Annotated in this window: 47 protein-coding genes and 5 tRNA genes; 32 read left to right on the plus strand and 20 right to left on the minus strand. The window is 60.9% G+C overall.

Annotation, left to right across the window (positions count from 1 at the left end; all coding sequences use genetic code 11):
* The 5 genes from GBB18_RS09690 to GBB18_RS09710 all read right to left on the minus strand — a co-directional run.
* Positions 1-127: class II fructose-bisphosphate aldolase (locus GBB18_RS09690; protein WP_192795986.1), on the minus strand; the 127-nt coding region annotated here is incomplete at its 3' end.
* A 702-nt stretch (positions 128-829) separates the two neighbouring features.
* Positions 830-1,579: a sugar isomerase domain-containing protein gene (locus GBB18_RS09695; RefSeq protein ID WP_151641535.1), complete on the minus strand. Its 750-nt coding sequence runs from the start codon at positions 1,577-1,579 to the stop codon at positions 830-832.
* 38 nt (positions 1,580-1,617) lie between these two features.
* Positions 1,618-2,955 (minus strand): PTS ascorbate transporter subunit IIC, encoded by a 1,338-nt coding sequence (locus tag GBB18_RS09700; protein ID WP_151550338.1) that lies wholly within the window; start codon positions 2,953-2,955, stop codon positions 1,618-1,620.
* 33 nt (positions 2,956-2,988) lie between these two features.
* A complete protein-coding gene (locus GBB18_RS09705; RefSeq protein ID WP_151530375.1) occupies positions 2,989-3,273 on the minus strand; it encodes a PTS sugar transporter subunit IIB in 285 nt (94 codons plus the stop codon).
* Positions 3,274-3,328: 55 nt separating this feature from the next.
* Positions 3,329-3,757, minus strand: a complete 429-nt coding sequence (locus tag GBB18_RS09710) for a PTS sugar transporter subunit IIA (protein ID WP_151641536.1) — start codon at positions 3,755-3,757, stop codon at positions 3,329-3,331.
* A 441-nt stretch (positions 3,758-4,198) separates the two neighbouring features.
* On the opposite strand from GBB18_RS09710, the gene GBB18_RS09715 reads away from it, so the two are divergent.
* The 5 genes from GBB18_RS09715 (at position 4,199) to GBB18_RS09735 (ending at position 9,203) form a co-directional block, all read left to right on the plus strand.
* Positions 4,199-5,098, plus strand: coding sequence for an SIS domain-containing protein (locus GBB18_RS09715; RefSeq protein ID WP_225990281.1), 900 nt, complete (start codon positions 4,199-4,201; stop codon positions 5,096-5,098).
* A gap of 11 nt (positions 5,099-5,109) precedes the next feature.
* Positions 5,110-6,057 carry a 1-phosphofructokinase family hexose kinase gene (locus tag GBB18_RS09720; RefSeq protein ID WP_151550336.1) on the plus strand — a complete coding sequence of 316 codons (948 nt, stop codon included), beginning with the start codon at positions 5,110-5,112 and terminating at the stop codon, positions 6,055-6,057.
* 56 nt (positions 6,058-6,113) lie between these two features.
* Positions 6,114-6,971, plus strand: coding sequence for a class II fructose-bisphosphate aldolase (locus tag GBB18_RS09725; RefSeq protein ID WP_151641537.1), 858 nt, complete (start codon positions 6,114-6,116; stop codon positions 6,969-6,971).
* A 628-nt stretch (positions 6,972-7,599) separates the two neighbouring features.
* Positions 7,600-8,757: an N-acetylglucosamine-6-phosphate deacetylase gene (nagA, locus tag GBB18_RS09730; protein WP_192796015.1), complete on the plus strand. Its 1,158-nt coding sequence runs from the start codon at positions 7,600-7,602 to the stop codon at positions 8,755-8,757.
* A 239-nt stretch (positions 8,758-8,996) separates the two neighbouring features.
* Positions 8,997-9,203, plus strand: a complete 207-nt coding sequence (locus tag GBB18_RS09735; RefSeq protein ID WP_151550333.1) for a YgaP-like transmembrane domain — start codon at positions 8,997-8,999, stop codon at positions 9,201-9,203.
* A 57-nt stretch (positions 9,204-9,260) separates the two neighbouring features.
* On the opposite strand, the gene GBB18_RS09740 is transcribed toward GBB18_RS09735, so the two are convergent.
* The gene (locus GBB18_RS09740) at positions 9,261-9,506 is read right to left on the minus strand and encodes a hypothetical protein (protein ID WP_151530381.1); all 246 of its coding nucleotides are present in this window, start codon (positions 9,504-9,506) and stop codon (positions 9,261-9,263) included.
* A 43-nt stretch (positions 9,507-9,549) separates the two neighbouring features.
* Positions 9,550-9,690, minus strand: a complete 141-nt coding sequence (locus tag GBB18_RS10695) for a hypothetical protein (protein ID WP_192796016.1) — start codon at positions 9,688-9,690, stop codon at positions 9,550-9,552.
* A gap of 124 nt (positions 9,691-9,814) precedes the next feature.
* Here GBB18_RS10695 and GBB18_RS09745 point away from each other — a divergent pair, with 124 nt between their 5' ends.
* The 4 genes from GBB18_RS09745 (at position 9,815) to GBB18_RS09760 (ending at position 12,402) form a co-directional block, all read left to right on the plus strand.
* Complete coding sequence (locus tag GBB18_RS09745; protein WP_151641539.1) at positions 9,815-10,318, plus strand: hypothetical protein; 504 nt, start codon at positions 9,815-9,817, stop codon at positions 10,316-10,318.
* A gap of 5 nt (positions 10,319-10,323) precedes the next feature.
* Positions 10,324-10,773 carry a hypothetical protein gene (locus GBB18_RS09750; protein ID WP_151641540.1) on the plus strand — a complete coding sequence of 150 codons (450 nt, stop codon included), beginning with the start codon at positions 10,324-10,326 and terminating at the stop codon, positions 10,771-10,773.
* A gap of 45 nt (positions 10,774-10,818) precedes the next feature.
* On the plus strand, positions 10,819-11,868 hold the full coding sequence (locus GBB18_RS09755; RefSeq protein ID WP_151641541.1) for a hypothetical protein: 1,050 nt from the start codon (positions 10,819-10,821) through the stop codon (positions 11,866-11,868).
* A gap of 120 nt (positions 11,869-11,988) precedes the next feature.
* Positions 11,989-12,402, plus strand: coding sequence for a GtrA family protein (locus tag GBB18_RS09760; protein WP_151550341.1), 414 nt, complete (start codon positions 11,989-11,991; stop codon positions 12,400-12,402).
* 7 nt (positions 12,403-12,409) lie between these two features.
* On the opposite strand, the gene GBB18_RS09765 is transcribed toward GBB18_RS09760, so the two are convergent.
* From GBB18_RS09765 to GBB18_RS09775, 3 genes are all read right to left on the minus strand, one after another.
* A complete protein-coding gene (locus GBB18_RS09765; protein ID WP_151641542.1) occupies positions 12,410-13,312 on the minus strand; it encodes a glycosyltransferase in 903 nt (300 codons plus the stop codon).
* 60 nt (positions 13,313-13,372) lie between these two features.
* Positions 13,373-14,173 (minus strand): ABC transporter ATP-binding protein, encoded by an 801-nt coding sequence (locus GBB18_RS09770; RefSeq protein ID WP_151641543.1) that lies wholly within the window; start codon positions 14,171-14,173, stop codon positions 13,373-13,375.
* Positions 14,174-14,237: 64 nt separating this feature from the next.
* Complete coding sequence (locus GBB18_RS09775) at positions 14,238-15,131, minus strand: ABC transporter permease (RefSeq protein ID WP_151641544.1); 894 nt, start codon at positions 15,129-15,131, stop codon at positions 14,238-14,240.
* A 333-nt stretch (positions 15,132-15,464) separates the two neighbouring features.
* Between GBB18_RS09775 and GBB18_RS09780 the strand changes: the two genes are divergently transcribed.
* Complete coding sequence (locus tag GBB18_RS09780; RefSeq protein WP_151641545.1) at positions 15,465-16,661, plus strand: aminotransferase class V-fold PLP-dependent enzyme; 1,197 nt, start codon at positions 15,465-15,467, stop codon at positions 16,659-16,661.
* Positions 16,662-16,830: 169 nt separating this feature from the next.
* Here the strand turns inward: GBB18_RS09780 and GBB18_RS09785 are convergent, their stop codons facing one another.
* Positions 16,831-17,796, minus strand: a complete 966-nt coding sequence (locus tag GBB18_RS09785; protein ID WP_151641567.1) for an NAD(P)H-quinone oxidoreductase — start codon at positions 17,794-17,796, stop codon at positions 16,831-16,833.
* A gap of 119 nt (positions 17,797-17,915) precedes the next feature.
* Here GBB18_RS09785 and GBB18_RS09790 point away from each other — a divergent pair.
* Positions 17,916-18,002, plus strand: a tRNA-Ser gene (locus GBB18_RS09790).
* A 99-nt stretch (positions 18,003-18,101) separates the two neighbouring features.
* Here GBB18_RS09790 and hisC read toward each other — a convergent pair.
* Positions 18,102-19,124 carry a histidinol-phosphate transaminase gene (hisC, locus tag GBB18_RS09795; protein WP_151641546.1) on the minus strand — a complete coding sequence of 341 codons (1,023 nt, stop codon included), beginning with the start codon at positions 19,122-19,124 and terminating at the stop codon, positions 18,102-18,104.
* 95 nt (positions 19,125-19,219) lie between these two features.
* On the opposite strand from hisC, the gene GBB18_RS09800 reads away from it, so the two are divergent.
* The 9 genes from GBB18_RS09800 (at position 19,220) to GBB18_RS09840 (ending at position 27,723) form a co-directional block, all read left to right on the plus strand.
* Positions 19,220-19,308, plus strand: a tRNA-Ser gene (locus tag GBB18_RS09800).
* Positions 19,309-19,338: 30 nt separating this feature from the next.
* A tRNA-Arg gene (locus GBB18_RS09805) sits at positions 19,339-19,414 on the plus strand.
* A 213-nt stretch (positions 19,415-19,627) separates the two neighbouring features.
* Positions 19,628-20,824, plus strand: a complete 1,197-nt coding sequence (locus GBB18_RS09810) for an MFS transporter (RefSeq protein ID WP_225990282.1) — start codon at positions 19,628-19,630, stop codon at positions 20,822-20,824.
* 152 nt (positions 20,825-20,976) lie between these two features.
* The gene (locus GBB18_RS09815) at positions 20,977-22,041 is read left to right on the plus strand and encodes a glycerophosphodiester phosphodiesterase family protein (protein WP_151641548.1); all 1,065 of its coding nucleotides are present in this window, start codon (positions 20,977-20,979) and stop codon (positions 22,039-22,041) included.
* Between the two features lie 300 nt (positions 22,042-22,341).
* On the plus strand, positions 22,342-23,220 hold the full coding sequence (locus GBB18_RS09820; protein WP_151641549.1) for a PRD domain-containing protein: 879 nt from the start codon (positions 22,342-22,344) through the stop codon (positions 23,218-23,220).
* 40 nt (positions 23,221-23,260) lie between these two features.
* Positions 23,261-24,853 (plus strand): N-acetylglucosamine-specific PTS transporter subunit IIBC, encoded by a 1,593-nt coding sequence (nagE, locus tag GBB18_RS09825; RefSeq protein WP_151641550.1) that lies wholly within the window; start codon positions 23,261-23,263, stop codon positions 24,851-24,853.
* Positions 24,854-25,000: 147 nt separating this feature from the next.
* Positions 25,001-25,480 (plus strand): PTS glucose transporter subunit IIA, encoded by a 480-nt coding sequence (locus GBB18_RS09830; RefSeq protein ID WP_151530393.1) that lies wholly within the window; start codon positions 25,001-25,003, stop codon positions 25,478-25,480.
* Between the two features lie 399 nt (positions 25,481-25,879).
* Entirely contained in the window at positions 25,880-27,466 is a 1,587-nt protein-coding gene (locus tag GBB18_RS09835; RefSeq protein ID WP_151641551.1) for a DASS family sodium-coupled anion symporter, read from the plus strand.
* A 181-nt stretch (positions 27,467-27,647) separates the two neighbouring features.
* A tRNA-Arg gene (locus GBB18_RS09840) sits at positions 27,648-27,723 on the plus strand.
* A gap of 119 nt (positions 27,724-27,842) precedes the next feature.
* Here GBB18_RS09840 and GBB18_RS09845 read toward each other — a convergent pair.
* Entirely contained in the window at positions 27,843-28,886 is a 1,044-nt protein-coding gene (locus GBB18_RS09845) for a prephenate dehydrogenase (RefSeq protein ID WP_151641552.1), read from the minus strand.
* A 38-nt stretch (positions 28,887-28,924) separates the two neighbouring features.
* Here GBB18_RS09845 and GBB18_RS09850 point away from each other — a divergent pair, with 38 nt between their 5' ends.
* From GBB18_RS09850 to GBB18_RS09880, 7 genes are all read left to right on the plus strand, one after another.
* Positions 28,925-29,419: a tRNA adenosine deaminase-associated protein gene (locus GBB18_RS09850; RefSeq protein WP_151641553.1), complete on the plus strand. Its 495-nt coding sequence runs from the start codon at positions 28,925-28,927 to the stop codon at positions 29,417-29,419.
* Positions 29,394-29,906, plus strand: a complete 513-nt coding sequence (locus tag GBB18_RS09855; RefSeq protein WP_151641554.1) for a nucleoside deaminase — start codon at positions 29,394-29,396, stop codon at positions 29,904-29,906. Before GBB18_RS09850 ends, GBB18_RS09855 begins: the two co-directional genes overlap by 26 nt.
* 94 nt (positions 29,907-30,000) lie before the next feature.
* Positions 30,001-30,198, plus strand: a complete 198-nt coding sequence (locus tag GBB18_RS09860) for a CsbD family protein (protein ID WP_151530398.1) — start codon at positions 30,001-30,003, stop codon at positions 30,196-30,198.
* Between the two features lie 132 nt (positions 30,199-30,330).
* Positions 30,331-30,418, plus strand: a tRNA-Ser gene (locus tag GBB18_RS09865).
* A 311-nt stretch (positions 30,419-30,729) separates the two neighbouring features.
* On the plus strand, positions 30,730-31,632 hold the full coding sequence (locus GBB18_RS09870; protein ID WP_151530400.1) for a universal stress protein: 903 nt from the start codon (positions 30,730-30,732) through the stop codon (positions 31,630-31,632).
* A gap of 165 nt (positions 31,633-31,797) precedes the next feature.
* The gene (locus tag GBB18_RS09875; protein WP_151641555.1) at positions 31,798-32,055 is read left to right on the plus strand and encodes a GlsB/YeaQ/YmgE family stress response membrane protein; all 258 of its coding nucleotides are present in this window, start codon (positions 31,798-31,800) and stop codon (positions 32,053-32,055) included.
* A gap of 301 nt (positions 32,056-32,356) precedes the next feature.
* On the plus strand, positions 32,357-32,995 hold the full coding sequence (locus GBB18_RS09880) for a TetR/AcrR family transcriptional regulator (protein WP_151641556.1): 639 nt from the start codon (positions 32,357-32,359) through the stop codon (positions 32,993-32,995).
* Between the two features lie 13 nt (positions 32,996-33,008).
* Here GBB18_RS09880 and yidC read toward each other — a convergent pair whose 3' ends face one another.
* The gene (gene yidC, locus GBB18_RS09885; RefSeq protein ID WP_151641557.1) at positions 33,009-34,544 is read right to left on the minus strand and encodes a membrane protein insertase YidC; all 1,536 of its coding nucleotides are present in this window, start codon (positions 34,542-34,544) and stop codon (positions 33,009-33,011) included.
* Between the two features lie 203 nt (positions 34,545-34,747).
* Between yidC and GBB18_RS09890 the strand changes: the two genes are divergently transcribed.
* Positions 34,748-35,581 carry a class E sortase gene (locus tag GBB18_RS09890; protein WP_151641558.1) on the plus strand — a complete coding sequence of 278 codons (834 nt, stop codon included), beginning with the start codon at positions 34,748-34,750 and terminating at the stop codon, positions 35,579-35,581.
* Entirely contained in the window at positions 35,582-35,734 is a 153-nt protein-coding gene (locus tag GBB18_RS10700; RefSeq protein ID WP_192796017.1) for a hypothetical protein, read from the plus strand.
* Between the two features lie 3 nt (positions 35,735-35,737).
* Here the strand turns inward: GBB18_RS10700 and GBB18_RS09895 are convergent, their stop codons facing one another.
* The 5 genes from GBB18_RS09895 to GBB18_RS09915 all read right to left on the minus strand — a co-directional run bounded on the left by GBB18_RS09895 (position 35,738) and on the right by GBB18_RS09915 (position 41,816).
* On the minus strand, positions 35,738-36,334 hold the full coding sequence (locus GBB18_RS09895; RefSeq protein WP_225990283.1) for a DUF2020 domain-containing protein: 597 nt from the start codon (positions 36,332-36,334) through the stop codon (positions 35,738-35,740).
* Positions 36,335-36,449: 115 nt separating this feature from the next.
* Positions 36,450-36,797: an Lsr2 family protein gene (locus GBB18_RS09900; RefSeq protein ID WP_151641559.1), complete on the minus strand. Its 348-nt coding sequence runs from the start codon at positions 36,795-36,797 to the stop codon at positions 36,450-36,452.
* A gap of 315 nt (positions 36,798-37,112) precedes the next feature.
* Entirely contained in the window at positions 37,113-37,745 is a 633-nt protein-coding gene (locus tag GBB18_RS09905; protein ID WP_151641560.1) for a DUF6474 family protein, read from the minus strand.
* A gap of 156 nt (positions 37,746-37,901) precedes the next feature.
* Complete coding sequence (locus GBB18_RS09910) at positions 37,902-40,508, minus strand: multicopper oxidase domain-containing protein (RefSeq protein ID WP_151641561.1); 2,607 nt, start codon at positions 40,506-40,508, stop codon at positions 37,902-37,904.
* Between the two features lie 48 nt (positions 40,509-40,556).
* Positions 40,557-41,816 carry an MFS transporter gene (locus GBB18_RS09915; protein ID WP_151641562.1) on the minus strand — a complete coding sequence of 420 codons (1,260 nt, stop codon included), beginning with the start codon at positions 41,814-41,816 and terminating at the stop codon, positions 40,557-40,559.
* Positions 41,817-41,908: 92 nt separating this feature from the next.
* Here GBB18_RS09915 and GBB18_RS09920 point away from each other — a divergent pair, with 92 nt between their 5' ends.
* Positions 41,909-42,838: a LysR family transcriptional regulator gene (locus GBB18_RS09920; protein ID WP_151641563.1), complete on the plus strand. Its 930-nt coding sequence runs from the start codon at positions 41,909-41,911 to the stop codon at positions 42,836-42,838.
* A gap of 131 nt (positions 42,839-42,969) precedes the next feature.
* Complete coding sequence (locus GBB18_RS09925; RefSeq protein WP_151641564.1) at positions 42,970-44,001, plus strand: aspartate-semialdehyde dehydrogenase; 1,032 nt, start codon at positions 42,970-42,972, stop codon at positions 43,999-44,001.
* A gap of 88 nt (positions 44,002-44,089) precedes the next feature.
* Here GBB18_RS09925 and GBB18_RS09930 read toward each other — a convergent pair whose 3' ends face one another.
* Positions 44,090-44,803, minus strand: coding sequence for an aldose epimerase (locus GBB18_RS09930; RefSeq protein WP_151550306.1), 714 nt, complete (start codon positions 44,801-44,803; stop codon positions 44,090-44,092).
* Positions 44,804-44,949: 146 nt separating this feature from the next.
* Here GBB18_RS09930 and GBB18_RS09935 point away from each other — a divergent pair.
* The coding region (locus GBB18_RS09935) for a DNA polymerase III subunit gamma and tau (protein WP_151641565.1) at positions 44,950-47,016 on the plus strand (2,067 nt) is incomplete at its 3' end.

Raw genomic sequence — 47,016 nt, forward strand, 5'->3', positions numbered from 1 at the left:
CAGCGAAGCCCTTGAGCGCGGCGTTGATGGTCTCGGAAGAGGTGCAGTTGATGGCCGGATAGGCGAAACCGCCCTCCTTAGCCTTAGTCAGCATCTCGTTATAGACCTCGGGGGTTGCAATTGGCATAAAACTCTCCTTATAAGACTGGAACGGGGTTAGAACTTATCCTCTTTTATTATGCCAAATTCTGGCATAATTTCCGTGGTGGCAATACTAAAATTCACCACCGGATTGAAGATGATTTTCAAAAACCACTGGCTAGGGGCATATCCTCACGGGAATAAAAAATTCGTGAAATTTGTCACGCCATTGGCTTTATTTATATAGCCGGCTAGCAGATGGTAGTTGTTACGGGTCCAAAGCGTCTGCTACCTGCATGGTTTCACGCAGATCCAACAGTAAAACGGAGCGTCTCATTCGATTTTGGTCGAGGAAGCAAACCGTCGGTGGTTGTCGCGTGGTTGAATCGCAAAATAATCTGCAACGCTCTGGTGTGTCTTACGCGCTTGAGGTCGGAGATTCTTTTTAGTTCGTATAGCATTTTCGATAGTGTGCTTGGTCTGAAAATGTATCGACGGGCGGGACCGCGGTCCTCGCCATCATCTTCTAATTGATCAAGGTGCCACTCAAGTTTGCAGGACACCAAAGGGGTCAACAGCCTGAAGCCGTTGACCCCTAGTATCTTCTGGGCAAAGCATGCCCAGTTTAGTCACTGACAGATGGCCGTTTCGGAGTTCCCCCAGCTATTGAGCTCCTGGGTTGAGCCCAAGGATCACTTTGTCTTCTGGGGAGTGTCAGTTTGGCTGTGGAACCCCGCAGGCCTAGCTGTTAATTGAGGTAGAAGATGCGGTCGCGATTTTCTTCCATGTGCTTCGCGTTCCATTCGGCGCCGCCGTCGAGGTTAGCAGCTAGAAACACTGGTGCTTCGATACCGCGCTCGATGAGATGTTCAATAATGGCAGCGGAGAGCGAGTGAAGGATAGCCGTCGACGTCACGCCGGATGCGGGCGTAAACTTTTGTGGCACACCTTCGAGCGAGAGGACAGCGTCACCCGCATCCACCTGGTTGTCCAGCAAGATATCGGCGTGATCCTTCAACTTCGTACCGTCAGGCACACGAGAGGTAACTGCATCGGTGTATTTGGAAGAAGTTAAACCTACAACGTAAATGCCACGAGCTCGAGCCTCGCGGGCAATTTCGACAGGAACTGCGTTACGGCCAGATACAGAGACCACAATGAGGACGTCACCTTCGCGCAGCGGCGAATTGTTTAGGAGGACCTCACCGTAGCCGGGCATCTGCTCCATTTGCGATCCCAGCGTGGTCGGTCGCGTGGTGAGAGCTTCGATTCCGGGGCCGTACAGCGGGTTGATAAGCATCAGGCCGCCGGCGCGATAAACAATATCCTGTACTGGGAGGCTGGAGTGAGAAGCACCAAAGGCAAAGATGCGTCCACCGGAGGCTACCTTGTCAGCAATGACATCTGCTGCTTCATCAATGCTCTCGAGTTGGGTCGACCGAACTTTCTCAAGCAGGCTGGTTATCTGGTCGAAATAGTTGTTCGTCAGCTTAGACATAACGATGTAGTTTCCTTTCTAGAAACAATGTTCCGTGCTTAAGCGGCGCCGAAGAGCATGCCGATAAAGTGGATGATGATTGCGGGCACGATTGCGTCTGGCACGGTGAAGCCAAGGCCTTCCGCGCCGAGACCAGCGAGGTCTCCAAAGACCTGTGCTTGGTAGGCGAACGAGATGAGGATCCAGCCAAGGAAGCCCCACAGGAAGCCACCTAGCCATGCGGCAACTCGGCCACCGGTCGAGTTGGCGAAGATAGCTGCGGTACCGGAAGCGAAGAACGCCACGATCATTGACGGGATAGGCACGGGCCACCCCATTGCTCCACAGAGAGCCATACCGGCAATCTGGCCGATGAGGCCCGAAATCAGGCCGACGAGTAGGGCGTTAGGAGCGAAAGCGAAGAGAACGGGGGCGTCGAGAGCCGGAATAGCGTCAGGGATGACCTTCTTGGAAATACCTTCGAAAGCGGGCACAATCTCGCCGATCAGCATGCGAACGCCGTAGAGCAGCACCAACATGCCAGCCGTGAAGGTCAGGGCCATCACGAGAGAGAAGACGATCCAGTTTTGGCCATCGGAGATACCGCCATTGTCAGCCGGCGCCTCGAAAGCAGATACACCTGCGGTTGCGACGGCCAGGCTTGCGGAGACGAAAGATACGATCGTCATCACAATGGTCGTAGACACTGCGACGTCACGGAAGAACGATAGTTTTTCAGGTAGTTTCGTTTCCTCTGTGGACTTTTCCTTGTTGCCGATGACCATACCGAGGTAACCAGCGAGGACGTTGAGCAGAGTCTGTCCATGCGCGAAGCCAACGTCATTACCGCCAGTAACACGGCGGACGAAAGGTTGGGCCAGGGCCGGAGCCAAGGTGTAGTAGAAGCCGACCAAGATGGAGGAGATTAGTACTGTTAGCCACGGGCTCCAGCCGAACTGGTAAATGGCTATGGTGAAGGCGCCCGCGTGAACCCAAATCATGTGTCCGGTGAGATAGACATAGTGCCACGGGGTGATTCGGGCGAGTAGCAGGTGGAACATATAGCCAAACAGCATGGTCAGGCCGATTTCGGAGCCCAACGCCGTTACTGGCCCAGTTTGAACAGCTGACACCACCGCTTCGTCGAAGGTGACGAAGGTCTGGACATTCCCAGCTGGGAACGCCATCTCGAACATTGATTGGATGGGCGACAGACCGTTGACCAGGATGGTCGCTCCGCCACCAATGATCAGCAAAGACAACGCTGTCTTCACAGTTCCGGTGACGACCTCGCCAGCAGGCTTCCTTTGGACCAAGAGGCCGATCAAGGCGATTGATCCTACGATAATCGCCGGAATCTGGAACAGCTGCACCATGAAATCAACAAAGGTGCTCATGAGTACTCCTCATTTCCGAGAGCGGGAAGCCGCTTACTTGTTCTGGAATTCCTCGACTGCAGCCATGACCTTGGTCTTGACTTCGTTCTTGTCGATGAGATTGTCGATGAGGACGACGATTGCTTTCGTGCCTTCAACATTGCTGCGCATACCCGTCGTCGTGACGACGATGTCAGAAGGTTGGGACTTGAAAGACCCTAGATCGATGGCTTGCACCTTGGCATCGACGTTGGCCTCTTGGAGCATTGTCCGAACTTGTCCGGCGAGCATCATAGAAGTGCCGAGGCCCATGCCGCAGACGGTTGCGATGTTGATCATTGTGGATCTCCTTATGGATGTAGTGAGTGTGTGTGAGGGTTACGTTGGTGTTTCCCTACTCGAATACTCGAGCTAGTTCTTCGTCGGTTTTCGCTGCACGTGCTGCAGCGAGTAAGTCTTGATCCCCTAGGACAGCTGCCAAGGACTGGATCATTGCCATGTGCCCTTTCTTGTCGCCGGCAGCGAAGGAGATGAGCACGTCCACTGGATCGTTAGCTGGGCTGCCGAAATTGACCGGCTCAGCCAAGGTGACAACCGCAGTGCCTTTTTTGAGAACGCCACGGGCGCTCTTCGCGTGGGGCATGGCTACCCCAGGCGTCAAAACCATGTATGGCCCGAACTCCTTGACGCCATCGATCATGGCTTGGGCATATTCTGCTGTAGCTATGCCGCTATCCTCGTAGAGTTTGCCGACCTCTCGGATGGCTTCCTCCCAGTCGGCGACAGTCTTTCGTGCTGCCACTACGTCAGGAACGAATCCCATTGAGGCCCCTTTCCCAGCGCTGTACGCACTGTTGCTTGGATAACACTGAAATTATTGGAGTGAGCATAGCAACTCTCTCTCCGCTCAGCTTAGCCCCCAAAACGATCATGGTCAAGCATTTTCAATCATCTTGAATATGCTTTTCGATCATTTCTCTTGAGTGGGGGCACTGCTGGTGTGAATTCGCTGGTGATCGGGAAATTATGGCGCCTACAAGGGGGTATTGGCTTCTCGGGCGGCTGGGGTCCGGCGCATGATGTGACTGCAGGGCGGGGGTGCGCCCTAGCGCTAAGCGGGGAATGAGCACGTCTGAGTGATTCGAGATGATTCTCTAGACAGGAAAACAATCATGTGCAATCATGAAGGTGTGTTTATTCGACACGCGGCCCGCCTCGCGTAGAGGCTGCGGTGCGGCGTGAACCCCGAAGGAAGGATCATGCAGTGAGTACTGTTCCCGGTTTCCACATGGAAGAGGAGCTGGTTAGCCAACCACAGTGTTGGCGTCGAGCCCTGGAGTTGGAGAACTCATTCCTGCCGAGCAATGGAGAACGCGCGGTCGTTATTGGCTGTGGCACCAGTTGGTTCATGGCCCAGGCCTATGCTGCTCTTCGCGAAAGCGCTGGTAAAGGGATTACCGACGCGTACACGGCTACGGAGGTGCGGACGAATCGTCCCTACGATGTGGCGATCGTTATTACCCGTTCGGGCACTACCAGCGAGGTCATTGAGTTCCTGAAGCACAATAAAGCTGCAGAGAACCCTATGCGAACGATCGCCCTGCTCGGCGCCCAAGATACTCCCGTTGCGGAGCTAGCTGACCACATTGTCAACTTGTCCTTTGCTGATGAGCAGTCGGTTGTTCAAACCCGCTTCGCCACCACTGTGCTCGCTTTCCTGCGGGCCAGCATTCAGGGAAGCAGCGTTGTGAACAAGGCCGCCGATCAGGCGGAGAACTATCTCGCGACCGACCTGGAAGATGAGCTCGTAGATGCCGAGCAATACACATTCCTTGGAGCGGACTGGGCTTTGGGTGTGGCCACCGAGGCTGGTTTGAAAATGCGGGAATCCTGCCAAGCGTGGACTGAATCCTACAACTCGATGGAATACCGTCACGGACCTATTGCCATCGCTGGTCCAGGTCGCATCACGTGGCAGTTCGGTGAACGTCCCGAAGGCCTAGCGGACCAGGTTGCTGCGACCGGGGCAACGTACATCCACACCGGCAATGACCCTATGGCGGATTTGGTCCGTATTCACCAAATCGCGCTAGCAACGTCCCGCGTTCGTGGGCTCGATGCGGACCATCCGCGCAACCTCACTCGCTCCGTCATTCTCAAGTAGGACAGCTCGTTATGCATACCTCTCCCGCGGTGGTTGCCTTAACCCCGAATCCGGCCCTCGATGTAACTCTCACACTTCCCCGTTTGAAGAGCGGGTGTACTCATCGCGTAAGTCAGGGCAAGTATCAACTAGCGGGTAAAGGAGTCAATGTCGCAACGGTTGCGTCGGAGCAGGGGTATGACGCTGTAGCGCTGGGCCCATTATCCGACCGAGACCGTGATTATGCCGCCGCCCGGGGCTGGTTACAGCACTTAGACGCCGCAGGCGTTCAGCAACATTGGACAGATACGTCTGTTGCTATGCGGAGCACTTTTGCGGTGGTCGAAACAGAGGTAGGCGACGTTTCCATGGTGAATGAAGTAGGTGATTCGCATTCAGAGGAAACGTGGCACGGGCTGTGCGCCGCAGTCAAAGAGGAGCTTTCCGTGCGCCGCGGTAGCGTGCTTACGATCTCTGGATCGTGGCCGCCGTCAACGCCCGAGAGCCTTTTGCCTGCTCTGATCCGCATTGCCCATGAAGCCGATAGCACTGTGGTGGTGGATTGTGGTGGGCCCCAGCTTCTCAGTGCCGCTAAGGCGGGGGCGGACATTCTCAAACCCAACCTGGCCGAGTTGATCGAGGCCCTAGGTGGTGCTGCAGCCGACAACCCATTTGCGAGTGCCCAGCAATTACAAGAGCTGGGTGCAGGAGCGGTGGTGATATCGATGGGCGCAGAAGGTTTGGCCTACCGCGGGCGCGGCAGCTTCCGTGCTCGCACGGATCGTCCGCTTCGGGGAAACCCTACGGGGGCTGGCGATGCATTAGTGGCAGCACTCGCCACTGGCGTGCTCGATTCTTTGGATGTGAGAGAGCTGCTTGAGCGAGCAGTGCGCTATTCGGCTGCGGCGGTCCTCAATCCCGCTGCCGGGACAATCGGCGACCGCTGGAAGGAGATTGTCCCAATTATTACAGAACTGTAACAGCACTGCCGCATATCTATTCATTCTCACCCCCAACGCTCAGAGGAGTTATTCTCATGTCCCTAGTTTCTACTCTTGATTTGGTATCGCAAGCTGCGCAGCGCGGTACAGGAATTGGCGCTTTCAATGTGATTCATCTGGAAACAGCTGAAGGTCTTGTCAGTGCTGCTGAACGCGCTGACCTGCCAGTCATCCTCCAGCTTTCTCACAATTGCATCAAGTATCACAATGGAGATATCACGCCCCTTGGATCGGCGATGCTTGCTCTTGCTAAGGGATCCACGGCACAAGTTGCTGTCCATCTTGACCACTGTGAATCGGTCGATCTTGCTAAGCGAGCTGTAGATTTGGGCTTCACCTCAGTGATGTACGACGGCTCCACTCTTCCGATCGAGGAAAATATCGCATCGACCCAAGATGTCGTGTCATATGCGCATGCCCGAGGGGCAACTGTAGAGGCTGAGCTCGGCGAAATCGGAGGTAAGAAAGGCGCGCATACGCCAGGTGTGCGTACTGATCCTGCCGAGGCCAAGCAGTTTGTGTCAGACACAGGCGTTGATCTGCTCGCCGTTGCGGTGGGCAGTGAGCACGCTATGCAGGAGCGCACCGCGCGTCTTGATCACGACCTTATCGCTAAATTGAAAGATGCTGCGGGAGTCCCTCTTGTCCTGCACGGTTCGTCCGGGGTGGCGGATGAAGAGATCCAGAAGGGTATCCGCCATGGTATGACCAAGATCAACGTCTCAACTCACCTTAACGGGCACTTTACGCGTGCTATTCGCAGCTACCTGGATGCCTCGCCCGAAGTCACAGACTCGCGCAAGTACGTATCCGCTGGACGAGATGCTCTTTCCGCCGAGGCCGCACGTCTGCTCGAGGTATTTCATTACGTTCATGACTCGCAACGTAGCTAACGCCTGCTGGTCTGCAAGAAGGTTCAGGCTTGTCCCTCCTGCTCATGACGAGATTGACGGAAGAAGCTCTATGTTTGATATCGGTACAGTCTTGTTCTTGAAGGCCTAATAGATCAGTACGCAATGGGTAGCGTAGCGCGTCAACTAGTTTTGTCTAAAACTAATTCCTGCTGATGGCAGGCACGGTTGGCGTGCTTCGCTGCTCCTTCCCCTTCTTGGTTGTTGTGGAGCGAGATAGCCACTTCGCTGGCTGAAGAGGGCTGGGGGCTACGTCAAATCTGAGTTGTGGCTTCTATGATGTGCCTCACTGCGTGACTGAGACGGGATGCCTTCAGGCCTACAGGCTGAGCCCCCTGTCGCTTCTTCGTTTTCTCGCATTGGGGGATCCCTCGGCATGATGGTTCTGGCGCCGCTAATGAAGCGATCTCGCTCGTATTTCGACGTCGGTAGCCGAGGTTCTGTACAGCAACGTTGTAAGCGACGTGCAAGAATACCGCGGTTTCCGCATGAAACGCACAGCTAAGGGGGGTGCCTCATCTTATGGGGCGCAATGTGGCCCACTTGGTAACCACACAACTAGAACATCTACGAAGCGATAGTTTTTACTTCTGAAAGAGAGATGAGATACGTGGCTTCAACTATTATTATTAACGCTCAACTCTATACCGGCGTTATTGGAGGGCACCTTCGCGGCGGCGCAGTGCGGTTCGAGAATGACCGCATCACAAACGTCGCATTGGATCCTTCAGGTTGGGAGGCGGACAGAGTTATCGATGCGGACGGGGCGCCGGTGGTCCCTGGATATATTGATATCCACCACCATGGTGCCGGTGGCGCAGCATACGACGAGGGTTTAGATGCGGGACGTATTGCGGTAGCTGAGCACCGCAAGCATGGCACGACCCGTTGTGTGGCTTCTTTCGTCACGGCATCTTTGGACGATCTTACCGCCCGTATGGATGCTCTCATGCCCTTAGTGGAGGATCACAGCGGTCACGTTCTCGGTTTCCACGCCGAGGGCCCGTTCCTATCGCCCGCCCACAAGGGGGCCCATCCTGAAAATCGGCTTGTTGATCCTCTACCTGACAGGGTGCAGAAAGTAATCGACTCCGCTCATGGGCGTCTGTTACAGGTCACACTAGCCCCAGAGCGGGAGAATGGGATTAATGCTGTAAAGCAAATTGTCGCCTCTGGCGCGAGGGCGGCAGTTGGTCACACTGCGTGTGACTTCAATACAGCCCGTGCTGCTTTTGATGCCGGTGCTACGATCTTGACCCACACGTTCAACGGTATGGAAGGGATACATCACCGTAGTCCTGGTCCAGTTGTTGCTGCTCTCCGAGATGAACGTGTGTGGCTGGAGGTCATCAATGATGGCATTCACGTGGACCCAAATGTGGTGAAATCCTTGTTCTTGGAAGCGCCGAATCGCACCGTTTTAGTGACCGATGCTATGAGCGCTACATGCAATCCTGACGGCCACTATATGCTCGGTGAGCTTGAGGTAGTGGTCACTGATGGTGTGGCGCGGCTGGCCAATGGCGGATCCCTTGCGGGATCCACATTGACTATGGATCGCGCCGTAGCCAACGCGGTGCATAACGTGGATGTACCCCTTGACGTAGCAGTTGCTGCTGCTACGAGCCACGCTGCTCAGGCTATTGGTTTGGGGGACTGCTTTGGGCAGATTAGTCCTGGCTTCCCCGCAGATATTGTGTTGCTCGACCCAATGAGTTTGCTGCCTCAGAGGGTATTTGAAGGGGGCGTTGAACACTCTAGGGCGTAGCGTCTCCAAAGCTCCTGTATTTCCTATGTGTTGTGGGCTTGTGCAGTTGTGCTGGCGTTGAACCTCGCACACAGCGGCACTAGTACTAGGCCTGACAAAAGGAAAGCTGTGGATCCGATGGGCCGTTTTCCTCCCTTCGTGCCCCGCCTAGCGGCCCTATAAACGCAGGCTGCACTGCGTGAGCAGCTTCACCCTACGGAACCGTAGCTTATTGGGTGGGGAGGACTACACTGGGGCTCATGAGTAAGTATGGCAAGAAAAACGTTGGTGAAGAAGACCGCAAGGTTCGTTATGGGGTCGCTGGCGCCCTAGCTCTCGCCGGCCTCGCTGTGAAGGGAAAGGGGGCCAAGGCAGGCCTGCTCGGTGCCGCAGCTGGCATCGGCGCTACGGCCTATGTGGGTAGCTGCCCGCTCTACAGTTTCCTCGGCGTCAACTCCGCTGCCTAGCCCGCGGTAGTGTCGCCGCACACCCTGCGCGGCCCCACCTGCTCTGTACGGGGATCCCTACAGATCCATGAGAGAGCGAATCTCTTCGGGGAGTTCTTCCTGAGAGGTGATGGTGGGGCCGTCGTAGTTACGCAGAATCTCATACACCCGCCCCCGGGCGGCGCTATCGAGCAGCGGTAGCTCCTCGGCCATGAGGCGAGTCATGAACCCATCCAGCGGCAGCTGCGTATGCTCCGCCGCGATATAGGTTTCCTTCTTCGGATCGACGGGCTTCTTCTTTTTAAACAGATCAAATAGCGCCATGCCCCCATCGTAGAGGCTGGCGCCAAACGACCAGCACCGGACGTTAGTCGGCGTCTTCGTCGTTGTCCTTATCTGCTGCGCTTCGTTCCTGCGCGGCTCTGAGCGCCTGCAGCACCTTGGTGACGGCATCGGTGTCTATCTCGCCATTTTCCACTTTGATGAGCCCAATGGGTTCACGTGCCATGTCAGTGTCTCCTCGTCCCTGAACACGGGGGAGGTCCCCATGTAGCTGCGTAGCTTATGTCCTGCCCTTCGCCCCGACAAGGGTTCATACCCGCGGGCGTGGGTGGCGACTAAGCTAAACGGCTATGACATCTCCCCAGCCCCACGACACCCCCGTGCTCACCTACACCCTCGACGACACCCTCGTGGGGCGCCTCGCCCCCGCCGTAGCCACCGCCGTGTCCGTGGCCCTGCCGGAGTATGTGACCTGTCGCCTCACCCGCGGCGTGCTCACTACCGCGCTATTCACCAGTGCTTTCGGGGTGAGCGTGTGGGCCACCACCCAGGACGATAACCCCGATAATGATCCCGAGGTAGCCCTCGCCAAGATCCGCGCCACCCTCGACGCCGACGATCAACGCCCCGTCGACAGCCCCCGCGGTTTTTGGACCAAGGCCGCGCTCGCTGGCGCCGGCCTCTGGGCGGGATTCAAGGCCCAGAGCGCGCTTATCGACGCCTCCTCCGCGGCCCTGCGCGCCGCTGGCGTATCCAAACCTCGCACCTATATTGGCCTTGGCCTCGGCGCTGCTGTCTACGCCCTCGGCGAGGCCACGCAGCGCGCCGAGCTCGCCGCACGGGAAGGAAAGTAAGCGCCATGCTTGCAGTGACCGACCGCCCCGATGAGCAGCACCACGTGATTTGGCACGTGGACGATGACTTCGACACCGCCACTGGCGTGACCGCAGGAGCCTGGATTCTCGGCGGTGACTACCCCGTGGGCCGCGAGCGCGAGAAAGACCTGCTGCAGGTCGATGCTGTGCTGGATTCCCGCGAGGCAATTAACGCCCTCGTCGAGCGCATGCGTACCGCCGCCAAGGAGCTCAAAGCCTCTACGAAGAACCTGCGGCTGCCGGCGATCACGGATCCTGACTGGGAATCCTATGAGGACGCCTTCAGTGGCGAGCCCATCGCCCGCGAGTGTTGGGTGCGGGTGCGCGCCGTGGTGGATCTCATCGAGGTCTGGCACGGAATGGAGCGGGCGAGGTTGCGTCGTAAAGCATTAAAGGACGCCGATCCCAACTATCGCCCGCTGCCTGCGGGCTAGGCGCTCGCCCTGCGAGGCTGCCAGGCTTGGTTTAGATTAGCCCCTGTGAACCAGTCCCATCCCAGCTTCGAGGTCGACGATTACGACTACGCGCTGCTCTATCACGTGGAAGAACCCGCCTCTGGGGCGTGGCGGCGCATCCGTGTTCCCGCCGGCATCCCCATGGACCGCTTCGCCCGCATCATGCGCGTGGTACTGGACCAGCAAGAAGCCGGCGACTACTGCTTTTTCACCCCCACCGCCACCATCAAACCAGGTGCGAAAACCAGCACTGAGCTCGATCAATGGGCGGCCGAGGCCATCACCCTTGGCTCCCTCGGCGAGGAGAGCTTCCGCTTCCGCTTCCGCTTCAATGATCACCTATCGGTGAATCTGCGGCTCATCACCACCCTCAGCGGCATCTGCGGCTCCGATACGCACTGCATTGACGGCGAAGGACGGCTGGACGAGCCGGAGTTTTCCGTGGACGTGATCAACCGTGAGCTGGAGTCCGAGCGCTGGGTGGAGGCCACGCTCAGCCGGGCGAAAAGCTCGCTGAAGGATGTGATCAACCGCGCCGGGCTCTGGGAGGCCACCCAGCTGGTGGCGCTCGGCATGGACACGCGGCAGCGCGCCACCACAGCGGAGCGGCACAGCCTGCTCGAACCGCTGGTGCACTATATCCACGACCGTCACGACACCATCCCCGGCGATCCTCTGCTGCGGGCGTTGGGTTTAGCCGATGGCGAGGGCGGGCTCACCGCCGTGGGCCGGCACGCACTCAGCGACCCTGAGGCCCTGTGGGGGCAGCTGACCCGCACCCTGCCCGTCGAGCGGGAAGTGGTGAGCAACGACGCCGCCTGGCTGCTACTCCTCAGCTATATTGCTGGGATGCCGCGCGGCACCACCGAGGCCTTCGTGATGCAAGGCATGGTGTGGGCCGGCCATCGTGGGGTCGGCTCCACTGTGTTAGTCACCGATGACATCCGCTCCCTGGCCTCGCGCACGCTCTCGGTGCTGGAGATGCTGGGGATTATCGCCAACGATCTGCTCGTGGTGGGCGGGCCGCTACACAATGCACGCATCGATCTACTGCGCGCAATCATCACCGACTAAATCGCTTGCGGGGCAGAACTCGGGCGCAGGGGTGCTAGTATCCCCCACGTGGATGCGAACACGACCAAGCCCGAATACACTGGACCGCTGCCCTCCGTGGAGGGCCTCGACGCCGGCGCGATGGCGTCCAAGGATAAGTCGCTGCACGTGCAGGCCTTCAAGTTCATCGTATCCGGTGGCCTCTCGGCCGTGGTGGACCTCGGCCTGACCTATCTGCTGCACATCGTCTTTGGCGTGGATAAAAACCTCGGGCGTCTCGTGGGATTCATCTTTGGCACGCTCACCGCCTACATGATCAACCGCCGCTGGACCTTCCAAGCCGAGCCCTCGGCCAAGCGCTTTAGCGCCGTGGCGATTCTCTACACCATCACCGCAGTGGTGAACCTCGGCTTCTTCGCCGTAGGCTACAACATTTTCTATGGCTGGGGCTGGGGCGAGCGGCTCTCTACCGTGGCGGCCTTCGTGATCGCCCAAGGCACCGCCACCGTGATCAACTTCATCGTGCAGCGCCTCTGGATCTTCAAAGTGCGCTAGGCGCTCGCTAGGGGCGCTCGAAGCGTTCCCGGCGGCCCTGCTGGTGCAGCTTGAACCACTCGAGGAAACCACGCGGATCCTTGCGCTGCACCAAAAAGAACCATCCGAAGCGGGCATATTCCTGCGGTAGGAGTTTGCGCATACCGGGCTGATTCATCAGATAGCCGCGATTGCGATAGGTGAAAAAGCGCTTGCCCTCATCATCTGGGTATTGGGTGTGCATGCGCCCGCCCAAGATCGGCTTAAACTCCTCCGAACCATCGGGGTGCAGATAGGCCGTCTGCAAGCAGGTTCCGAAGCGCAGGCCCGAGCGCGCCAAGCGGCGATGATATTCCACCTCGTCGCCGCGGATGAACAGCCGCAGATCCGGCACACCGATGCGCTCGGTAGCGGTCCGCGAAATCAGCGCCCCATTAAACAGCGAGGCGATTCCCTCAAGCAGCTCCTCTTCGCCCAACTCCGAGCGGTAGCGCCGCCACTCCACCCCGCGGCGCAGCGGGAAGGCGAGCTTATCGGGCTGCTGCAGGTTGCACACCACAGGGGAGACCTCGTCGAGCCCGTGGGCCTCGGCGCAGCGCACCAAGGTGGCGAGCACCTCGGTATCCTCTGGGCGGCCATCATCATCCGCGCACCAGATAGCATCCGCGCCGAGGGCAAGGGCCGTGAGGAAGCCATAGGCGAAACCGCCCGCACCCCCAAGGTTGGTGCGGCTCGGCAGATAGACGCCACGCTCTCCGGCAACCTCCTCCACCAGCTGCCGTACCGCGTCTTCGGCGCCATTATCGACCACGATGATGTGCTCGACCGGGTGAGTCTGCGTGGCCACAATCTCGAGCGAGTGGCGCAGCAACTCAGCGCGGTGGTGGGTGACGATAACAGCGGCAATGGAATCCGTAGTGTGCAGCGGCATAGCTTTTATCTTCTCATACCGCAGCAGCGGCGGCGGCTGTGCTCGAGGCGAGCGCGGCTGCTAGTTCTGTTCCTTGGGATCATCGATATGGGCAAGCAGGCGGCGCACATGATCGGCCGCGCCCTTGCCCTCATAGGCCTCCACCACATCCGGCACCGTGCCGGCCTGCTTGATCGTGCCATGATCAATCCACAGCGCCGTATCGCAGAGCTGGGCCAAAAAGTCATTCGAGTGAGAGGCAAACACCAAGATGCCGGAGCGCTGCACCAACTCCTGGAGGCGCTTGCGCGCCTTCGCCATAAACTCTGCGTCCACCGCGCCGATGCCCTCATCCAGCAGTAGGATCTCCGGCTCGATAGAGGTGACCACACCCAGCGCGAGGCGGATGCGCATACCGGTGGAGTAAGTGCGCAGCGGCATGGCCAAATAATCACCAAGATCGGTGAAATCGGCGATCTCATCCATCTTCTTTTTCATCTGCTGGCGCGTCTGGCCCAGGAACAAGCCGCGAATGATGATGTTCTCGTAGCCGGAGATCTCCGGGTCCATGCCCACGCCCAAATCAAAGACGGGCGCCACCCGGCCGCGCACATGCGCCGAGCCACGGGTGGGCTCATAGATCCCAGAGAGCAGCCGCAGCAGCGTGGACTTACCCGCGCCATTGTGGCCCACTAGGCCGACGCGGTCGCCTTCCTGCAGATGCAGGTTAATATCGCGCAGCGCCTCCACGACCACCACATTGGAGTCATTCTTGCCAATGATGCCGCCGGCAGCGCCCAGGGCCGCCTTCTTGAGCGAGCGGGTTTTGGCGTCGAAGATCGGGAAATCAACGCAAGCATTGTAGGTATCGATAGAGACCATGGGATCGTTGTGCACCTTTATGTGGAAGTGAAAGTGGAGGGAGGCGTCGATAAGCGAAAAAGCACTACACCCAATAGCTGACGCGATAGCGCCACGTGCGCATCGCCAGCAGCGCCAGAATCAGACCGGCAGCGGTGAAGCCCAGCACCACCCACCAGTGATAAACCGGCAGCGGCGCGCCGATCAAAGGAGCGCGAATAACCTCCATGTAGTGATACAGCGGATTCAACTCTGCTAGCCGGGCACGGCCCTCAACCTGTCCGCCCTGATCCTTCAGAGTTTGGGTGGTCCACACAATCGGCGTCACATAAAACAGCAGCTGAGTCAAAGCCTCCAGCAGCGGAGAAATATCGCGGAAACGGGTGGACACAATGCCAAAGAACATAGCCACCCACACGCCGTTGAGCAGCAAGAGCACCATCGCGGGGATAGCCAGCAGCAGCTCCCAGCCCAAACTGCGCGGGAAAATCAGAATCAGAATCACCCAAATAACCAAGTTATGGGCCAAAAACAGAGTCTGCTTCCACACCAAGCGATACACATGCACCGATAGCGCCGAGGGCAGCTGCTTAATCAAACCCTCATTGGCGATGAACACCTCCGAGCCCTCGCGGATGCAGCCCGAGATGAAGTTCCACATGATCAATCCCACCGTCACATGCGGCAGGAACTCCGCCAAAGGAATGCGGAAGAGAACCGAGTAGAGCAGACCCAAGGCGAGGGCCATCACGCCCGTAGCGATCGTGATCCACAGCGGGCCCAGTACCGAGCGGCGATAGCGCTGCTTAATGTCCTGCCAGCCGAGCTGCAGCCACAGCTCGTTCTGCTGTGCACCCCGCATCAAATCCGACCACGCCGCCGCGAATGTCTGTGAACGCGAGGGCGGCGCCGTGGTCTCATCCGTGCGGGTAATCCGCTCGATCGTGGCCTCTAAGTTGCGTGATTGGCTGTCTGACACAGTAAATAACCCTATAGGGTTAGCCGCTAAAAGTGGACTAGACCGGCGGCGGGGTGGTGCGAATGTAGCGCGCTCGCTGGGGCGCGGCGCACCGGCGAGCACGGTGCGACGCGGGGGTGCATCGGAGCATCCAAGGTGTAACGCACGTGGTGTCTGCGACGCAGGAGACAGGCGAGCGCGGCACTGCGGTGGGGTTAGAGTGAACATTCTGTGAGCTAGATGCTTGCCTTGCAGGAAACCTTGGGGCGGTGGGTAAGCTGTGTACTACCGTCGGCCGGCGTGCCGTGCAATCCGGCGGGGTACCACGAGAAGTAAAGGAGCGTTCAACACACGATGGTCTTCGATGCCCCACGTGTACGTGGACTCTACGTCTCGCTGAGTGATGGTTGGATCTACCTCAACGCCCCGCAGACTCAAATACCGGAAAAGGTCTACGCCGGCCTCTCCAATGCTTTCCGCACCAGCCGCAGCATGATGCGCCCCGAGCCCACCACGGGGCACCATTCGCGTAGCTATAGCGTGGGGCGCACCGGGGCGCAGGATACCGAGGATGCGGCACGTCGAGCCGTTGCTGACCTTTTGGGCACCCGCGCCGACTGCGTGGTCTTAGGCCCCAACCGCCAAGACCTCCTCATCGCGCTGGCACGCTCTATTTCCTCGCGGCTGCGTCGGTCCGATGTGGTGCTCAGCCCAGACCCGATTTTCGAGCCCTTTGCTCGCGAGGCCAACAACACCATCTACGCCCAATACGACCTCACGCTCGGCTCCATTCCCGCCGAACAGTTCAGTGAGCTCGTCACGGGGGCCACCCGCTTGGTAGCGCTGCCTGCGGCCGATGGCCTGCTGGGCGTGGTGCACGATATCACCAGCATCGCCGAGGCTACCCACAGCCGCGCCCGCGCTTGGGTGCTGGCCGATCTCAGCGACGTGGTGCCCTATCGCTTGAGCTCTATGGATGAGCTCGGCATCGACATCGCGGTGCTGGATGTCTCCGGCATGGGCGGGCCCGATGTCTCCGCCCTTGTGTTTCGCTCCGCGAGCATGCTGGGCCGGTTGCAGCGGCCGCTGGAATTTCCCGCCGTCTCCCCGGGGCTGCTCGGCGGCGTACCGCCGATCATCGACCACTACGCAGACCTCAACGAAAACGCCAGCGGTAACCGCCGGCGTCGCCTTGAAATGGCCTTCGAGGACATGTCCAGCCACCTGAGCAAGGTGTATCACCACCTGCTCGAGTCACTCACCCTGCACGGGGTGCACATCGTGGGTGTGTCCGGTGATGCCACCGACCTCGGGGCCTTGGACTTGGATCGTATTCCGCGAATCTCCGTGGTACTGCCGAATGTTCCCGCCGCTACCGTGCAGGAGCGACTCGCCTCGAATGGCATTGCCACCGTGCTTCCGCCCGCCTCGCCGCTGCTGGACGAGATGGGTGTCACCGACGCCGGGGGTGCGGTGACCATCGGGTTGGCGCCCTATAACTCCGAATACGATATCGACCAGCTCGCTCGGGTGCTGGCCTCGCTGGCATAACCGTCCCGCTGACGTCATATAAGAAGCCTTCAGAGCAGAGAATACCCGCCGCGCAGCCGTGTTTCGTCTCGTCGCTGCGTGGCGGTGTTGTGTATATGTGGCGGCAGCGGTGCCCGCTGCGGCGCGCTCAGGATAGGTCCCTGGCAGCGCCGGCGGGTCAGGGGTGCTCTTAGGAGATCTCGAGGATGATCTTGCCGGTCATCTCGCCTTTCGCCATGATCCGGTGCGCCTCCGCGGCCTCAGTAATCGGCAGCACGGTGGAAATCTGGTGGCTGATTTCGCCGGATTCCAGCAGCGGCCACACACCCTGCTGGGTCTGGCGTACGATCTCCGCTTTGTCCTCGATGGAACGATTACGCAGGGTGGTGGCGGCGAGAGTGCCGCGCTTCGAGAGCAGCCGGCCCACATTCAGCTCGCCCTTGGGGCCACCGATCAAACCAATGATGGTCACCGTGCCATCCATGGCCAGCGCCTTCACATTGGAATCCAGGTAGGAACCGCCGACCACATCCAAGATCACATTGCACTTATTGCGCATGACCTCGGCGAAGTCCTGTTCCTTATAGTTAATAGCCACATCGGCGCCCAGCTGGGTCATCAGCTCCACCTTCTCGGCGGAACCGGCCGTGCCCGCCACCGTGCAGCCTAGGGCTTTGCCCAGCTGAATAGCGAAGGTGCCGATGCCACCGCCACCGCCATGCACTAGCAGCGTCTGGCCCTTCTCTAGATGGGCGGTCATCACAATGTTGGACCACACCGTGGTGGCCACCTCTACGATGGACGCCGCCTCGGCGAAGCTCCAACCCTCGGGGATTGGGAGCAGCTGGCCTGCCGGCACCGCGGCGTATTCGGCATAGCCGCCGCCCGCGAGCAGGGCGCACACCTTATCGCCCGCTGCGTAGTCGCTATCGCCCGGATCGGCCACCACGCCCGCAATTTCTAGGCCGAGGATCTCTGAGGCACCCTCCGGCGGCGGATAGGCGCCAGCGCGCTGTGCCAGATCGGCGCGATTAACGCCCGCGGCCTTGACCTCCACCAATACCTCGCCCGCGGCGAGGCTGGGACGCTCTACCTCATCCCACACCAGATCCGGGCGCTTGGGATTATCGGATTCAACGAGAGTGATAGCTTTCATTGTGTGTTGCTTTGTGTGTTCAGTCATAACCTCCACAGTAGGTGAACGCGGGGCGAATCGGCTAGGATGACTGGAGTCTGCGGCCCACCCGCCCCTGCGAGTGCGGTCCACGCAGGCATGGAGGCGTGGCAGAGCGGCCGAATGCACTCGCCTTGAAAGCGAGCGACCCGTGAAACGGTCCGGGGGTTCAAATCCCTCCGCCTCCGCATATGAAGATGTAGCGCGACACTGTTTCTTTCAGTGCCGCGCTACATTTTTTGGTGATACAGGCTGCGCCATGGTTGCTGACGCAGCGACCCGAGAGACTAGAGCCCCAGCTCCCGCCACACGCTCAGGAGACGATCCATTTCCGCGGCGGTGGTCACGGTAACGCGCAGCCCTTCTGGGAAGGCGCGCACCAGCACATCTTTGTCTGCCAGTGCCGACGCCACCTCGAGCGCATCATCGCGCGGAATCCACACAAAGTTCGCCTCGGAGGGCACAGCCTGCAGCTCTTCGCACACCCGCTGCCGCTGCTCCACCACCTCATCGGTGCGCTGCAGGAGCTGCGCGGATTCTGCCAACGAGGCACTGGCGGCGGCTTGGGCCACGGCATTCACGCCGAAGGGGATGGCCACCTTGTTCAGCGCCTCGATGATCTCAGGTGCGCCGAAGGCATAACCAATCCGCATGGCGGCCAAGCCATAGGCTTTTGAAAAGGTGCGCAGGGCGACGAGGTTCGGGTACTCGTGGATCGCCATGTGTCCGATAGGAGTGTCTGTGGCGCGCATGTACTCGAAGTAGGCCTCATCGAGGGCCACGATCACATCCCGCGGCACGGCCTGCATGAACTCATCAAACTCGGCGGCAGTGATGGTAGTGCCGGTGGGGTTATTCGGGTTACACACGAATACCAGGCGGGTGGAGTCAGTGATTGCCGCAGCCATGGCGGGCAGGTCGAGGCGGTGATCCTCAGTCAGCGGCACTGGCACGCCGGCGGCGTTGGCCACCTGGGCGAAAATGGGATAGGCCTCGAAGGAGCGCCACGGGAACACCACCTCTTCGCCGCGATCGCAGGCGATCTGCACCAGCTGCTGGCACAGCGCGGAGGAGCCGCAGCCCACGGCCACCTGATCTACCGTCAGGCCGAGGTGAGCGGCAAGCTGCTCTCGGATATCCAGTGCTGCCATGTCTGGATAGCGGTTCGCTTGGGAGGTGGCCTGCTCCATGGCGGTGAGCACAGCCGGCAGCGGGCCACTCGCCACTTCATTACTGGATAGCTTGAGGGCGCGCGGGTTGCGCTTGCCCGGAACATAGGCCGGCAAAGAAGCAAGATCAGGGCGAATCATGGTGCCTAACACTAGCACTCGTCGCCTCATACCCACGGTTTTTGCGCCCCCACAAATGATTGCTATTATGGCCTGAGCGCACTGCGTATGCGCGTGGAGACGTGCCAGAGCGGCCGAATGGGGCTCACTGCTAATGAGTTGCCCTCTTAACGGAGGGCCGGAGGTTCAAATCCTCTCGTCTCCGCTCTCACCTCTCTTCGGAGAGTGTGAGAATGCGCCCGTAGCTCAACGGATAGAGCATCTGACTACGGATCAGAAGGTTAGGGGTTCGAATCCCTTCGGGCGCACCACAGATAACCCCAGTTCATCGCCATGGTGAGCTGGGGTTTTCGCATGCGTGGGGTGGCCCCGCGCCCATCGGCGCCGAGTAGCACGGCAGATGACCTCCATGGGGGTCGCCCGTTGCACTCACCGCCGTCGGTGCTGAATGCCCCGCTCCGAGCGTCGATACGCTCCCCGAACTCGTCCCCGCAACAGCCATGCATGTAATACAGTTCACAATCATGAAGGATAAGCAGTGGCTCCGGGTCGCGCTTCCCGTGTTTGGGGTGGCGTGGGGAGGAAATGGCTTCACGCCGATGCTGGTGTACTACCGCGGGCAGGGGGCGTTGGCCGCCGTGGTTGTGGACCTCATGCTGGTGTATTACGCCATCGGCGTGGCGATCGGGCTCTTGGCTACCGGCCCACTATCGGATCGCTATGGTCGGCGGGCGCTGATGCTGCCCGCCCCCATCGTGGCGCTGCTGGGGTCTGTGCTCATTGCCAGCGGTGAACACACCGCCTGGCTCATGGGACTGGGGCGTTTGTGTGCTGGTAGTGCCGTGGGCATGGCCATGACGGCGGGCGGCAGCTGGATCAAGGAGCTCTCCGCCCCGCGCTTCGATCCCAGCGCCACGCCCTCCTCGGCGGCGATGCGCGTGGCGATGTCGCTCAGCGCCGGCTTCGGCCTGGGGGCGGGTGTCTCTGGGCTGATCGGGCAGTGGGCGCCGCTGCCGGGGCAGCTGCCCTTCGTCTTTCATATCCTGCTCACCCTCGCTTTCCAGCCGCTGCTCTTCGGCGTGCAGGAAACCCGCCAATCCCCGCGTCTCGGCTCCGGCCACCATAGCCGCAGCGGAGTATTTCCCCTGCGCGCTATGCTCAGCTTCCGTTTCATCTTCCTCGCCGCCGCCGTGGCGCCGTGGGTATTCGGCACTGCCTTTGTGGGCAACGCCATTCTGCCGCAGCGCTTCCAGCCGGAGATGGAGCATCCCATTGCTCTTACCGGCATGTTCATCACCATCGTGCTCATCACCGGCTTTGTGGTGCAGCGCGGCATGCCGCTGGTGCCGGCCCACCTGCGTCCCGCGCTCAGCCTGGGCGCCGTGGTGCTGTCGATGAGCACTGCGGTGTATGTGGTGGAGCACCTGAGCCTGGTGCGGGTCGCCTGTGCCTGCGTGCTGCTGGGTATCTCCTATGGCTCCTGCATGTACACCGGCCTGTCTGAGACGATTGAGGTCGCCGCACCCAATGAGCTGGGAAGTCTCTCCGGCGTGTACTACTCGCTCACCTATACCGGCATGGTTTTCCCTGCGGTGCTGACAGCGCTCTCGGGCCGTTTCGGGTATCCGCAGATGCTCGGCTTCGGCGCCGTGGTGGCGGTGGTGTTGCTCCTGCTCGCCGTGTGGGCCTCGCGCAGGGTCTATGGCGCTGGGCGGGGGTAGCGAGCGTGGGTACGTAATCGTAGGTTAGCGCGCGAAGGGGAACATCTTCGCCTTAGAGTGGGCGGTGAGTGCGGGGTAGTGCTGCGCTTATCGACGCCTCCCTCCAGCCAGGTCCCGCCCGATCGTGAGTGAACAACCTCTAAGGAGATGAGATGACACTACGCCAGAGTCTTTGTGTGCTTGCCGCCGGATCGTTGCTACTTGCTGGATGCTCCTCCGGCTCCTCGGACCGCTCCGGCTCCGAACCAACCGCCGATACCACCCCTCCCGAGACCGCCACGGTGGATGCCGCCGGCCTCGATGTGCAGGCGCATCGCGGCGGTAGGGGAGAGCACACGGAGGAATCCCTCACGGCGTTTTCCCACGCCCTTGATCTCGGGGTGGATACCCTCGAGCTGGACATCGTGATGAGCGCCGATGGTGTGCCTATGGTGTGGCACGATCCCCGCATCGAGGAGACGAAGTGCGCCGATACTGCTCCTGCTACCGCGGGCGATGAGCGCTTTCCTTATGTGGGTGCGCTCGTCCACGAGCTCAGCTACGCCCAGCTCGAGACGCTGCGCTGTGATAAGACGCTGGAGGATTTCCCAGACGCCACCCCAGCCACTGACAATAGGATCGCTCAACTCTCCGAGGTATTCGCGCTAGCCAAGGAGAAGAATCCCGAGGTCAGCTACAATATCGAGACCAAGATTGAGGCCGATAACCCCGCAGAATCCGCCCCGCCGCGCGAGTTCGTGGACGCCATTCTCGCCGCCGCCGATGAGGCGGGGCTGCGGGAGAAGATCACCATTCAGAGTTTTGACTGGTCTAGCCTCGAGATTGTGCAGGACATCGCCCCCGAGGTGCCCACGGTGGCGCTCTACGATGAGACCACTTGGACCGAGAACTCCCCTTGGCTGGGATCGGTGAGCTACGAGGACACGGACGGCGATGTGCTGGCCGCGGTGCAGCAGCTCGGGGCCGATGTGGTGAGCCCGGGTTATGCGGTGCCCTATGGGGCCACGGCTGGGGACGAAGACTACCACCCCGTGGCCACCGCCGAGTATGTGGATCGCGCCCACGAACTGGGCCTGAAGGTAATCCCCTGGACGGTGAACGACGAGCCCACGATGCGCGATCAGATCGAAGCTGGGGTAGATGGGATTATCACCGACTATCCCACACTATTGGTACAGGTGGCTCAGGATTATCGCTGGAAGCCGCAGCGAAACTAAGAGCCCCGCATCTTTTTCCCACACCCCTGTTGCCGCTGATGCGCAGGGGTTTCCTTATCGCCACCCCCACATGTGCGGATGATCCGTTGTGTCTTTGTCCACATTCCATACTCATCTGACGTTATAACCAGATACACTCTGGGGTGTATCACAGCTCTCGGGTGTCACTGATTCGATCAGGCATCACCGCGCACTGGATACTCCCATAGTGACGATCACCGCCGACTAGTCGCTGCTACTGGATCGGTGAGATTCACGACACGGGAGTTGATCCCCTTGACACACCGGAGGTGAGCAAGCATGACAGAGCTTCGTATAGCTCGTGTGCTGAGCAATAACGCTGTGGTGGTGCGCGATTCCGAGGGCCCAGCCCCCCAGTCCAAAGTGATTGTGGGGAAAGGACTTGGCTTTGGCGCATCCATTGGAGACATCATGTCTCGCGCTGAGGTCACTGCCGCCGAAAATCGGCAAGAATATGTGGAGCTCACCGCGGAGCAGGAAGAAATCCTCACCAGCCTCGGCCGTATCAACGCCGCCCAGCTGGCCGTGATTAGTGCCGCCATAGACTTAGCCGTGGATGTGCTGGGGGAATTGCATCCCTCAATCTATGTGATTCTCACCGAGCATCTCTCGGCAGCAGTCGAGCGCGTCGATCGTGGCGAGCTCATTGAAAACACCCTCGTCAACGAGATCAAAGCGGTATTCCCCGAGGCCTTTTCCGCCGCGGAAGTGGTGGTGCACTACCTCAACGCCAACCTCGACACCCGAGATCTGCCGCTTGACGAAGCCGCGTTTATTACCCTCCACCTCACCGCCGCCCGCACTGGCGACACCGTGAAAAAGCCCTTGGCCACGGCCAATGCCATTTCTCGGGCGGAGCAGCTCATTCATCGGCGGTTACACATTGCCGACACGGACGCGGGCGATGCGGTGAGCGTCGATAAGCGTGACGCAGCAGATGATTCCTTGCCCATTCGGCTCCGTTATCTCCTCACGCGGCTGCGGGAGCAGAACTATCGCAGCAATGCCCTCGCCGGCACTATTTCTCGGCAATTGCCGGAGGAATGGGAACTTGCCGAGGACGTGATACGGGATCTCGCGGGCACGGACACCTTAGATAAAAAAATTCGCGGCGAGATCGCTTTTCTCGCGGTGTATCTGCACGGATACGCACAATAAAAAACAACTATTTCCATACAAGAAGGGGTGAGTGTAGGTCATGAATAAAGTAATGACTTCACTACAGCGTCTGGGCAAGGCCCTCATGGGCGCTGTGGCCGTCCTGCCAGTGGCGGCAATTCTCATGGGCATCGGTTATTGGATCGATCCCACCGGATGGGGTGCTGACAACGCCTTCGCCTCCATCCTTATCTCCTCCGGTAGTGCCATTCTGGACAACCTGGGTCTGATCTTCGCCATCGCTATTGCTTTTGGCTTGGCCAAGGACTCCAATGGTGCTGCGGCGCTCTCCGGCTTCATCGGCTTCGCTACGCTCACTAAGTTGCTGGGCGAGGACGCCGTGGCTGGCTACCGTGGCATCGGCGATCCTGAGGAACTGACCGGCCAGGCTGCCCGCGACTGGGCTGCTGAGGGCTGGGCTGCCGTGGGCAGCAAGAACGTACTCTTCGGCATCGTCATCGGTGTGCTCGCCGCCTGGGTGTACAACCGATTCAGCGGGGTGAAGCTGCCCGACTTCCTAGCCTTCTTCTCTGGCCGCCGACTGGTGCCGATTCTCACCTCCTTCTTCTCGATCATTCTCTCCGGCATCTTCTACTTCGTGTGGCCGATAATTTACGGAGTGCTGTTCAACTTCGGTACCTGGATTCAGGGCCTCGGAGCCGGCGGTGCGGGCGTGTACGGCTTCTTCAACCGTCTGCTCATCCCCACCGGCCTGCACCACGCACTGAACTCCATCTTCTGGTTCGATGTGATCGGTATTGATGACATCGGTAAGTTCCAGGGTGGCGCGTCCACCATCGCGGACGCTTCTGCAGCCACCGACGCCGCCACCTGCCCCGGTATCTGGGACGGCAGCACCTGTGAGGTCGTGGGCGTGATCGGTCAGTACCAGGCCGGCTTCTTCCCGATCATGATGTTCGGTCTGCCCGGTGCGGCACTGGCTATCTACCTGCGCGCCGAGGGCAAGCGCCGCAAGGTTGTCGGCTCGCTGATGCTGGCTGGCGCTCTGGCCGCCTTCTTCACCGGTGTGACCGAGCCGCTCGAGTTCTCCTTCATGTTCGTCGCCCCGGTGCTCTACGTGGTGCACGCTCTGCTCACCGGTATCTCCCTAGCGATTGCTGCTACTTTCCACTGGACTGCAGGCTTCGGATTCTCTGCCGGTTTCGTGGACATGGTGCTCTCTGCCCGCAACCCGCTGGCAAACCAGTGGTGGATGCTGCTCCTGCTCGGCGTGGTCTACTTCGCCCTGTACTTCGTGATCTTCTACTTCTTGATCGGTGCCTTCAACATGTCCACCCCGGGCCGCGGTAAAGACGCCGAGTCAGACAACGATGAGGACGAGGACTCCGGCGATGATGACACTCGTGCCACCGCTGCGAAGATCATCACCGCTCTCGGCGGTGCCGAGAACATCGACTCCCTTGATTACTGCGCCACCCGCCTGCGCGTGGTGGTCAAGGACGGCGCCAAGTTCGAAGAGGCCAAGCTGCCGCAGAACAAGGTGCTCGGTGTGATCAAGCCGTCCAAGAACTCAGTGCAGATCATCATCGGTCCTCAGGTGCAGTTCGTCTACGACGAAGTGGTGCGCCAAACCCCGAGCAGCGTCAGCGCCATTGGGGAAGCCGAGGAATAACCCTTCCGAGCCACCTGCACAGCAGGCCATGGGATGAGTGAGGTCGCGGTGTGTGCTGCGGCCTCACCACGGGATTAGACTCGCTAGTGGCGTGCGGGGCTGTGTTCCCGTACGCGATGCGAGTAGAAGAATATTTAAGGAGAAACAATGTTCGGATTCGGCAAGAAAACCAAGGTCCACGCTCCCTGCGAGGGCGAGGTATGCGCGATGTCCGAGGTAGATGACCCCGTATTCGCTGATGGCATGATGGGCCAAGGTTTTGCGCTCAAGCCTGTCGGCGGAGTGCTCGAGGTAACCGCGCCTATCGACGGCACCCTCGTGACGGTCTTTCCCACCGGTCACGCCTTCGCCCTCAAGAGCGATAAGGGCCTCGAAGTGCTCGTGCACGTGGGCATTGACACCGTGAATATGAAGGGCCGCGGCTTCGAGCGCCTCGTGGAAAAAGGCCAGAGCGTGAGCCAAGGAACCCCGATCGTGCGGGTGGACTTTAGCGAGATCGAGAAGGAAGGTCTCTCCACGATCATCCCCGTGGTGTTCACCAATAAGAAGCAAGTCAAGGACGCTGAGGTACACACGGCACAGGCCGCCACCCCGGCCGATGTGGCCTGCGAGGTGTCCATGAATTAGGGCATGGTCCCGCGCACCCGCGCCACCTCCAGTGGAGGACGGGGCCGGACGTCGCCTGCGCACTGCAGCAGCGGCGGCCGGCCCCTTTTCTTTAATGAACCGTCTGACATTCACACCACGGGGACATATGGAAAGCCACATCCATTTAGGGGTAATCCTCTCAGGTTCTGTGCGCATTTCGGGCGAAATGACTCATAACAACCCTCTTGAGAACTACTCTAAGTAGGGTAAGCATTTCCTTTCGCAGTAAGTGCTTCACGGAAGCTGCCTTGCGCCGCCCCCAGCCCCATTGACGTGGGGAAATGCGGGATCGGACATCACCGCAGAGAGCCCATGAGGTGTTGGCGAGCGGCTTCACACCCGTTTTTCTTCACTCACACATGGAAAGCTGGTACCGCTGTGTCTACCCCAGTTACTCACGAGTCGAGCGCCCACGCACCGGCAGCCGACGCTGAGGCTCCCCCCGCCTCAGCGTGGCGCCGTCAGGCCTTCGGCCTCATTTTGGGCGTCGTGCTTGCGCTGATCGTTTACTATCTCTTCCCAGAATCCGCGGCCGACACCGTGAACAAGGCCTATCCGGATACCGAGGAGCCCTATACCTATCAGGCGCTCCGCACCACCGCCGCTGGTGCCGTGCTCATGGGCGCATGGTGGATGACGGAAGCCATCCCGCTGGCCGCCACCGCCTTGGTGCCGCTCGCGCTATTCCCCTTGGCGCAGCTGGTGGATTTCGGTGATGTCTCTGGCCAGTACGGTAACCCCACCATCTTCCTGTTTATGGGTGGATTCATCCTAGCTCTCGGCATGCAGCGCTGGAATTTGCACAGGCGCCTCGCGCTCAGCGTCGTGCTGCTGGTGGGCACCAAGCCCAAGCAGCTCATCGCCGGCTTCATGATCGCCACCGGCTTCCTCTCCATGTGGGTGTCCAATACCGCCACCGCCGTGGTGATGTTGCCCATCGGTGTATCCGTGCTGGCGCTTACCGCCGAACAGGTCGGCGGCCAAGATAAACAGAAGAAGTTCGCCACGGCGCTGATGCTCGCCATCGCCTACTCGGCCTCGATTGGTTCCTTGGGCACCATCATCGGTACCCCGCCAAACGCCCTTCTGGTCGGTTACATGTCCGATAACCATGACGTGCACATCGGCTTCGGGCAGTGGATGATGGTCGGCGTGCCGCTGGCCGCCGTGTTCTCGGCCATCGCTTGGTTCGTGCTCGTCAGCGTGTTCAAGCCGGAGATCAAGGACATTCCCGGCGGGCGCGAGCTGATCCGTAATGAGATCAAAGCCATGGGCCCGATGTGCCGCGGCGAAAAGTATGTGGGCCTGATCTTCCTGCTGACCGCCCTGTCCTGGATCTTCATTCCCATCATCATCCGCATTAGCGGCTCCGCACTTAACATTGCCGACGCCGCCATCGGTATGACTGCAGCGCTTCTACTGTTCATCATCCCCGCCAATGCAAAAACCGGAGTGCGCCTCATCGACTGGGAGACTGCTAAGGAACTCCCCTGGGATGTGCTGCTGCTCTTCGGTGGCGGCCTCGCACTGTCCAAGATGTTCTCTGTCTCCGGACTATCGCTGTGGATTGGTGAGCTCGCCCGCGGCCTCGACGTGCTGCCCACCATCCTGTTCATCTTCGTCATTTCTGCCGTGGTGCTCATCCTCACCGAGTTCACCTCGAACACCGCTACGGCTGCGGCCTTCTTGCCCATCTTGGGCGGTGTGGCCGTGGGTATCGGCCTTACCAGCATCGGCGGAGAAGAGAACGTCCTACTGCTCACCATCCCAGTGGCATTGGCTGCCACCTGTGCCTTCATGCTGCCGGTAGCGACCCCGCCGAACGCCATCGCCTTCGGTTCCGGCTATGTGCGCATCGGCGAGATGGTCAAGGGTGGTATTGGGCTGAACATCATTGGTCTCTTCCTGATCACCGCCACCGTCTATCTCCTCGCGGTGCCCGTGTTCAACCTCGTGCTGCCCTAGCTAGCTAGGGCAGCACGAGGTTAAGGCTGCACGGTGCTGGATGCTCCGTGCAGCAGGCTTAGCGGCCAGAAAGAAGCCGGCAAAAAGCCTCATGAGCAGGCAACTTGCCGGTTTCTTTGCTGGGGGTGTAATGTATTTTCTCGTTGCACAGAACTGATAGAGATTATCAGTGACGTGGACTGCGCCCGTAGCTCAACGGATAGAGCATCTGACTACGGATCAGAAGGTTAGGGGTTCGAATCCCTTCGGGCGCACCAACGGAAACCCAGTTCATCTACATGATGGACTGGGTTTTCTGGCGTCTTAGGGCGGTCGCGGACGGGGGATCTGCTGGCCCACAGTGCTCTGCGGGCCCGCGACGTCGCCGCCGTGGCCGCTAGTCCTCGCTAGGCAACGGTGCGGGGGCCTCGAGCAGCTCGATGCGAGCGCCGAGGTTTTCGGCATGAATGAGCTGCTGCACCCATGCGGCGCTACCTGGCTGGATGCGCAGCACCGGGCGGGAACTAATCTGCGTGGAGTTATTCGGGGTGGAATTACTACGCGCCTCAAAGCGCACGCGCGAGCGATACCCGAAATCCACCAGCTCGCCAATATTCGGCGCGGAGGTGGTGAGATGGGTGCGGGCGTCGTTAAGCAACTCCAGCGCCTCATCCAAGGCGGTGAGCACTGCCTCGTGATTGGTCTCGCACATAGCGCGCACCAGCGAGGGCGCCGAGCTGGCTACGCGGGTGCCATCGCGGAAGGAACCGGCGGCCAGCGATAGAGCAAGAGGGCCGCCATTATCGCCGACCACGGCGAGGGCCTCAGCGAGAAGGTGGGGCACATGCGAGATACGCGCTACCGCGGAATCGTGGTGACCGCTCCGAGCCGGGATGACCTCCGCCCCCACCTTGCTGGCCATGCGCACGCAATCCACCCACAGCCGCAGCCAGTCCTTATCCACAGACTCGGGGTGGTCTGCTGCGTAGTCGAACGTAATGACCCACGCGGCACCCTTGAAGAGGTCATCGTGGGCGGCCGACCAGCCAGAATCGGCGGTTCCAGCCATGGGGTGCCCGCCCACATAGCGGCTCTCCATGTCGCGGGTGCGAACCTCGGCGAGCACAGCAGATTTCACACTCACTACATCGGTAATGCCGCACGACGGGGCGTAGGCGTCGATGGCGTCGAGCATGGTGCCGATCGCCGGCATTGGCACCGCCAACACAATCAATGCGTTTTCCTGTTCAGCGCGTTCGAGGGTGGGCTCGAGCTGTGAGGAGACGTCATAGCCCTCATCTTGGGCCGTAGACACGGCGGAGGGGGAGCGGTTAAAGCCAAAGCAGGCGTGGCCAGCGCGGTGTAGATCGCGCAGCAAAGAGCCGCCGATCAGTCCGAGCCCGAGGATGCAGACGGGACGAGAAATGTTATGCGGGATCATCCGACAAGTGTGGCACAAAACGACTACGGTTACGTGGTATGAGTGCCGATCGCGTCGACTTTTCTGTGGTGGTTACCCTCAACAACGGCCAATGGCAGGTGCAGCGCTACAAAGATGACTTTGACAGCCTAGACACCTCCATCGCCGCCGTGCGTAGCCTCCGCGCGGAAGGCCCAGCCTTCGCCCTGCTGTGCAGCGAGGACGATTATTTCATCATCGTCCGGCCCACTCCTTCGCGAGTGTTCGCCCTGCTGTCCGACGCCACTTACGCCCTTGACGATGACCTCGCCGAGGACGTCCTCAACGAACTCGGCATTGACCTGCCTGATCTGGACGAGGACGAGCTCGATGACGTTGACCCATGGGCCGAGGGCGACTTCACCATTTTGGAGGACGTCGGCCTGTCCGAGCAGGTGATGGACGTGATCCTCGACGATGACGAGCTCTGGCCCTCCGAAGCAGTGATGAAGATCGCTGAAGAGCTCGGTTTCGAGGAACAACTCGCCGATGCCACCGGCCTCGAGCTCTCCTAGGGGCGTGCTGCCCGAGCCGCAGTACCTTAAGCAGGCCCGCGCGCTCATGCGTCGCGCCCTCGAGGTGGCTGCGGATACGCCCGTCGGGGACGTCCCCGTGGGCGCGGTGATTGTGGATCCGCGAGGCCGAGAGGTGGCGCGGGCAACGAATCGTCGAGAAGCCGATGCCGACCCCACCGCCCACGCCGAGGTGCTCGCTATCCGCGCAGCCGTCCAGCAGCTCGGCGATGGCTGGCGGCTCGAGGACTGCACTCTCGTCGTCACTCTCGAGCCCTGTGCCATGTGCGCCGGCGCAGCCATCGGAGCCAGGGTGGGGCGCATTATCTTCGGAGCCTACGAGCCCAAAACTGGGGCCTGCGGATCCGTCTATGACATCCCTTTAGATCCGCTCACCGTGCACCATCCAGAGCTTATTGGGGGCATATTGCGAGAAGAATGCGAGCGGCTTATGCAGGGGTTTTTCCGTAACCTACGCAATGGTGGGTAACAATTGGGTCTCAAAAGCAACCCGACGTGGCGCGAGAGGGATTTCACACCTATTGTCGGTGATTGATAAACGTTCACCAACGGAAGGAGACTCTATGTCTGACTTTGAAAACGCAAAGGACGATCTCGTAGGCAAGGCCAAGGAAGGCTTCGGCGAGGCTACCGGCAACGACGACGTCAAGAACGAGGGCAAGGCCGATCAGGTTAAGTCCGAGGTCAAGGACAAGGTTGAGGAAGCCGGCGAGGCCATCAAGGACAAGGCCAACGAGGTTTTCGGTAAGTTCAAGAACTAAAAAGAGCGCACCGGCGCCGCTGAATCAGTAGCGCCATGGTGATTAACCCGATCCGCTGCGCGCGGCCACTGCACAACGGTGCTGCGCCAGCGGATTTGGTGTATCTACGCACCCGCCCGTAACCTATTACGCGGTGGCGTGTCCGAGCGGCCGAAGGTGCTCGCCTCGAAAGCGAGTGTAGGGTAATCCCCTACCGAGGGTTCAAATCCCTCCGCCACCGCGCGATAAAGCTCCCGAGAGATCCTGTGCAGGATAACTCGGGAGCTTTTCTCTGTCTGCCGTGCATTCGCCCGAGATCAGGCTCTGGGGTTGGGCCTAGGGCGGGATTATGCCAGCTCACACGGGGTAGTGCTGCAGGGATAATGGGGTGGCCGGTGGCAGCTGGGAGAGCGGGGTGGATCGCTTAACGCCCGTGTGTGGGTGATATTGGCCCCACTCGGCCCTAACTGGTTATAAACACTATCCCCACGGGCTATATCCAGGTAGGCTGAAAAGTGACATTAAGCCACGTGATTGGGAAGGCGATACACGATGAGCAAAGAGCAAATTATTGTTGCTGCCGTAGATGGCTCGGAGGCCTCCAAGACCGCCGTGCGCTGGGCCGCTAACACCGCTATGAAGCGCGGCGAGCCCCTTCGTCTGGCCGCAAGCTATGCCATGCCTCAGTTCCTCTACGCAGAGGGTATGGTACCGCCGCAGGAGCTTTTCGACGACCTGCAAAAGGAAACTCTCGAGAAGATCGAAGAAGCTCGTGCGATTGCACACGAGGTAGCACCTGATATCAAGATCGGCCACACCATCGCTGAGGGCTCGCCCATTGACATGCTGTTGGAGATGTCTAAGGACGTCACCATGATCGTCATGGGCTCCCGCGGCTTGGGCGGTCTGTCCGGCATGGTCATGGGTTCGGTTTCTGCCGCGGTGGTCAGCCACTCCTACAACCCAGTCGTGGTGGTCCGTGAGGACAGCCAAGTGCTGGATTCCACCAAGTACGGCCCCGTGGTTGTCGGTGTGGATGGCTCGGGAGTCTCGGAAAAAGCCACCGCCTACGCTTTCGCTGAGGCGGATGCCCGCGGCGCTGAGCTGAACGCTGTGCACACTTGGATGGATATGCAGGTGCAAACCTCCCTTGCTGGACTCGCCGCTGCTCAGCAGCAGTGGGCGAGCGTGGAGCGAGAGCAGGCAGAAATGCTGGACGAGCGTCTGGCTCCCTTCATCGAGCGCTACCCGAACGTGAAGGTGAACAAGATCGTTACCCGCGATCGCCCGGTACGCGCGCTGGTGGACGCCGCCGAAGGCGCCCAGCTGCTGGTGGTCGGTTCGCATGGCCGCGGCGGCTTCAAGGGCATGCTGCTCGGTTCCACCTCGCGGGCCCTGCTGCAGTCCGCCCCGTGCCCGATGATGGTGGTCCGCCCAGATTCCGATCCTGAATAAAGCCAAACCTAAGATTAAGGTTTGGACAAGATTTGAGTGCGGAATGTCCTGTGGCTAGCTTTTAGAGTTTCTGCTCTGTAAAACGGGTAGGAGCACCATACAACCTATGTATGAAAAAAATATTGATGTTCGCACAAGGCGGGCATCGCTAAGAAAGGACATAACATGCTTGGACTTGGATTCTTCGGATGGATCATTATCGGCGGCCTCGCAGGCTGGGTTGCCTCTAAGATCATGGGCACCGATGCCCAGATGGGCATTGGCATGAACATTCTCGTCGGCGTTGCCGGCGGCCTCATTGGTGGCCTGATTCTCGGCCTCGCCCTGGACGTGGAGTCCGGCGGCTGGTGGTTCAGCTTCTTCACCTGCTTGCTGGGCGCTGTGCTCCTCCTGTGGGTCGTGGGCAAGATCAAGAAGAACTAGTTGATCCCTCGCACAGCCTCCTCGCAGAGGATGTGACAGCGAGATCACGCTTATAAAGCCGTCGGGATGAACCCGGCGGCTTTTCTCATGCGCTGAGGGCTGAAGGTGCGCCCCGTAGAGCGCGCCCAGCGCTGGGCAGATTCACGCTGTCGCCGATTCGCTACCACGGCCCGCCACAAACACGATATGCTGCTAGGAGAGACATAAAACAGACCGGTGCGTCTATATCGCGCAGGGGGGCGCTCGGCGCGCTGGAACCTCTCGTGTGGCACACAGTAAGGAAGGGTGAGCGGAGAAAGCGATGGCAGCAGCAAAAGGTGCAGGAACCAAGAAGCCTGGTCGGGCACGGCGCAAGAATCGCCCGAGCCCACGGGAGCGGCTTCTCGCCAGCGCCACTGCGCTTTTTACCACCGAGGGTATCCGCGTGATTGGCATCGATCGAGTCCTCCGCGAAGCAGATGTGGCCAAGGCAAGCCTGTACTCCCTTTTTGGCTCAAAAGACGCCCTTGTGATCGCCTATCTTGAGGCCCTCGACCAGGACTGGAGGACTGACTGGGAAGAGCGCGTTGCCGATCTCGAGGACCCCGAGAAGAAAATCCTCGCGTTTTTTACGAAGGTCATCGAGGACGAACCAGGTAAAGACTTCCGCGGTTCCCACTTTCAAAATGCCGCTAGCGAGTATCCCCGACCCGAAAATGAATCCGAGCAGGGCATCATCAACGCCGCTCTAACCCATCGGAAATGGTTGCAGGAGACCATGACTGCGCTACTGACCGAGAAAAACGGCTACCCCAGCGAGTCCCTAGCCAACCAATTGCTCATCTTCCTCGACGGCGGCCTCGCCGGGGCGAAGCTCACTCACGATATCGCGCCGCTCCTCACTGCCCGCGATCTGGCGAAGCAATTGCTCGGTGCGCCGCCCGCCGACTACGCCATTTAGTGCTTATCGACGTCTAACTCTGCCGCGGTTTCCGCGGCTTATTCACATCGGCCATGCGGTGCCGCCCGTGATGGGGCTTCAGGTGCCGCATCACACGCTGCTTGGGGCCGGTGGCTGTATCCTTACGCCGCAAAACATGCGAGGAGGGCTCTGCCCGCCGCATGGGGCGCTGCGCCGGTGCAGTCGCGTTCGACTCCTGCTGCGGCGCTACAGACTGTGCGGGCGTGTCCGCTGCGCGGGTGATCTCCGCCATGGCGGGTACCGTGCGTGGCGCCTGCCGGCGGGTGCTGGCAGTGGGTGCGCCCATCGTCTCCTCGTCGAGCCGCAGCGTGATCATCCGTGGCTTCGATTTCTGGGGAGGCGTCGGCTTCTGCTCCTTTTGCCCCTGCTGCTCAGCGTCTGTGGTGGCGGCTGCTGGCGGCGGTAGCGGCTCGCCGCGCTTGAGGGCCCGCTTGTGTTCTTTCTTCGCAGTGCGGAGCGCCTTGGCGGCCTGCTTGGCTTGGGCCTTGGCTTTGGCTACCGCCTCGTCATAGGCTTTGCCCCGCTCTTCGATCATGGCGATCTCTTTGTGCAGCTGTGCCCGCTTGGATTTACCAGCGGTGATGCATTGCAGCCGGCGGCGTCGCACGCCCCATTTCCGTTGCCGGAAAAAGGCTTTCTTCTTGCGATAGTTGTCGCGCCCCTGGTCGCGGTGTGCGATGAACTCCTCGCTCAGCGGGTAGCGGTAGTGCATGATCGCCATAGTGGTCATGGACTGGGTGAGCGTCCACAGGTTATTGCCAAACCAGTAGATGGCGATGGCCACGGGGAAGGGGCCGAGCAGACCGAAGTAGATGGGAAAGATGGCCGCCATAAACATGAAGGGCAGCATGAACTTCTGCATCTTCACCGCGCTCGGGGAGTTGAAGTCCAAGGTGAAGTAGTTTCGGATCGAGGCAGTGACCATGTTGATCGTGGTGAACACGGAAGCGCAGATCACCAGCGGCAGCACGAAGCGAAAAACTTGGTCGTGGCTGGTGTTGAGTAGGGCAAACTGCTCATCAGACATAGCCACGTAGGAGGCGATGGGAACATCGCGGATACGTACCTGCAAAAAGCTCGCCATCTCCTCGGAGCTGAGCATGCCGATAGGCGGGTGGTGGGCAGACTCGATGCCATCGGAGGGCCGCGCCATGCGCAGCATGAGCCGGTAGAGGCCAATGAATACGGGGATCTGGATGAGCGCTGGCACGCATCCGGCCGTGGCCGAGTACTGATTCTCCTTGTAGAGCTGCTTGCGTTTGCGCTTTTGCTCTTTGAGTTTGACGGGATCGGTTACCAGCCCGTATTCCTTGCGCAGCGCCGCGAGCTGGGGGCGCAGCTTATAGGACATGCGGCTGTTCTTCTGTTGTTTCCAGAAGAAGGGGAAGATGGAGAGTCGGACGGTGATAATCAGGCCGAAGATGGTGAATAGCCAGGCGCGGGATTCGTTCAACCCGAGCCCATCATGAAGCAGGATATGCCAGAGCTTCATTACCCCAGACACGGGGAATACGAGAGCATCAACCATCGAATTCTCCTACTGATAATAAGTATAAAATCTCCCTCATAACTCTATAGGCTTGCCAGTGTGTTCCCACCCCAGGACTGCAGGTGAGGTCGATGAGTTGTCTAAAAACACATCCTATGTCTGCTGCTCATCCGCTCACTATCGCTCTGGAGGCGCAGTGTGAATAGTGCTCTCCTTGACACTCTGGCTTAAAATGTCCATCTATGAGCGCCCCTGTCCCTGAATCTGGAAGGCCAGCGCGGGCTTCCCGCCGGCCCCGCCCCGGTTGTCACCGTGCCCCGAGCTCTCACGGCCCCGGTGTCGTGCAGATCCTTGGTGAGCTGTTACTGACCATCGGTGTCCTGATCCTGCTCTTTGCTTACTACGAGGCCTATTGGACCAATCTCGAAGCGGGCAAGAAGCAGGCTGCTGCCAATGAAGAGCTGGATCACCAGTGGTCGAATCCGCGTCAGAAGAAGGTGCCCGAACTGGGCGATGCCTTCGCGCGCATGTATGTACCGAGTTTCGGCTCGGACTATCATTTCGCCATTCTGGAAGGCACCGACGATCACACGTTGCTCTCGGGTCCGGGCCGCTATACCGAGACCGAGATGCCCGGCGAGGCTGGCAACTTCGCCATCGCGGGCCACCGCGTGGGCAAGGGCGCGCCATTTAACGATCTCGGCAAGCTCAATACCTGTGATGCCGTGGTGGTGGAGACCCAGGACACGTGGGAGGTCTATCGGGTGCTGCCGATGGGTGACGGTGATCAGCGCACGGACTGCTTCACCCCAGAGCAACGACAGCGCATCGCTTCGGGCGACTATCACTCGGTATATGGTCGCACCATCACTACCCCGACTAACGTCTCAGTTCTTGAGACCATCCCTGGGGTGACGGATGATGACCCAGCTGCCCTTAATGCCGAGGCGCTGATGACCATGACTACCTGTCACCCGCAATTTTCTAATGCAGAGCGCATGATTATTCACGCCATGCACGTGGCCCACTACGATAAACAGGGCGGATTCACTCCGCCGGAGCTGGAGGAACGCTAAATGTATGGATGGATCTGGCGCTTGCTGCCCGGCCCGTGGCCGGTGAAGCTTATTTTGCTCATCGCTCTTCTCGTCGGCGTGTTCTTCCTCTTGATGAACCTAGTGTTCCCGATGATCTCGCCGCTGTTGCCGTATAACGACGTATCCGTTTAAGCCCTAAAGCCCGAGATCAGAGATGACTTGCTCCGCAATCGACTCGGGCTTGATGGTTTGTTCCTGATCGCTGAACACCACCACGCTGGTGGTGCCCTTCGCTACCGCGTACACCGAGTACCCTTCTAGCCCGGACGTACCGAGGCTGCCGCGCCCGCCCTGAAAACCGGCGGGTCGCTCGGCCGGCTCGGTGGAATTCACCGGCGCCGCCCAATCCACCACCTGGCGCGCGATGGCCTCATTTTCGTTATGTCGCACACTCACCAGCACCTGTGGATTATCCCCATAGGACCAAAAAACGCAGGCTGGGGGGTCAAAACGGGTGTCCAGGCCCTGATCGAGCACGCGCTGGCCATTAGTGTTGGCCACAAATTGTGTATCCAGATAGGGGCATTCCTCGCCTGTGCCACGGGGTACCTCGGGAAGAGTGTCCACTGCTAGGGTGGGCTGCACATCGCTTGTCGACGCCTCCTCGCTGCTGTCTTCCGCCGCATCGGGTTGTGGGCCTGGGACGGGAGAGGAATCGGTGCATCCTGCCAGACCAAGGGCCATAACGGTGCCGAATATAAGCGGGAGTTGGCGGAGGTGGCAAATAGTCACGGGGTCCATCCTTCGACTAGGGAGTGCGAATAAAAAAACTCAGCCCTCCACGTTACTGGGATCAGTACGGTGAGGGGGCTGAGTTGGACTCAGAGAGGAAAATCCACCTAAAACTCTACTTGGCGTGGGCCTCATAGTAGGCGTCGTAGACCTCTTGGGGGATTTTTCCGCGGGCGGCGACCTTGTAGCCATTGTCTTGCGCCCATTTGCGGATCTCGCGGGACTGGTTATTCCGCCCCGTCGCGGCGGTGGCCTTGCGGCGGCCGCGACCTGCCGCGCTCACGGCGCGACCTGCAGTCATGTACGGCTGCAGGTCCTGGCGGAACTTGGCGGCGTTCTCTGCCGACAAATCCAGCACATACTCGCGACCCTCGACGGCGAAGTGGACGATATGGACGGCGTCCTCTTCCAATGGGGTCTGATCGAGATCATCAAAATACTGGGTGACTTCTCTACGGGCCATGATTTTTCTATCTCTCCTCCAACGATTCTGCGTTTGCTGTCTTTGTTGTAGCTGTGTGCGGCGCGCTATGTATAGGGCATATCCGACACCGTTTGCTACCTATTGACAATAATACAAGAAGAATTGTCTTTGCAATTAATTTCGAGCAAAAAACACATTGCGTATATATTTTATATGAGAATGATGTCCATAATTACTGAGCGAAACCTAAACGGGATGCAGCTTTTTTATCGAAAAAATCGCCCACGCTGGTGCTCCTCGGTATGAGGGGGCCAGCGTGGGGCGTGTAGGAGGGTGAGTGCCGCGAGACGGGCGTTAAGACTTCAGCTTGGAATTGATCTCGTGCATGATCTGGTCGAGGTCGCGATTAATAGAGGAGTGGGAGCGACGGCGCTGCTCTACGGTCATAAATTCCGCGTTATCCACGGCTGCATCCAGCTCCTTCAGGCGATCCTCTACATCCATCACAAAACCACGGGGCAACGAGGACTTCTCCATGTTGGCGCTGATGCCCGCGATGCGGGCCTTGACGGCTGCGCCGTGGCCATTGAACTGTGCCAGCTGGTCCGGCGCGACTCCCAGCTTGCGGGAGCGCTGCTGAATACGCTGCTCCTTGAGCCAGGTGATACCGCGATAGACGAGCGGGAGCAGAAGCGGCGCCAAGGTGCGGGCGAAACCGGCATAACGCTGTGCGTTCTTTTTATTGAACTTGCCGGCCTTGAGCTTATTCAGCTCCTGCTGGGCGCGCTTACGCTCGTGCTTGCGCTTGTTCTTCATGCCCTTGCGATCGGCCTTGAGCAGGTTCTTTTCCTGCTTAGCTAGGAGCTTATCGCGCTTGTACTCCAGCTTTGCGGCCTCCTTGGCTTCCTTCTTGGCGCGCGCCTTAGCCGCCTTGATTTCGGCCTTGGACTTTAAGCGTGCCTTTCGGATTGTGCGGAACAAACCCATGCTGCACTCCTTGTTGCATTGAGCCCCACAGGTGTGGGACGTTGTCTTCTGCTGGTGAGAATACCGTGTCTCTTTATTCTGTGCCCAAGTCTACAGTGTGGTTTCTCAGATTCCTCGAACGGTGCGAGCGGCAGGTGGGTCGCGGATATGCCCCTGCTACTGATCGCTGACAATAATACGGCCCTTGGCGCCGCGCTCTGCGTCGATGAACTGGTGATTCACAAAAGTATAGGTTCCGGCCTCAGGGAAGCGGGCCTCCACAAATCCACCTTGGGCGGCCAACAGGCCTAGCGCCTGGCCGCCGCCACTGCCCGCGGCGTCGCGCAGCTGGTAGGCGCCCTCCTTATACATCGTGTGAAACTGGGTGCCCACAATATGGAAACTGCTGGCGATATTTGGCCCCGCATTGACTACCCAGAAACGTGCAGTCTGACCAGGTTGCATGGTCAGAGGCGCGGCCATATACGCGAACTCGAGGCCATTAAATACCGTGGCGTCGGGCTGCAGGGTTTGGAGTGCGGCCTCGTCTACCGGATGCTCCGCGGTGGTGTCGAGGCCATAGATCTCGGACTGGACCAGAATGTACTCGTGATCCACGGGCGCTAGATCGGGTGGGTCGATGATGACGGCGCCGAACATCCCAGCTGCTAGATGCAGCGACATGGGCGCGGTACCGCAGTGATAGAGCCAGGCCCCTGCGTGTTCGGCGCGGAAACGGTACAGCAGTTGCTCTCCTGGGGCGATATCGCGCATTACCTCGTCGGGGCTGACCATTCCGGCGTGAAAATCTAGGGAGTGGCTCATCGAGCCGTTGTTGATCAGGGTGATCTCAAAGATGTCGCCAACGCGACCGCGGAGGGTCGGCCCGCTCAGTCCGCCATTGAAGGTCCAGCGCCCACGAGTGCGGTCGTTAATGTGGAACTCCGTTTCGCTGACCTCTATGGTGTGGCGGTGCACCGTGGATGACGGCGCAGGGGCAAGCTCTGGGTCGGCGACCATGTCGGGGTCGATCTTCTCCGGCGGGGTGACTGCCGCAGCTGACGGGATGGCCTCGGGTGTGTGGGCGCCGAGGGGGGTTGCATCGCCATCGGCGGTGATCTGCAGGGTCATGCCCTGCAACCTATGTCCAGCGATCGAGCACCAGCCCTGCACCGGACCCGTAATCACCCCGGCGTCCAGCTGCACCGATTCGCCCGCCGGGATACGGCCGGTTGCCTGACCGGTGGCGAGCACCAGATCGTGGACCTGGGAGCTATCGGTGTTGTGCACAGTCAGGAGCAGGCGGTGCCCGCGCGGTACCGCGAGTGTTGCTGGGCTAAAGCGCATATCGTGTGCCTCCACGGTGAGTTCAGTGATGCCGCTGTGCTCCGCGGTGCCCATGCCGGAAGCCGGTGCGGGCGTTGGGGCAGAGGAGAGTGCGAAGAGGCTGCACAGCAGCGCCAGCACGGCGATTCCCGCCGTGATCTGATGCACCGGGGTGTGGGTGCGTGGAGCGGGGCCTTCGCGGGTGCCGGCCAGCACCGCCCGTTGGGCGCGCCGGGAACTCAGCAGCAGCGGCAAAAAGGCCGCGAGGGCACCGGTGGCCAGGATCGAGGCCGCCACTTTTAACCAGCTAGAGCTCAGCGGCAGCAACCAGATCAGCAGACCACCATTGAGCATGGTCCAGCGCAGCAGCCCCGCGGTTTGGAGCCGATACAGTCCAGTGCGGACTGGGGCTGGGCCACCGCCCAGCATGCTGGGAAGCAGGAAGGAAAGGGTACCGATCAGCAACTGGGCGGCGAAGCCCACGAGGAGCGCTAGGACGGGCATTTCGGGGGACTGGCCGCGCAGCAGACTGGCGCTGAGGAGGCCGGTGGAGCCAATGAGCCAGAGGGGAGCGGTGGCCAATCCCAGTGAGGAGAAGGTAATGCGATCGCGCGGGGCGGCGAGGACTGCGCGCATCACGGGAATCCAGCTGAGCCAACGTCCCAGCCAGCCGAGGGTGTAGATGGCCAGGCCCACGCCGACGAGCGGCAGAAGCTGCAGGCGCAGGCCACAGAGGGCAGCCACGATACCGCCGCCGAGGACACAGGCGATAGGACCATCGAAACGAAAAGAGCCTTGGGCTCGCCAGATGGTGGGGAAAAGCAGTGCGGCTGCGCCGGCCGCGGTCAGGCCGACGAAGCCAAAGACATTGGTGATCACGTGCCCGAGGATCGCGGTGGAGCCAGTTTTGGCGCTGATCGTGCTGAACTGCGCGAGGACGGTATCGAGCACGTCATAGGCAAAGACACCATGGGCCAGCACAAATAGCCACAGGGAGGGGCCAAAGCGCTGCGGTCGGCGGGTGCTGCGGCGTAGCAGGATGAGGTGGAGGGCATTAGCCAGCACGCTGAGGGCGACGATCGTGGCGCCTAGGCTTAGGACGGGGGCGTCCCAGTCCAGTGCCGGGGTGAGCAGCTGGCCGAGCAGCACGCCCACGATGCCGAGGTTTAACCCACCGATGATCCACGCCCGGGTGCGGAAGGTGGCCGGTGTGGGACGCAGGTGTAGCAGCTGGTCGCTGAACTGGCAGGACCAGATGAGAATGGAGTTGCTCAGAACGCCCAAGGTGAAGGTGTGAGTGAGCACCCACTGGTTATGGGGGATGAAGGGGTGCGCCACGGAGATTAAGACAAGCGCGATTAGCCACACCGTGGCGGGCAGCGCCCGCTGCCGGCCGCGGCGGCTTCGAGTATCGGCGCGGGTCGACGGAGTGGGCAGGGGGAGCACACCAGCATTCATAGCTACGAGTTTATCCGTGGAAAATGTGGCCTCCAATTAGGGGAGGGCTTATGGTTGGGGGCGTCGCGAAGCGAAAAAGAGCGTTCCTCCAATACCGAGGGTGAGTGTGCTCACCGCAGCCAAGCCGAGGATCAGCCCGGTCCAGCTGGTGGCGTCGAAAAGCAGCCCAGACAGCCAGCCGAACACGGAGGAGCCCAAGTAGTAGCAAGCCACGTACGTGCTGGAGGCCTCCGCGCGGTTCTCGACGGCGGTGTGGCCCACCCAGGCCGAGGCCGTGGAGTGGACGACGAAGAAGGCGGCGGTAAATACCAGGATCGCCGCGATGAGTACGCCCAATTGCGGGGTGAGGCACACCAGGAGCGCGATCAGGGACGTGCCAGCCCCGCATACTAGGGTGATGCCGGAGCCATATTTACTGCTCCACACCCCGGCCCGGGCCGAGGACCACGTGCCCGCCAAGTAGAGGAGGAAGACCACGCCAACCAATGCCTCGCTGAGGCCGAAATCATTGATGAGGACGAAGCCCACATAGTTATAGAGCGAGACGAAGACGCCCATGGCCAGCCCGGCGATGAGGAAGAGCCCCGCGAGGCGCGGGTTTTTCCAGTGCCCGGCCATGGCCTGCAACTCGCCACGGAAGCGGAGCTTCTTTGGTTGGAAGCGGCGCTGCGGGGGCAGGGCGATGATCGCAATGATCGCGCAGATGCCGGCGAAGAGCAGATTGGCCCCGAGCGCCCACCGCCACGTGGAGAGTTCCAGGACACCGGCGGGGATGAGGCGGCCGGAGAGTCCGCCGAGGGAGGTGCCGGCGATATAGACGCCAATCGCCTTCGCTAGCGCGTTGGGAGCGAGTTCTTCCGAGAGCAGCGCCATGGCCACTGCGGGCACACCGGCGATCATCGCCCCTTGGATACCGCGGCCGATAATCAGCCACGTGGCCGTCGGGGAGAAGGGGAGGAGCAGTCCGATGAGGATGCTGGCGATCAGCGAGATCGTCATGATCCGCCCCCGCCCAAAGCGCTCCGAGAGGATCGAGGCCGGTACTACGCACAGCGCCAGCGCGCCAGTGGTCGCGGAGACTGTGAGCGCACTGATCGTTGGGGTTATCTCGAAGGCGGTGGTTAGTCGCGGCAGCATCGCCTGTGTGCAGTAGAGGGTGTTGAAGGCCGCGAGACCCGCCGCGAGGGTCGCCCCCAGGACGCGGCGATAGTCAGGGTCGGTGCGCTCGAGGCCAGGCGGCAGCGTGGCAGCGGGGCCGCTGCTGGTGCCGTCCGCGGATGTGGGGCGGCTCGGGGGTGTGACGGACATGCACACCATGGTGCGCTAACAGCGATGATTAGTAAAATGTAGAAAAAAGAGAAGTTCTATGCATTTTCGGTATATAGCCTCGGGGAGGGTGTATGAGCTCTGTGAGTATCGAGGACCTGCGGGTATTTGTAGCCATCGCCCGCAATCAGCACATCACCGCCACCGCTGATGAGCTCGGCATGGCCCAGCCCACCGTGACACGCGTGCTCCAGCGCGTCGAACGCGAGGTGGGAGCCGAACTCTTTGAGCGCCGCGGCCGCACCCTCGTGATCAATACCCGCGGCGACACGCTGCGCCGCGCCGCGGAGAGCATCGTTGCGCGCTTCGATGCCACCCAATTGGATATTTCGCGGCTGCTCGACCCCGAACATGGCACCATCCGCCTCGACTTCATGCATTCACTGGGCACGTGGATGGTGCCGGATCTCATCCGCGATTATCGCCGCGCCCACCCAGGGGTGCATTTCGCCCTGCACCAAGGCCCCGCCTCGGGGCTGATCGAGCGGGTGCACGCAGATGAATCCGATCTGGCCCTAGTGGGACCGCAGCCCCGCGGTGTCGCCGTCGACGCCCTGCACTGGCGTCAGCTTTACCGGCAGCCCTTGGCGGTGGCTTGCCCCATCGGCCATCGCTTGGCCGCGGCTGGCTCGGCACCGATCACCATGGAGGAGGTGGACGGTCAGCCCTTTATTGCCACCAAGCGGGGCTATGGCACCCGCCAATTGCTCGATGATCTCGTGGCCGCCTCCGGTATCACCGCGCCGGTGGCCTTCGACTCCATGGAACTCTCCACCGTGGCCGGGTTGGTGAGCGCGGGGTTGGGAGTGGCGCTGCTGCCGATGAACGATCCTTATCTGACCGGCGGGACAGCCCAGCAGGGATTCGTGCTGCGCCCGCTGCGCCCAGCCTGCTATCGCGAGCTCGGCCTCGTGTGGCGCGCCACGGGGGAACTCACCCCTGCGGCGGAGCAGTTTCGACGCTGGGTGCTGGAGAAGATTCCACCCGCTGGCCAGCCCGAGTAGGCCACCGCCGCGGCGGGATGTGAGATTTCACCCGAATAACGGGCCCATCATTGGTCCTTAGACGGGGCGCGCGTAGCATAAGTAGCCACTGTATGTCCTCTACCGTCTTCAGAAAGGGCGGCTGATTCCCTATGACGACTGTCGCAGTAGTTGGCGCCACCGGCCAGGTCGGTCGCGTGATGCGCATCCTGCTCGAAGAACGCAACTTCCCGCTTGACGCTATCCGCTTCTTCGCCTCTAAGCGCTCCGCCGGCACCACCCTTACCTATGACGGTAAGGACGTGCAGGTCGAGGACCTCGCCGAGGCCACCGTGGAATCGCTGCAGGGCATCGACATCGCCTTGTTCTCTGCGGGTGGCTCCACCTCCAAGCAGTACGCCCCGCTCTTCGCCGAAGCCGGCGCCACCGTGGTGGATAACTCCTCCGCATGGCGCAAGGACGATGAGGTGCCGCTGATCGTCTCCGAGGTGAACCCGGAGGCCAAGAACGAGGTGCCCAAGGGCATCATCGCCAACCCGAACTGCACCACCATGGCCGCGATGCCGGTGCTCAAGCCGCTGCACGACAAGGCTGGGTTGAAGGTGCTGCACGTCTCCTCCTATCAGGCTGTTTCCGGCTCCGGCTTGGCCGGGGTACAGGCGCTGGCCGAGCAAACCCGGGCAGTGGAGGCCTCCGCCGAGCAGCTCGCCCTTGACGGCTCCGTGCTCAACCCCACCGATCTCGGCCCCTATGTGGCCCCGATCGCCTTCAACGCTGTGCCGCTGGCCGGCAACATGGTCGACGATGGCTCCCTCGAAACCGATGAGGAGCAGAAGCTGCGCAACGAGTCCCGCAAGATCCTCGGCATCCCCGAGCTGCGCGTCTCCGGCACCTGCGTGCGCATCCCCGTCTTTACTGGCCACACCCTGACCATCCACGCCCAGTTTGAGAACTCTCTCAGTGTGGAGGAGGCCAAGCAGCTGCTGGCCGATGCCCCCGGTGTGGAGCTGGTAGACGTGCCCACCCCGCTGGCCGCCGCCGGCACCGACCCCTCGCTCGTGGGTCGTATCCGGCAGGACCAGACCGTGGACGATAACAAGGGCCTGATCCTCGTGGTCTCCGGCGATAACCTGCGCAAGGGCGCGGCGCTGAACACCATCCAGATCGCCGAACTGTTGGTCTAAACGCCCACAGAGCCGCGCATAGCTCAGCCACCGACTCGCCACTAGGGCAGTCGGTGGCTGTGGTGTATCAGCGGGTAGGAAAGCTGGGCTAGCTCACCTTCACCGTCATGCCGATGGCGGCCCAATCCTCCGGCCCCACCGAATGCCCCGCCGAGTCTGGGCCCAGCAGCGCCGGCTCCACGCACACAAAGCGCTTCCAATCGCCCTGCTGCAGATCCCCGATGTTCTCATCGGCGGCCGCCCCCGGATTCCACACCACCACGTGATCGGTGCCCTGGGAGGTGATGGTCAGCGTGCGCGCACCATCGCTGATGGTGAAGGGAGAATACTGCTCGGTGGCGACGCGCTCGTCCGTGGCGGTGCCGTCGAAAAGCCAGCGGCGCTGCGCGCCTAGGACCTCCGTGCCGGTGACATCATCGACCAAAAAATAGGGGTGAAACGCAAGCTGGATGAGGCGGCGATACTCCGTGAGATTGTGCGCCCGCAGCATCAGCGCGAAACCCTGCTCGGTGTGCTGCGCGGAAAACCGCAGATCCCAGCCATCGTGGGTGCAGCGGGCGTCGATGCCGCCGGTGGTGTCCTGCACCTCCCACTGGATGCGCCGCGCCCAGCCGTGCTGCAGCTCATCGTGGCCCAGATCCTTCGAAAACCACGGCGCGATCACCGGAACCCCGCCCCGAATCGAACTATTCTCGCTGAAATCCGCCAGCTCTGACATGAACAGCAGTTCCCCGCTGGAGTGACGCGCGGACTCAAGATGGCCGCGCCCAGCCGGCATGGACAGACTCGTCTGAAGGCTCATAACCCCTCAGTTTAGCCCCATCCCAGCATGGCGATGCGTGCCGACGCCCACTGCCGCCGCAGCGGCTGAGCTGCCCCGCGCCGGGTGTACGGCGAGTAGCCACACAGCGGGGGAGAGAAGAAGGTAAACGGGTACACTTCCGTACCGTGGCTCTCTATCGCAAGTACCGTCCCGCGTCCTTCGCAGAAGTTGTCGGCCAAGAGCACGTCACCCAACCGCTGTCGGTGGCGCTCGACTCTGGCCGCATTAACCATGCCTATTTGTTCTCGGGGCCGCGGGGCTGCGGTAAAACCTCCTCCGCGCGCATCATGGCGCGCTCCTTAAACTGCGTAAACGGCCCCACCTCCACTCCCTGCGGGGTGTGCCCTTCATGCGTGTCCCTGGCCCCAGGTGGGCCCGGCAACCTCGATGTCACCGAACTCGACGCCGCCAGCCACCGCGGCGTGGACGATATGCGTGAGCTGCGCGATCGCGCCTACTACGCACCGGCAGAGTCCCGCTATCGGGTGTTCATCATCGACGAGGCGCACATGATCACCACCGAGGGCTCCAATGCGCTGCTGAAAATCGTGGAGGAGCCGCCGGAGCACCTCATTTTCATCTTCGCCACCACCGAGCCGGAAAAGGTGATCAGCACCATCCGCTCGCGTACCCACCACTATCCTTTCCGCCTGCTCACCCCCATGGCGATGCGCGGGCTGCTGGAACGCACCGTGGCGGCCGAGAACGCCCAAGTAGATGACGCCGTGTACCCGCTGGTGATCCGCTCAGGCGGTGGCTCCCCGCGCGACTCGCTGTCCATTCTGGACCAGCTGCTCGCCGGCGCCGGGCCGGAGGGACTGAGCTATGAGCAGGCCGTGCTGCTGCTAGGAGTGACCAATGATTCGCTTCTCGACGCCGCCGTGGAGGCCCTAGCCAGCGAAGATTACTCCGCCATGTTTGCCACCGTCGACGACGTGATCGAAGGCGGCTTCGAGCCCCGCCAATTCGCCCTCGACCTGCTCAACCGCCTGCGCGATCTCATGGTGGTGCGCACCGTGCACGACGCCATGAACCACGGGCTGGTGGATGTGCCCACTGGGCGCGAAGAGGTGCTGGCCGAGCAGGCCGGACGCTTCAGCCCAGAACAGCTGGCTCGCATGGCCGCGCTGACCAACGAGGGGCTCAGCGATATGCGTGGCGCCACCTCCGCGCGGCTCCTATTGGAGGTCATGTGCGCCAAGCTCATGCTGCCCGCCGCCACCGCGGGAAGCGCCGGCAGTGCCCTCGGCACCGCCGGCGGAGCCACAGCTGCGGCTGGGGCTGCTGCCGTGCCGCGCGGCGGCCAGAGCGAAGGCGAGGAGAAAAAGCCATCCCGACGCTTTGAGCGTAAATCCGTGCGCGAGCAGCGGGAACAACGGGAACGCGAGCAGCGGGAGCAGCAAGAGCAGCAGAAAGCAGAACAGAAGAAAGCCGCTCCCGCTGCAACCCCACGGGCTGCGGCCCCGCAGCAGCCCGAACCCACGCCTGTTGCACCGGAGCCCGCCGCTGAAGCCACCGCAGAGTCCACTGCCACGCCGGAGCGGGAAGAGCGCAGCGAGGAGGCGTCGACAAGCGCTACGGACACACAGCAGAGCATTGCCCAGCAGTGGCCGGAGATTCGCAGCGCGATCTTCAGCGCCAATGCGCGTACGGGCGTGATGATCGCCGAGGCCCAAGTACTGAAGGAGACCCCGGAGACGCTGCAGCTCGGCCACCACACGGGGGCGCTGGCGGCGCGGCTCTCCGCGCCCGAGCACGCCGCGGTGATTGCCCAGGCCGTCGAGCAGGTGACGGGCGCGACGGTGACAGTCAGCTGCGTGATCGGGACGCGCGCGCCGGCCCCTGCGGCCACGCCCACCGAGTCCGAGGACAGCGACGCAGACGAGGGGGAACCGGCCCGCCCCGCCCGACGTGCGCCCGGTGGCTGGGTGCCCCCGCAGCTACCTCCCGAGCCCGGCACCGCCGCGCCGGTGCGCGAACCGGAACCGGAAAAGAAGAAGGAGGCCCCGCCGCGGCGACGCTGGCAGGAAAGGGCAGCCCGCGGCAACCCTCATGCCCGGCCCGGGCAGCAACCCCCGCCGCCCGAGCCGGAGGAGCCGAGCGACTATAGCGACCGCGACCCCTACGCGGGCGAAGGACTCTTCCACATCCTCCGGGCTTTCCTCTACCGGCTGGGGCGGGGTGGGTGCAGG

The sequence above is a fragment of the Corynebacterium sp. 11A genome, assembly GCF_008930935.1.
GTDB lineage: Bacteria > Actinomycetota > Actinomycetes > Mycobacteriales > Mycobacteriaceae > Corynebacterium > Corynebacterium megadyptis.

Coding starts and splice junctions, on each gene's coding strand:
- yidC (WP_151641557.1), bottom strand. CDS start 34,544: ATGGTTGATGCTCTCGTATTCCCCGTGTCTGGGGTAATGAAGCTCTGG.
- GBB18_RS09745 (WP_151641539.1), top strand. CDS start 9,815: ATGACATCTCCCCAGCCCCACGACACCCCCGTGCTCACCTACACCCTC.
- GBB18_RS09750 (WP_151641540.1), top strand. CDS start 10,324: ATGCTTGCAGTGACCGACCGCCCCGATGAGCAGCACCACGTGATTTGG.
- GBB18_RS09905 (WP_151641560.1), bottom strand. CDS start 37,745: ATGGGTTTGTTCCGCACAATCCGAAAGGCACGCTTAAAGTCCAAGGCC.
- GBB18_RS09900 (WP_151641559.1), bottom strand. CDS start 36,797: ATGGCCCGTAGAGAAGTCACCCAGTATTTTGATGATCTCGATCAGACC.
- GBB18_RS09890 (WP_151641558.1), top strand. CDS start 34,748: ATGAGCGCCCCTGTCCCTGAATCTGGAAGGCCAGCGCGGGCTTCCCGC.
- GBB18_RS09770 (WP_151641543.1), bottom strand. CDS start 14,173: ATGGTCTCTATCGATACCTACAATGCTTGCGTTGATTTCCCGATCTTC.
- GBB18_RS09870 (WP_151530400.1), top strand. CDS start 30,730: ATGAGCAAAGAGCAAATTATTGTTGCTGCCGTAGATGGCTCGGAGGCC.
- GBB18_RS09780 (WP_151641545.1), top strand. CDS start 15,465: ATGGTCTTCGATGCCCCACGTGTACGTGGACTCTACGTCTCGCTGAGT.
- GBB18_RS09925 (WP_151641564.1), top strand. CDS start 42,970: ATGACGACTGTCGCAGTAGTTGGCGCCACCGGCCAGGTCGGTCGCGTG.
- GBB18_RS09760 (WP_151550341.1), top strand. CDS start 11,989: ATGGCGTCCAAGGATAAGTCGCTGCACGTGCAGGCCTTCAAGTTCATC.
- GBB18_RS09930 (WP_151550306.1), bottom strand. CDS start 44,803: ATGAGCCTTCAGACGAGTCTGTCCATGCCGGCTGGGCGCGGCCATCTT.
- GBB18_RS09855 (WP_151641554.1), top strand. CDS start 29,394: ATGCCACCGGCCTCGAGCTCTCCTAGGGGCGTGCTGCCCGAGCCGCAG.
- GBB18_RS09810 (WP_225990282.1), top strand. CDS start 19,628: ATGAAGGATAAGCAGTGGCTCCGGGTCGCGCTTCCCGTGTTTGGGGTG.
- GBB18_RS10695 (WP_192796016.1), bottom strand. CDS start 9,690: ATGGCACGTGAACCCATTGGGCTCATCAAAGTGGAAAATGGCGAGATA.
- GBB18_RS09740 (WP_151530381.1), bottom strand. CDS start 9,506: ATGGCGCTATTTGATCTGTTTAAAAAGAAGAAGCCCGTCGATCCGAAG.
- GBB18_RS09785 (WP_151641567.1), bottom strand. CDS start 17,796: ATGAAAGCTATCACTCTCGTTGAATCCGATAATCCCAAGCGCCCGGAT.
- GBB18_RS10700 (WP_192796017.1), top strand. CDS start 35,582: ATGTATGGATGGATCTGGCGCTTGCTGCCCGGCCCGTGGCCGGTGAAG.
- GBB18_RS09850 (WP_151641553.1), top strand. CDS start 28,925: ATGAGTGCCGATCGCGTCGACTTTTCTGTGGTGGTTACCCTCAACAAC.
- GBB18_RS09815 (WP_151641548.1), top strand. CDS start 20,977: ATGACACTACGCCAGAGTCTTTGTGTGCTTGCCGCCGGATCGTTGCTA.
- hisC (WP_151641546.1), bottom strand. CDS start 19,124: ATGATTCGCCCTGATCTTGCTTCTTTGCCGGCCTATGTTCCGGGCAAG.
- GBB18_RS09915 (WP_151641562.1), bottom strand. CDS start 41,816: ATGTCCGTCACACCCCCGAGCCGCCCCACATCCGCGGACGGCACCAGC.
- GBB18_RS09695 (WP_151641535.1), bottom strand. CDS start 1,579: ATGTCTAAGCTGACGAACAACTATTTCGACCAGATAACCAGCCTGCTT.
- GBB18_RS09720 (WP_151550336.1), top strand. CDS start 5,110: ATGCATACCTCTCCCGCGGTGGTTGCCTTAACCCCGAATCCGGCCCTC.
- GBB18_RS09845 (WP_151641552.1), bottom strand. CDS start 28,886: ATGATCCCGCATAACATTTCTCGTCCCGTCTGCATCCTCGGGCTCGGA.
- GBB18_RS09725 (WP_151641537.1), top strand. CDS start 6,114: ATGTCCCTAGTTTCTACTCTTGATTTGGTATCGCAAGCTGCGCAGCGC.
- GBB18_RS09860 (WP_151530398.1), top strand. CDS start 30,001: ATGTCTGACTTTGAAAACGCAAAGGACGATCTCGTAGGCAAGGCCAAG.
- GBB18_RS09705 (WP_151530375.1), bottom strand. CDS start 3,273: ATGATCAACATCGCAACCGTCTGCGGCATGGGCCTCGGCACTTCTATG.
- GBB18_RS09875 (WP_151641555.1), top strand. CDS start 31,798: ATGCTTGGACTTGGATTCTTCGGATGGATCATTATCGGCGGCCTCGCA.
- GBB18_RS09880 (WP_151641556.1), top strand. CDS start 32,357: ATGGCAGCAGCAAAAGGTGCAGGAACCAAGAAGCCTGGTCGGGCACGG.
- GBB18_RS09820 (WP_151641549.1), top strand. CDS start 22,342: ATGACAGAGCTTCGTATAGCTCGTGTGCTGAGCAATAACGCTGTGGTG.
- GBB18_RS09700 (WP_151550338.1), bottom strand. CDS start 2,955: ATGAGCACCTTTGTTGATTTCATGGTGCAGCTGTTCCAGATTCCGGCG.
- GBB18_RS09710 (WP_151641536.1), bottom strand. CDS start 3,757: ATGGGATTCGTTCCTGACGTAGTGGCAGCACGAAAGACTGTCGCCGAC.
- GBB18_RS09830 (WP_151530393.1), top strand. CDS start 25,001: ATGTTCGGATTCGGCAAGAAAACCAAGGTCCACGCTCCCTGCGAGGGC.
- GBB18_RS09735 (WP_151550333.1), top strand. CDS start 8,997: ATGAGTAAGTATGGCAAGAAAAACGTTGGTGAAGAAGACCGCAAGGTT.
- GBB18_RS09920 (WP_151641563.1), top strand. CDS start 41,909: ATGAGCTCTGTGAGTATCGAGGACCTGCGGGTATTTGTAGCCATCGCC.
- GBB18_RS09765 (WP_151641542.1), bottom strand. CDS start 13,312: ATGCCGCTGCACACTACGGATTCCATTGCCGCTGTTATCGTCACCCAC.
- nagE (WP_151641550.1), top strand. CDS start 23,261: ATGAATAAAGTAATGACTTCACTACAGCGTCTGGGCAAGGCCCTCATG.
- GBB18_RS09910 (WP_151641561.1), bottom strand. CDS start 40,508: ATGAATGCTGGTGTGCTCCCCCTGCCCACTCCGTCGACCCGCGCCGAT.